The sequence below is a fragment of the Bradyrhizobium sp. Unk1 genome, assembly GCF_059512345.1.
The window spans coordinates 340031-396072 of the sequence record NZ_JCAMOP010000002.1; the positions used below are offsets into that span (position 1 = coordinate 340031).

At 65.2% G+C, this 56042-nt stretch carries 55 protein-coding genes, 1 tRNA gene and 1 pseudogene (2 of these 57 running past the window's edge); 28 read left to right on the plus strand and 29 right to left on the minus strand.

The features are described from left to right. From AC5ZFO_RS03610 to AC5ZFO_RS03620, 3 genes are all read right to left on the minus strand, one after another. Positions 1 to 85: the beginning of an electron transfer flavoprotein subunit beta/FixA family protein gene (locus tag AC5ZFO_RS03610; protein WP_282519855.1), read on the minus strand. It extends 665 nt beyond the left edge of the window; 85 of the gene's 750 nt are visible here — the first part of the coding sequence; it begins with the start codon at positions 83 to 85; its stop codon lies beyond the left edge, outside the window. Between the two features lie 139 nt (positions 86 to 224). Continuing rightward, complete coding sequence (locus AC5ZFO_RS03615) at positions 225 to 797, minus strand: cob(I)yrinic acid a,c-diamide adenosyltransferase (RefSeq protein WP_282519854.1); 573 nt, start codon at positions 795 to 797, stop codon at positions 225 to 227. Between the two features lie 2 nt (positions 798 to 799). After that, positions 800 to 994 carry a twin transmembrane helix small protein gene (locus tag AC5ZFO_RS03620; RefSeq protein WP_014491643.1) on the minus strand — a complete coding sequence of 65 codons (195 nt, stop codon included), beginning with the start codon at positions 992 to 994 and terminating at the stop codon, positions 800 to 802. Between the two features lie 162 nt (positions 995 to 1156). On the opposite strand from AC5ZFO_RS03620, the gene AC5ZFO_RS03625 reads away from it, so the two are divergent. Then, positions 1157 to 2050 (plus strand): YihY/virulence factor BrkB family protein, encoded by an 894-nt coding sequence (locus tag AC5ZFO_RS03625; RefSeq protein ID WP_028159235.1) that lies wholly within the window; start codon positions 1157 to 1159, stop codon positions 2048 to 2050. Here AC5ZFO_RS03625 and AC5ZFO_RS03630 read toward each other — a convergent pair. Further along, the gene (locus tag AC5ZFO_RS03630) at positions 1977 to 3251 is read right to left on the minus strand and encodes an ATP-binding protein (RefSeq protein ID WP_496121406.1); all 1275 of its coding nucleotides are present in this window, start codon (positions 3249 to 3251) and stop codon (positions 1977 to 1979) included. The genes AC5ZFO_RS03625 and AC5ZFO_RS03630 overlap by 74 nt on opposite strands. Before the next feature lie 103 nt (positions 3252 to 3354). After that, positions 3355 to 4224, minus strand: coding sequence for a tRNA glutamyl-Q(34) synthetase GluQRS (gene gluQRS, locus AC5ZFO_RS03635; protein WP_282519852.1), 870 nt, complete (start codon positions 4222 to 4224; stop codon positions 3355 to 3357). 182 nt (positions 4225 to 4406) lie between these two features. Here gluQRS and AC5ZFO_RS03640 point away from each other — a divergent pair, with 182 nt between their 5' ends. Further along, the gene (locus AC5ZFO_RS03640; protein WP_282519851.1) at positions 4407 to 5060 is read left to right on the plus strand and encodes a DNA-3-methyladenine glycosylase family protein; all 654 of its coding nucleotides are present in this window, start codon (positions 4407 to 4409) and stop codon (positions 5058 to 5060) included. 97 nt (positions 5061 to 5157) lie between these two features. Here AC5ZFO_RS03640 and AC5ZFO_RS03645 read toward each other — a convergent pair. Then, positions 5158 to 6045: pseudogene (locus AC5ZFO_RS03645) on the minus strand (LysR family transcriptional regulator). A gap of 181 nt (positions 6046 to 6226) precedes the next feature. Here AC5ZFO_RS03645 and AC5ZFO_RS03650 point away from each other — a divergent pair. The 9 genes from AC5ZFO_RS03650 (at position 6227) to AC5ZFO_RS03690 (ending at position 16207) form a co-directional block, all read left to right on the plus strand. Further along, positions 6227 to 7201 (plus strand): NAD(P)H-dependent flavin oxidoreductase, encoded by a 975-nt coding sequence (locus AC5ZFO_RS03650; RefSeq protein WP_282519849.1) that lies wholly within the window; start codon positions 6227 to 6229, stop codon positions 7199 to 7201. A gap of 50 nt (positions 7202 to 7251) precedes the next feature. Next, positions 7252 to 8427, plus strand: coding sequence for an ABC transporter substrate-binding protein (locus AC5ZFO_RS03655; RefSeq protein WP_282519848.1), 1176 nt, complete (start codon positions 7252 to 7254; stop codon positions 8425 to 8427). Between the two features lie 10 nt (positions 8428 to 8437). Next, positions 8438 to 9946: an acyl-CoA synthetase gene (locus AC5ZFO_RS03660; protein WP_282519847.1), complete on the plus strand. Its 1509-nt coding sequence runs from the start codon at positions 8438 to 8440 to the stop codon at positions 9944 to 9946. A gap of 276 nt (positions 9947 to 10222) precedes the next feature. After that, a complete protein-coding gene (locus AC5ZFO_RS03665; RefSeq protein ID WP_282519846.1) occupies positions 10223 to 10543 on the plus strand; it encodes a hypothetical protein in 321 nt (106 codons plus the stop codon). Positions 10544 to 10558: 15 nt separating this feature from the next. Further along, entirely contained in the window at positions 10559 to 11188 is a 630-nt protein-coding gene (locus AC5ZFO_RS03670) for a general stress protein (protein ID WP_282519845.1), read from the plus strand. 196 nt (positions 11189 to 11384) lie between these two features. After that, entirely contained in the window at positions 11385 to 12470 is a 1086-nt protein-coding gene (locus AC5ZFO_RS03675; protein ID WP_282519844.1) for a DUF2855 family protein, read from the plus strand. A gap of 77 nt (positions 12471 to 12547) precedes the next feature. After that, on the plus strand, positions 12548 to 14323 hold the full coding sequence (locus AC5ZFO_RS03680) for a flavin-containing monooxygenase (protein WP_496121408.1): 1776 nt from the start codon (positions 12548 to 12550) through the stop codon (positions 14321 to 14323). A 128-nt stretch (positions 14324 to 14451) separates the two neighbouring features. After that, positions 14452 to 15429: a peptidyl-alpha-hydroxyglycine alpha-amidating lyase family protein gene (locus AC5ZFO_RS03685; protein ID WP_282519842.1), complete on the plus strand. Its 978-nt coding sequence runs from the start codon at positions 14452 to 14454 to the stop codon at positions 15427 to 15429. A gap of 220 nt (positions 15430 to 15649) precedes the next feature. Further along, positions 15650 to 16207, plus strand: a complete 558-nt coding sequence (locus AC5ZFO_RS03690) for an HNH endonuclease (RefSeq protein ID WP_014491631.1) — start codon at positions 15650 to 15652, stop codon at positions 16205 to 16207. A 17-nt stretch (positions 16208 to 16224) separates the two neighbouring features. Here the strand turns inward: AC5ZFO_RS03690 and AC5ZFO_RS03695 are convergent, their stop codons facing one another. After that, positions 16225 to 17724 (minus strand): GH1 family beta-glucosidase, encoded by a 1500-nt coding sequence (locus AC5ZFO_RS03695; protein WP_282519841.1) that lies wholly within the window; start codon positions 17722 to 17724, stop codon positions 16225 to 16227. 2 nt (positions 17725 to 17726) lie between these two features. Continuing rightward, complete coding sequence (locus AC5ZFO_RS03700) at positions 17727 to 18728, minus strand: glycoside hydrolase family 16 protein (protein WP_282519840.1); 1002 nt, start codon at positions 18726 to 18728, stop codon at positions 17727 to 17729. A 359-nt stretch (positions 18729 to 19087) separates the two neighbouring features. On the opposite strand from AC5ZFO_RS03700, the gene AC5ZFO_RS03705 reads away from it, so the two are divergent. The 3 genes from AC5ZFO_RS03705 (at position 19088) to AC5ZFO_RS03715 (ending at position 22774) form a co-directional block, all read left to right on the plus strand. After that, complete coding sequence (locus AC5ZFO_RS03705) at positions 19088 to 20335, plus strand: glycosyltransferase family 87 protein (RefSeq protein WP_282519839.1); 1248 nt, start codon at positions 19088 to 19090, stop codon at positions 20333 to 20335. 132 nt (positions 20336 to 20467) lie between these two features. Continuing rightward, positions 20468 to 20689 (plus strand): dodecin, encoded by a 222-nt coding sequence (locus AC5ZFO_RS03710; RefSeq protein ID WP_063985811.1) that lies wholly within the window; start codon positions 20468 to 20470, stop codon positions 20687 to 20689. 180 nt (positions 20690 to 20869) lie between these two features. Next, positions 20870 to 22774: a sensor domain-containing diguanylate cyclase gene (locus AC5ZFO_RS03715; protein ID WP_282519838.1), complete on the plus strand. Its 1905-nt coding sequence runs from the start codon at positions 20870 to 20872 to the stop codon at positions 22772 to 22774. Between the two features lie 13 nt (positions 22775 to 22787). Here AC5ZFO_RS03715 and AC5ZFO_RS03720 read toward each other — a convergent pair whose 3' ends face one another. Next, entirely contained in the window at positions 22788 to 25967 is a 3180-nt protein-coding gene (locus tag AC5ZFO_RS03720) for an autotransporter domain-containing protein (RefSeq protein WP_496121412.1), read from the minus strand. A gap of 401 nt (positions 25968 to 26368) precedes the next feature. Between AC5ZFO_RS03720 and AC5ZFO_RS03725 the strand changes: the two genes are divergently transcribed. Then, positions 26369 to 27388 (plus strand): helix-turn-helix domain-containing protein, encoded by a 1020-nt coding sequence (locus AC5ZFO_RS03725; RefSeq protein WP_282519836.1) that lies wholly within the window; start codon positions 26369 to 26371, stop codon positions 27386 to 27388. Positions 27389 to 27394: 6 nt separating this feature from the next. Here AC5ZFO_RS03725 and AC5ZFO_RS03730 read toward each other — a convergent pair whose 3' ends face one another. The 6 genes from AC5ZFO_RS03730 to AC5ZFO_RS03755 form a co-directional block, all read right to left on the minus strand. Continuing rightward, positions 27395 to 28363 carry an ABC transporter ATP-binding protein gene (locus tag AC5ZFO_RS03730; protein ID WP_282519835.1) on the minus strand — a complete coding sequence of 323 codons (969 nt, stop codon included), beginning with the start codon at positions 28361 to 28363 and terminating at the stop codon, positions 27395 to 27397. Then, positions 28360 to 29355: an ABC transporter ATP-binding protein gene (locus AC5ZFO_RS03735; RefSeq protein ID WP_282519834.1), complete on the minus strand. Its 996-nt coding sequence runs from the start codon at positions 29353 to 29355 to the stop codon at positions 28360 to 28362. The genes AC5ZFO_RS03730 and AC5ZFO_RS03735 overlap by 4 nt, the downstream gene beginning before the upstream one ends. Further along, the gene (locus tag AC5ZFO_RS03740; protein ID WP_014491615.1) at positions 29355 to 30272 is read right to left on the minus strand and encodes an ABC transporter permease; all 918 of its coding nucleotides are present in this window, start codon (positions 30270 to 30272) and stop codon (positions 29355 to 29357) included. Before AC5ZFO_RS03740 ends, AC5ZFO_RS03735 begins: the two co-directional genes overlap by 1 nt. Further along, positions 30238 to 31197 carry an ABC transporter permease gene (locus AC5ZFO_RS03745; RefSeq protein ID WP_282519832.1) on the minus strand — a complete coding sequence of 320 codons (960 nt, stop codon included), beginning with the start codon at positions 31195 to 31197 and terminating at the stop codon, positions 30238 to 30240. Before AC5ZFO_RS03745 ends, AC5ZFO_RS03740 begins: the two co-directional genes overlap by 35 nt. A gap of 30 nt (positions 31198 to 31227) precedes the next feature. Further along, complete coding sequence (locus AC5ZFO_RS03750) at positions 31228 to 33018, minus strand: peptide ABC transporter substrate-binding protein (RefSeq protein WP_282519831.1); 1791 nt, start codon at positions 33016 to 33018, stop codon at positions 31228 to 31230. A gap of 260 nt (positions 33019 to 33278) precedes the next feature. Further along, positions 33279 to 34697 (minus strand): M20 family metallopeptidase, encoded by a 1419-nt coding sequence (locus tag AC5ZFO_RS03755; protein ID WP_282519830.1) that lies wholly within the window; start codon positions 34695 to 34697, stop codon positions 33279 to 33281. 285 nt (positions 34698 to 34982) lie between these two features. Here AC5ZFO_RS03755 and AC5ZFO_RS03760 point away from each other — a divergent pair, with 285 nt between their 5' ends. From AC5ZFO_RS03760 to AC5ZFO_RS03770, 3 genes are all read left to right on the plus strand, one after another. Next, positions 34983 to 35954, plus strand: a complete 972-nt coding sequence (locus tag AC5ZFO_RS03760; protein ID WP_282519829.1) for a S1C family serine protease — start codon at positions 34983 to 34985, stop codon at positions 35952 to 35954. A gap of 29 nt (positions 35955 to 35983) precedes the next feature. After that, positions 35984 to 37054 (plus strand): carboxylesterase family protein, encoded by a 1071-nt coding sequence (locus AC5ZFO_RS03765; protein WP_282519828.1) that lies wholly within the window; start codon positions 35984 to 35986, stop codon positions 37052 to 37054. A gap of 82 nt (positions 37055 to 37136) precedes the next feature. After that, positions 37137 to 37343 carry a hypothetical protein gene (locus AC5ZFO_RS03770; protein WP_282519827.1) on the plus strand — a complete coding sequence of 69 codons (207 nt, stop codon included), beginning with the start codon at positions 37137 to 37139 and terminating at the stop codon, positions 37341 to 37343. A 78-nt stretch (positions 37344 to 37421) separates the two neighbouring features. Here AC5ZFO_RS03770 and AC5ZFO_RS03775 read toward each other — a convergent pair whose 3' ends face one another. The 3 genes from AC5ZFO_RS03775 to AC5ZFO_RS03785 form a co-directional block, all read right to left on the minus strand. After that, positions 37422 to 38081, minus strand: coding sequence for a DsbA family protein (locus AC5ZFO_RS03775; RefSeq protein ID WP_028147336.1), 660 nt, complete (start codon positions 38079 to 38081; stop codon positions 37422 to 37424). 98 nt (positions 38082 to 38179) lie between these two features. Next, positions 38180 to 38656, minus strand: coding sequence for a PaaI family thioesterase (locus tag AC5ZFO_RS03780; RefSeq protein WP_282519826.1), 477 nt, complete (start codon positions 38654 to 38656; stop codon positions 38180 to 38182). A 3-nt stretch (positions 38657 to 38659) separates the two neighbouring features. Next, the gene (locus tag AC5ZFO_RS03785; RefSeq protein ID WP_282519825.1) at positions 38660 to 39091 is read right to left on the minus strand and encodes an acyl-CoA thioesterase; all 432 of its coding nucleotides are present in this window, start codon (positions 39089 to 39091) and stop codon (positions 38660 to 38662) included. A 105-nt stretch (positions 39092 to 39196) separates the two neighbouring features. Between AC5ZFO_RS03785 and AC5ZFO_RS03790 the strand changes: the two genes are divergently transcribed. Beyond that, positions 39197 to 39745, plus strand: coding sequence for a TetR/AcrR family transcriptional regulator (locus tag AC5ZFO_RS03790; protein WP_282519824.1), 549 nt, complete (start codon positions 39197 to 39199; stop codon positions 39743 to 39745). 40 nt (positions 39746 to 39785) lie between these two features. Here the strand turns inward: AC5ZFO_RS03790 and AC5ZFO_RS03795 are convergent, their stop codons facing one another. Beyond that, entirely contained in the window at positions 39786 to 40277 is a 492-nt protein-coding gene (locus tag AC5ZFO_RS03795) for a hypothetical protein (RefSeq protein WP_282519823.1), read from the minus strand. Positions 40278 to 40476: 199 nt separating this feature from the next. Here AC5ZFO_RS03795 and AC5ZFO_RS03800 point away from each other — a divergent pair, with 199 nt between their 5' ends. Beyond that, positions 40477 to 40767, plus strand: a complete 291-nt coding sequence (locus AC5ZFO_RS03800; RefSeq protein WP_028159200.1) for a PsiF family protein — start codon at positions 40477 to 40479, stop codon at positions 40765 to 40767. Between the two features lie 101 nt (positions 40768 to 40868). Next, positions 40869 to 41954: an AbrB family transcriptional regulator gene (locus AC5ZFO_RS03805; RefSeq protein WP_282519821.1), complete on the plus strand. Its 1086-nt coding sequence runs from the start codon at positions 40869 to 40871 to the stop codon at positions 41952 to 41954. A gap of 118 nt (positions 41955 to 42072) precedes the next feature. On the opposite strand, the gene AC5ZFO_RS03810 is transcribed toward AC5ZFO_RS03805, so the two are convergent. Beyond that, on the minus strand, positions 42073 to 42615 hold the full coding sequence (locus AC5ZFO_RS03810) for a disulfide bond formation protein B (RefSeq protein WP_282519820.1): 543 nt from the start codon (positions 42613 to 42615) through the stop codon (positions 42073 to 42075). Between the two features lie 158 nt (positions 42616 to 42773). On the opposite strand from AC5ZFO_RS03810, the gene AC5ZFO_RS03815 reads away from it, so the two are divergent. Both AC5ZFO_RS03815 and AC5ZFO_RS03820 read left to right on the plus strand, forming a co-directional pair. After that, a tRNA-Leu gene (locus AC5ZFO_RS03815) sits at positions 42774 to 42858 on the plus strand. A 173-nt stretch (positions 42859 to 43031) separates the two neighbouring features. Further along, the gene (locus tag AC5ZFO_RS03820) at positions 43032 to 43334 is read left to right on the plus strand and encodes a hypothetical protein (RefSeq protein WP_282519819.1); all 303 of its coding nucleotides are present in this window, start codon (positions 43032 to 43034) and stop codon (positions 43332 to 43334) included. 34 nt (positions 43335 to 43368) lie between these two features. On the opposite strand, the gene AC5ZFO_RS03825 is transcribed toward AC5ZFO_RS03820, so the two are convergent. Then, entirely contained in the window at positions 43369 to 43830 is a 462-nt protein-coding gene (locus AC5ZFO_RS03825; protein WP_282519818.1) for a DUF6314 family protein, read from the minus strand. Between the two features lie 125 nt (positions 43831 to 43955). Between AC5ZFO_RS03825 and AC5ZFO_RS03830 the strand changes: the two genes are divergently transcribed. The 4 genes from AC5ZFO_RS03830 (at position 43956) to AC5ZFO_RS03845 (ending at position 49900) form a co-directional block, all read left to right on the plus strand. After that, complete coding sequence (locus AC5ZFO_RS03830) at positions 43956 to 44189, plus strand: hypothetical protein (protein WP_028147346.1); 234 nt, start codon at positions 43956 to 43958, stop codon at positions 44187 to 44189. A 270-nt stretch (positions 44190 to 44459) separates the two neighbouring features. Continuing rightward, entirely contained in the window at positions 44460 to 47156 is a 2697-nt protein-coding gene (locus AC5ZFO_RS03835) for a T6SS phospholipase effector Tle1-like catalytic domain-containing protein (protein ID WP_496121418.1), read from the plus strand. A gap of 132 nt (positions 47157 to 47288) precedes the next feature. Then, positions 47289 to 47972 carry a response regulator transcription factor gene (locus tag AC5ZFO_RS03840; RefSeq protein ID WP_282519816.1) on the plus strand — a complete coding sequence of 228 codons (684 nt, stop codon included), beginning with the start codon at positions 47289 to 47291 and terminating at the stop codon, positions 47970 to 47972. Then, positions 47969 to 49900 (plus strand): sensor histidine kinase, encoded by a 1932-nt coding sequence (locus tag AC5ZFO_RS03845; protein WP_282519815.1) that lies wholly within the window; start codon positions 47969 to 47971, stop codon positions 49898 to 49900. Before AC5ZFO_RS03840 ends, AC5ZFO_RS03845 begins: the two co-directional genes overlap by 4 nt. Before the next feature lie 137 nt (positions 49901 to 50037). Here AC5ZFO_RS03845 and AC5ZFO_RS03850 read toward each other — a convergent pair whose 3' ends face one another. Continuing rightward, positions 50038 to 50319, minus strand: a complete 282-nt coding sequence (locus AC5ZFO_RS03850; RefSeq protein ID WP_282519814.1) for a hypothetical protein — start codon at positions 50317 to 50319, stop codon at positions 50038 to 50040. A gap of 226 nt (positions 50320 to 50545) precedes the next feature. Here AC5ZFO_RS03850 and AC5ZFO_RS03855 point away from each other — a divergent pair, with 226 nt between their 5' ends. Beyond that, a complete protein-coding gene (locus AC5ZFO_RS03855; protein ID WP_282519813.1) occupies positions 50546 to 50770 on the plus strand; it encodes a cysteine rich repeat-containing protein in 225 nt (74 codons plus the stop codon). 136 nt (positions 50771 to 50906) lie between these two features. On the opposite strand, the gene AC5ZFO_RS03860 is transcribed toward AC5ZFO_RS03855, so the two are convergent. The 7 genes from AC5ZFO_RS03860 to AC5ZFO_RS03890 form a co-directional block, all read right to left on the minus strand. Next, positions 50907 to 52796 carry a PQQ-binding-like beta-propeller repeat protein gene (locus AC5ZFO_RS03860; RefSeq protein ID WP_282519812.1) on the minus strand — a complete coding sequence of 630 codons (1890 nt, stop codon included), beginning with the start codon at positions 52794 to 52796 and terminating at the stop codon, positions 50907 to 50909. Positions 52797 to 52798: 2 nt separating this feature from the next. Beyond that, complete coding sequence (locus tag AC5ZFO_RS03865; protein ID WP_282519811.1) at positions 52799 to 53266, minus strand: hypothetical protein; 468 nt, start codon at positions 53264 to 53266, stop codon at positions 52799 to 52801. An 8-nt stretch (positions 53267 to 53274) separates the two neighbouring features. After that, positions 53275 to 53496 carry a hypothetical protein gene (locus AC5ZFO_RS03870; RefSeq protein WP_282519810.1) on the minus strand — a complete coding sequence of 74 codons (222 nt, stop codon included), beginning with the start codon at positions 53494 to 53496 and terminating at the stop codon, positions 53275 to 53277. Positions 53497 to 53626: 130 nt separating this feature from the next. Then, entirely contained in the window at positions 53627 to 54304 is a 678-nt protein-coding gene (locus AC5ZFO_RS03875) for a hypothetical protein (protein WP_282519809.1), read from the minus strand. An 87-nt stretch (positions 54305 to 54391) separates the two neighbouring features. Then, positions 54392 to 55099 (minus strand): hypothetical protein, encoded by a 708-nt coding sequence (locus AC5ZFO_RS03880; RefSeq protein ID WP_063986734.1) that lies wholly within the window; start codon positions 55097 to 55099, stop codon positions 54392 to 54394. Positions 55100 to 55230: 131 nt separating this feature from the next. Beyond that, entirely contained in the window at positions 55231 to 55479 is a 249-nt protein-coding gene (locus AC5ZFO_RS03885) for a hypothetical protein (protein ID WP_028147356.1), read from the minus strand. A gap of 168 nt (positions 55480 to 55647) precedes the next feature. After that, on the minus strand, positions 55648 to 56042 hold the 3' portion of the coding sequence (locus AC5ZFO_RS03890; protein WP_282519808.1) for an NAD(P)H-dependent flavin oxidoreductase. 571 nt of this gene lie beyond the right edge of the window; 395 of the gene's 966 nt are visible here — the last part of the coding sequence; its start codon lies beyond the right edge, outside the window; it ends in the stop codon at positions 55648 to 55650.

The window sequence follows — 56042 nt, forward strand, 5'->3', positions numbered from 1 at the left end:
CGAGTTCAACGCCCGATCCATCGCCCTTGACGCGGACCTTGACGTTGTAATCAACCACCCGCTTTACCGGCACCAAGACCTTCATCGATCCTCTTTCACTCAATTTGGGAAGGGGGTTATCAACTGGCGCGGAACCTAAAGGCCTGATCCAGCCCGGTCAACGCGCGACAGGGCCAAATTTTAGACCTTAGAAATATCGACCTCAATGGGCAGAATCTTGGGGGTCAGCGATTCTGGCCCGGAACCCAGAGCACGTCGCCGGCGCCGTTGCGGTTGGCGGCGCGGCTGGCGACAAACAGGAAGTCGGACAAGCGGTTCATATACTGGATGCCAGCAGCGCCCACGGGCTCGCCGGGCCGGGCCGCCAGTTCCACCATCACGCGTTCCGCCCTGCGGCAAATCGTACGGGCAACGTGGAGGTAGGCGGCGGCCGGCGTGCCCCCCGGCAGCACGAAGGAGGTGAGCGGCGCCAGTCTGTCGTTGAGCGCGTCGATGTCGCGCTCGAGCCGCTCGACCTGGCTTGCCACCACCCGCAGCCGCTCGGCCTTGCCTTCACGCTCGGGCACTGCGAGGTCCGCGCCGAGGTCGAACAGATCATTCTGGATGCGGCCCAGCATCGCGTCGAACTCGGGCATGTCATGGGTATGGAGCCTGACAACGCCGATCGCGGCATTGGTCTCGTCCACGGTGCCGTAGGCTTCGATGCGCAGATCGTATTTCGGACGGCGCTCGCCAGTTCCGAGCGCCGTCGTGCCGTCGTCACCGGTCTTCGTATAGATGCGATTCAGCGTCACCATTTTTAACGCCCCATTGCCCAGACTGCGAGCATGGCAATGACGATCGCCACGAACTGAAGCAGCACGCGCCAGCGCATCAACTTCTGCGAGGTGTTGGGCGAGCCGCCGCGCATCATGTTGACGAGACCGAGCAGCAGCACCAACGCCACGGCGCCAGCTGCCACCGGCAGGATGAAAGTACTCAGGAGAGATGCCATCAGCGGTAGATAACACCGTGTGCGCTGGTCCGCCATGGCGTTCCCGATCTGGCTTTTAAGCCAATAATATCAGAAGCTAGCTGGATGATTTCCGATTTGCGCTCGTCGCCTGTCTTCTTCGCCTCTCCCCGCATGCGGGGAAAGGCGAATCCGGAGTAAGCTGTGAAGGCCATCCGCTACATCTACGTCGTCGTGGAAGACGCCTTCTACACCTTCCTCGCCGACGACGGCTGGGCGATCGCGAGCCATATCGCGCTGTCGACCCTGATGGCGCTCTTCCCGTTCCTGATCGTGCTGACCTCGCTCGCCGGCTTCTTCGGCTCCAAGGAACTTGCCGATCAGGCCGCAAGCCTGATGCTTCAGGTCTGGCCCAAGCAGGTCGCCGATTCGATCTCGGGGGAAGTCCACGACGTTTTGACCACGACCCGCACCGGCGTGCTGACGATCGGTGCAGCACTGTCGGTGTACTTCGCCTCCAACGGCGTCGAGGCGCTCCGCGTCGCGCTGAACCGCGCCTATGCGGTGGTGGAGATGCGGCGCTGGTACTGGCTGCGCCTTGAATCGATCGGCTACACGCTGGTCGCGGCCTTCACCGCGCTCGCCATGGCGTTCCTGATCGTGCTCGGCCCGCTCTTCATCGAGGCGGCGCGGCGCCATATCCCGCTGTTCGTCGAGTCCAACGAGAGCATCCTCACCTGGCTGCGCTACGGCATCACCGTGGGTGCGCTGGTGGTGGCGCTGATCATCCTGCATGCCTGGCTGCCGGCGGGACGGCGCGCCTTCCTCCAGATCCTGCCCGGCATCGTCTTCACCATCGTGGCGTCGCTGATCTCGGGCATCGTGTTCGGCCAATATCTGGCGCGCTTCGCCAACAACTACGTGACGATGTATGCGGGACTCGCCTCGGTGATCATCGCGCTGGTGTTCCTGTATTTCATCGCCGCGATCTTCGTCTACGGCGGGGAGCTCAACGCCGCGATCATCAAGTCGCGGCTTCCTCACGGCGTTTCGCTTCAAGCAGCGCAGTCGCTAAAGCGCGCGGAGACACAGGCTTGACCAGGAAGGCGTCGGCGCCGGCCTCGCGCGAGGCCGCCTCGTCCTCGCCGCGGCCGGACACGCCGATGATGGGGATCTGAGCCAGCGGCGCCGGCATGGTCCGGATCCGCCTGATGGCCTCGACGCCGTCGATGCCAGGCAGCACCATGTCCATCAGCACCGCATCGAACGCGCCCTGCGCGAGCCGGTTCACCGCGTCCTCGCCGCGCCCGATGAACTCGGCTTGGTGGCCGAGCTCGGTCAGGATGGTGTTGAGGACGACGCGGCCGAACGGGTTGTCCTCGACGCTGAGCACGCGCAGCGCGGCCATCGCATCCGCCTCGGCTTCGCCCTTTGACTTGCGGGATTTGCGCGCTTCCGTCGCGTCGAGCGACATAGTCAGCGTGAAGGTGGCGCCGCCGCCGCGCCGCGGTGCGACCGTGATGTCGCCGCCCATCGCGCGCGCCAGTTGCTTGACCGAGGAAAGGCCCAAGCCGGCGCCGCCGAAACGCGAGGCGATGGTGACATTGGCCTGGGTGAAGGGGCGGAACAGCCGCTTGATCTCGGCCATGGTCAGGCCGATGCCGCTGTCGGACACCGCGAAGGCGACGCCGACCCTGCCCTTCGCCTTGTCTCTGGCCTTGCCCTTGGCGGGACGCCAAGGCGCGACCGCGAGCGCGACACCGCCCTGCTCGGTGAACTTGACCGCATTGTCGATCAGATTCTCGAGCGCGGCGCGCAGGCGGACGGGATCGCCGACCACCAGCCCCGGCAGCTTCTCGGAGATATCGACCTGGGCCTGGAGCCCCTTGGCCGCGGCGCGTCCGGCGAGCGAATCGCCGGCGCTGCGGGCGAGCGCGCGCAGATCGAACAAATCCTGCCGCAAGGCACTTCCACCCTTGCCCGCCCCCTTGCCGGTCCTAGCGGCATCGACGAACAGGGTGGCGAGGCTCGCCAGATGCTCGGCACCGGCCTTGATGGTGTCGGCCCAGCGCCGCTCCCGCTCGCCGAGATCGGAGGTGGCGAGCAGGTCGCTGATCGCGAGAATGCCGGTCAGCGGGGTACGGACCTCATGGGCGAAGGCGGCGAGCGCGGCCTGGACCACGTCCGGCGCCACGGCCTTGGCGCTGCGCTTGCGCAACCGGCCGGTCGCCCCGGACCGCTTCCGAGGCGGTCGCCTGGACGTTCGCGTAGTGCGCGCTGAGCGCGTTTTCGCCGCCATGAATCCCTTCGAAGGGTCCCCTTCGATCCCCAGGCTCTCAAGCAAGCATCGCACGGCGGAACCCCTGGAGTCACGGCGGCGTTTTGCTAACCCCCAGAGAAACTTAACCTAATCCCACCAACCGGCGGATGCCGGCGGGCGTAGCGCCGGCAGCGCGCAGCTCGCGCAGGCCGGTCGAGCGGTCCGATTTCGACAACTTCCGGCCCGCCTCGTCCAGAATCAGGGCGTGGTGGCGGTAGGCGGGTTCCGGCAGATCGAGCAGGACCTGGAGCAGGCGGTGAACCGAGGTGGCGTGAAACAGGTCCTGCCCCCGCACGACCTCGCTGATGCCCTGAAGCGCGTCGTCGACGACGACGGACAAATGGTAGCTGGTCGGCGTCTCCTTCCGGGCCAGGATGACGTCGCCCCAAGCCTCGGGCCGCGCGGGGACGGTACCATGCTCGCCGTCGGGGCCCACGCCCAGCTCCGTCCACCTCAGGCCGGCGGCGCGCCGGCAGGCGGCCGCCATGTCGAGCCGGAGCGCGTAAGGCACGCCAGATGCAATGAGCCGGTCGCGCTCGCCGGCCGACAGCGATCTGGCGTCACCCGGATAAAGCGGTGCGCCATCGGGATCGCGAGGCCATGGCCCAGCGGCCTCGCGCGCGGCCACGAGCTTGGCGATCTCCGCGCGGCTTTCGAACGCGGGATAGAGGAGACCAAGCGCAGCGAGCTTTTCGAACGCGGCGCGATAAACGGCGAGATGCTCCGACTGCCGCCGCACCGGCATCTCCCAGGCAATGCCGAGCCAGGCGAGGTCGTCGTAGATCGCCGTCTCATATTCCGGCCGGCAGCGCGTTGCGTCGATGTCCTCGATCCGCAGCAACAGCCGCCCGCCGGTCTCGCGCGCACGGTCGAAATTGAGCAGCGCCGAATAGGCGTGGCCGAGATGCACGAGGCCATTCGGGCTGGGGGCAAATCGGAAAACGGGTGGCATGAGTTCTCGGTGTATTCGTCATTGCCGGGCTTGACCCGGCAATCCATCTTCCGGGACTCTGTTACGATAGGAGATCAATGCGCGGGTCCCGCCTACGCCGAAGGCTTCGGCGGGCGTCTCGGTATTGGGCCAGCGTAGCCTTAGCAGAGACGGCAAGCCCGCGCATGACAAGTTGAGCCACCATGACCATCCACCTCGAAACCCAGTCCGACCTCGAAGACGCCGTCCACGCGCTGATCAAGCGCGACCCGCGCCTCAAGCCCGTACTCGAGATCGCCGGCATGCCGGCCCTGCGGCGCCGTGAGCCGGGTTTTACGGGGCTTGCCCACATCGTTTGCGGGCAGCAGCTCTCCACGGCGAGCGCCGCGGCGATCTGGGGGCGGCTGTCGGCCGCTTTCGATCCATTCGACCATGACGCGGTGCGCCGCGCCCGTACCGACCGGCTGGGACGGCTCGGCCTCTCCGCGGCCAAGATCAAGACGCTGAAACATCTCGCGCGCGAGATCACTGCGCAGCGCCTGAACCTCGACGTGCTCGCCGAAGAAGACGCCGAGGCCGCGCACCATACGTTGATCACGCTGCCCGGCATCGGTCCGTGGACGGCCGATGTCTATCTGCTGTTCTGCCTCGGGCACGGCGATGCCTGGCCGGCCGGCGACATCGCCGTGCAGGAGGGGATCAAAGTTGGCCTGGGGCTCAAGGCGCGGCCGACGGAAAAGCAGATGGCGCCGCTCGCCGAACCCTGGCGGCCGCTGCGCGGAGCAGCGGCGCATCTGTGGTGGAGCTATTATCGCGTGATCAAGAAGCGCGAAGGTGTCATCAGCAACCAGCCTTAAAGCGCGATGAGATTGGGACGAATCGTCATCGCGCTTTAGGTTGTTGTTTGCGCATGATCTGTTCGGAAAACCGCTGCGCACTTTTCCGGATCATGCTTTAGCCTCGCAGCCGCTCGCGATCGGCGCGGGCGCATTCGGCCACGAAGTCGATGACGGCCCGCACCGCGGACAACTCGACCAGATCGGGATGGGCGAGCAGCCAGAGATCGGCGACGCTGACGAGTTTCTGCGGCGCGACGCGCACGAGATCCGGATAGCTCTCCGCGACGAAGCAGGACAGCGCGGAGATTCCGATTCCGGCACGCACCGCCGCCAGCATGTCGCCCTGCGACGAGCAGCGCATCACCATGGTTCCCTGGCGCGTGATCGCGTCGCTCCAGCGCGCCAGCTGCGCGTTCGAATCCTAATCGGCGAAGCCGATGACGCTGTGCCCCTTCCACTCGCCGCTCCGCTCCGGCAAGGACCGGCCGGTGGCATAGTCGCGCGAGGCATAGAAGCCGGTGCCGAGGCGGCCAACCCTGCGACCGACCAGGTTTTCCTCGCCGCTATCGACCGGGCGCAGCACGACGTCGGCCTCCCGCCGCCGCACGCTGGCTGGAAACGGATGGGTGATGATCTCGAGCCGGATGTGGTCATGCGCGCCGAGAAACGATCGCAGCCGCGGCATCAGCCAGTGCGAGGCCAGCGTCGCGCCGATCGACAGCTTGACCGTGCCGCGCGCCTTGCGCCCGCCGGCGCCAACGGCGGCCTCGGCCCGGAGTGCGGCAACGGCCATCGCCTCCGCGTGCTCTCGCAGCGTACGTCCATCGGCGGTGAGCACGAATCCATCCGCGGCCCGCGCCAGCAGCTTGGTGCCAAGCTGCGCCTCCAGCGCCGCGATCTTGCGGCTGACGGTCGGATGACTGGCATGCAGACGTTTTGCCGCAGCGGTGAAGCTGCCGGTGTCGGCGACCGCGACGAAGGTCTTGCAGAGATCCCAATCCACCGCCGGCTCCGTACAAATCTGAATATCCGCTTGTTCAATATTGAACGATCCTCCGCCCGCCGTCCAACCCTATAGTGGGGACAAAGCGCTGGACGGCGGACACCCCGCCGACGCGACAATCGACATGGAAGCGCTCACCCCCGGCCGGCAGGCCGTTGACGCGCGTCGTCAGGAGGATCGGATGGCACTGCCCGCTCTGCTCAAGAACAATCTGGAGCTGCCCGTGGTCGGCTCGCCCCTTTTCATCGTCTCAGGGCCGGAGCTGGTGATCGCCCAATGCAAGGCCGGTGTCGTCGGCTCGTTTCCGGCGCTCAACGCCCGTCCGGTGGAAAAGCTCGACGAGTGGCTGAGCCGCATCGAAGACGAGCTCGGCGAATACAAATCGCGCAATCCCGGCAAGAAGGTTGCGCCCTATGCGGTCAACCAGATCTGCCACGCCTCCAACGACCGGCTGATGAAGGACATGGAAACCTGTGTGAAGCACAGGGCGCCCATCATCATCACCTCGCTGCGGCCGCCCGCCGAGATCGTCGAGGCCGCGCACTCCTATGGCGGGCTGGTGTTCCATGACGTCATCAACGTCAAGCATGCGCGCAAGGCCGCGGAGCAAGGCGTCGACGGACTGATCCTGGTGTGCGCCGGCGCCGGCGGCCATGCCGGCACGCTGTCGCCGTTCGCGCTGGTGCGCGAGGTCAAGCAATGGTTCGACGGCGCGATCCTGCTATCGGGCGCAATCAGCGACGGTTTTGGCATCGCCTCCGCGCTGACGCTGGGCGCCGACCTCGCTTATATGGGCACGCGCTTCATCGCGACGCAGGAAGCCAATGCCGACGAAGCCTACAAGTCCGCGCTGACGCAGCACGCCGCGCACGACATCGTCTACACCAACCTGTTCACCGGCGTGCACGGCAACTATCTGGGTCCCTCGATCGCCGCCGCGGGGCTCGATCCGGACAATCTCCCGCTCGCCGACAAGACGAAGATGAATTTCGGCTCCGGCGGCAACACGAAATCCAAGGCGTGGCGCGACATCTGGGGTTCGGGCCAGGGCATCGGCCAGATCCTGGATGCGCCTCCGGTCGCCGAGCTGGTCGACCGGATGAAGGGCGAATTCGATCAGGCGCGTCACGACTTTATGCTGCGCGCCAGCGCCTGACGCTTGGTCCGACAAGAAAATTGGACTGACAAGACAAACGGGAGGACACCATGAAGCTGGCAGCCGCACTGATCGGCCTATCGTCGCTGACGCTTGCCGCCGGCAGCGCCGGTGCGGACGAGATCCGGATCGGGCAGACCCTGCCCTATAGCGGTCCGGCATCCGGCTTCGGCGCGATCGGACGGACGCAGGAGGCGTTCTTCGAAAAGGTCAACGCGGAAGGCGGCGTCAACGGCCGCAAGGTCAAGTTCATCACGCTGGACGACGCCTACTCGCCGCCGAAGACGGTCGAGCAGACCCGCAAGCTGGTGGAGCAGGACGAGGTGCTGATGATGTTCGGCTCGCTCGGCACCGCCACCAACAGCGCCGTGCAGCGTTACCTCAACGCCAAGAAGGTGCCGCAGCTGTTCGTGCTCTCGGGTGCCACCAAATGGGCCGATCCGCAGAAGAATCCTTGGACGATGCCGGGCATGGCGGCCTACGAATCCGAGGGCGTCGTCTATGCCAAGTATGTCTTGCAGGCCAAGCCCGACGCGAAGATCGCGATCCTGGCCCAGAACGACGATTTCGGCCGCGACTATGTCGCGGGCTTCAAACGCGCGCTCGGGTCCAAGGCCGCCGGCATGATCATCGCGGAGGCGAGCTACGAGACCAGCGCGCCGACGATCAGCTCGCAGCTCTCGACGCTGAAGGCGTCAGGCGCCAACGTGCTGTTTGGCGTCGTGCTCGGCAAGTTCACCTCGCAGATGGTCAAGGGTGTAGCCGAGATCGGCTGGAAGCCGGAGCTGTCCTTCGTACCCACCTCGGCCTCCTCGATCTCGTTCCTGGAGCCGGCGGGACTGGACAATGCGGTCGGACTGATCTCGTCGAGCAACCAGAAGGACACGATGGACCCGCAATGGGCCGACGATCCCGGCGTGAAGTCATATTTCGCGTTCATGAAGCAATACATGCCGACAGCGGATCTCTCGAACTCCAACTATGCGGCGGGCTATCACTATGCCACGCTGCTGATGACGGTGCTGAGCGCCTGCAAGGACGATGTCAGCCGCGACAACATCTTGAAGCAGGCCGCGTCGCTGAAAGAGGTGAAGCTGCCGCTGCTGTTGCCCGGAATGAGCGTGTCGACCGGTCCGGACGACTATCTGCCGTTCCAGCAGCTTCAGCTCCGCCGCTTCAACGGCAAGAGCTGGGTGCCGTTCGGCGACATTCTCGATGACCGGTAGAGGACCTCCCATGATCATCAGCGGCGAGCGCCGGATCGACTATCCAGAACTCCATGCGCGGATCAGACGGGCCGCAGGCGGGATCAGCACGCTCGGCGGGCGCGAGGGCACGCCGGTCGCCATGATGCTGCGCAATGACTTCGCCCTGTTCGAGGTGGTCGCGGCTTCCGCCGCGCTCGGCCGACCGGTGGTGCCGATCAACTGGCACCTGAAGGCCGCCGAAGTCAGCTATATTCTGGCCGACAGCGGCGCCGACATCCTGATCTGCCATGCCGACCTGCTGCCGCAGATTCGCGACGGCCTGCCGGACGGCCTGGCGCTGATGATCGTGCCGACGCCGCCGGAGATCGCCGGCGCGTTCGACATCCCCGCCGCGCTCACAAAGGTGCCGGACGGATTGACCGATTGGGACAAATGGCGGGATAGGCAGCCGGAACTCGCGCAGCCGCCGCGCCGCGGCGCGCCGATGTTCTACACCTCTGGCACCACAGGCATGCCGAAGGGCGTGCGGCGCATGCCGATGCGGCCCGAGCAGGTCGCGGCCTCGGAGCGCGTCGGGGCGATCGCCTATGGCGTGAAGCCGAACGAGGATCAGGTCGTGCTGATGAACGGCCCGATGTACCATTCCGCCCCGCACTCCTACGGCATGCTGGCCTATCGCAGCGGCTGCACCATCGTGCTGGAGCCGCGCTTCGATCCCGAGGACCTGCTGCAACTGATCGAGCGCCATCGCGTCACGCACATGCATATGGTTCCGACGATGTTCGTGCGCCTGCTGCGGCTGCCCGACGACGTGAAGCGGCGTTACGACTTGTCCTCGCTGCGCTTTGTCGTTCATGGCGCGGCGCCCTGCCCGCCCGACGTGAAGAAGGCGATGATCGATTGGTGGGGAGGCGTCATCAACGAATATTTCGGCTCGACCGAGACCGGGATTCCGGTGTGGCATTCCGCCGAAGAGGCGCTGAAGAAGCCCGGCACCGTTGGCCGCGCCATCGAGGGCGGTGTGGTCAGGATCTTCCGCCCCGACGGCAGCCCGTGCGACGCCAACGAACCCGGTGAAATCTACATGCGGCAGGCCTCGGTGCCGGATTTCGACTATCACGGCAAGGCCGAAGCGCGCGCAGAAGCCGGCCGCGACGGGCTCGTCAGCGTCGGCGACGTCGGCTATCTCGACGAGGACGGCTATCTGTTCCTGTGCGACCGCAAGCGCGACATGGTGATCTCGGGCGGGGTCAACATCTATCCCGCCGAGATCGAGAACGCGCTGATCGGAATGCCCGGCGTGCGCGACTGCGCCGTGTTCGGCATTCCCGACGCCGAATTTGGCGAGCGGCTCTGCGCCTATGTCGAGCCGGAGCCGGGCGCGGCGCTCTCGTCGGCCGCGGTCCAGTCGTTCCTGCGCGAGCGGCTTGCCAATTTCAAGGTGCCGAAGGACGTCGAATTCCGCGACGCGCTGCCGCGCGAGGCAACGGGAAAGATCTTCAAGCGCAAGCTGCGGGAGCCATATTGGGTGGCGTGAGCTGGAGCCCACCTTCGGCCCGTGAACGATACCGTCTGAGATTCCGCTCAGCCATGCGGAACGCGTCCAGAGCGCGAAGATGCCTCAACGGGAAATACTGGCAATTGTTCCTACGCGACCTGATGCCGCTGACGTTAGTGCAGCAAGCTCATACAGAGCGCACCTCGTAGTGCTCGCAGCACATCATTCACGCGCGCTTTCGATCGCAGAAGCAAAGCAACCAATCTGAATCTCGTCTGTTGTCGACCGGCACAATCAACTGTCGGAGGACAAACGATGTCACGTCTATTTTCGCTCGCTGCAGCTCTCTTGCTGCTCGGATCAGTGCCTGTAAGCGCGCAGTCGCAGCCGGCGCAGAGCGGGCCGGGCAACAACGCGGTCAACAGCTCCGATCGCAACAACTCGAACGCACCTGTCGCAGGCCGCAACAGCTTCACCGAGGGCCAGGCGAAGTCGAAAATCGAGGCGGCGGGCTATTCCAATGTTTCCGGCCTGCAAAAGGACGACAACGGCGTCTGGCGCGGCAAGGCGGACAAGGCCGGGACCAAGGCCAACGTGAGCGTGGACTTCCAGGGCAACGTGAACCCCGTCAAGTAAGCAGGAGGATGAAACATGACGACCACCATTTCTCGACTCTATGACAACTATTCGGATGCGGAACGTGCGGTCCGACGCCTCGAGGCCGCAGGCGTGCCGCACTCGGACATCAGCATCGTCGCGAACAATTCCGACAACTGGTACGGCTCATCCACCGGCAAGGTTGACCGCGACCGTGACGGCGTCGACGACCGCGCCGAAGGTGCGGGCACAGGCGCCGGCATCGGCGCGGGGCTCGGAAGCGCAGCCGGACTGCTCGCGGGACTTGGATTGCTGGCGATTCCGGGACTGGGGCCGGTCGTCGCTGCGGGTTGGCTGGCTTCGACGGCGGTTGGGGCCGCGGCGGGCGCCGCAACCGGCGGCATCGTCGGAGCATTGACCCAAGCCGGCGTTTCCAAGGAAGACGCGTCGCGCTACGCCGAGGGCGTTCGACGTGGCGGAACACTGGTATCGGCGAGGATATCCGAGCCAGACCGCTCGCGTCTTGACGCCCTTCTTCATGAGAAGTCCGTGAACCTGCAGGATCGGAGCACTGCCTGGCAAAAGTCCGGCTGGAACGGCTTCGACGCCGCCAGCCCGCCGCTATCCCCTGAGGACGTCGGTCGTGAGCGCGAGTTGTACGGCGCCGGCATGCGGGGAAGGTAAGGGGGATACCTCCTGACTGTTAGCCAGTCGCTATGCGGACGGAGCAACCGGGAGAGGCCCAGTAGATATGGGCCTCTCCTCGCGCCGTCTGGATTCATCGGCAGCAGCGAACGGCGTTTTAAACTATGTTGCTGTTGCAAAAGGATCATGGGTGAACGAATGAAATGCCGGCACGGACAAAGCCGGGATCAAAGCCATGACATCGATCGACTTCGTCGTTGCGAAGAATGACCTCGACCAGTGCAAGGTGGTCACGACCGAGCTTCCCGGCGCGGATGCGCTGCCGCCTGACGCCCTGCTCGTGAAGGTCGACCGCTTCGCCTTCACCGCCAACAACATCACCTATGCGGTGATGGGCGACGAGTTGAAATACTGGCAGCTCTTTCCCGCGCCGAACGGTTTTGGCAACATTCCGGTATGGGGCTTTGGCGAGGTGATCGCCTCCAGGCATCCGAACGTCGCCGTGGGCGAGCGCCTGTTCGGCTATTTCCCGATGGCGACGCATCTCGTCATCGAGGCGACCGACGTGAGCAAGCGCGGCCTTCGCGACGGTGCCGCACACCGGCAGGACGTGGCGCCGGTCTACAATGCCTATGCACGGGTCAGCGGCGATCCCGCTTACGCCGGCCGGAAGGGCGATTACCAGGCGCTGCTGCGGCCGCTGTTCATGCTGTCGTTCCTGGTCGACGACTTTCTGGCCGAGAATGACGACTTCGGCGCACGCACCGTGCTGCTCTCGAGCGCCTCGAGCAAGACCGCGTTCGGCCTCGCCCACCTGCTGCACACCCGCGGCCGCAAGGTGATCGGGCTGACGTCCGCCGGCAACAGCGGCTTTGTCTCGTCGCTCGGTTGCTATGACGAGGTCGTCACCTATGACCGCATTGCGTCGTTGCCATCGGATGCGCCGGTCGCCTTCGTTGACATGGCAGGCAACACCGCGCTGCGCGCCGGATTGCATCGGCACTTCGGCGACCGGATGAAATGCTCCGTACGCGTCGGATTGACGCATCGCGCCACCGAGCCCGACGAAGGCGAGCTGCCCGGTGCAAAGCCGCGCTGGTTCTTCGCGCCCGACCAGATCCGCAAGCGCGCCAAGGAATGGGGCCCGGGCGGTATCGAGCAGCGCTTTAGCGCGGCATGGTCCGGTTTTGCGCCGCTGCTGGAGAGATGCTTAACCGTCGTCGAGGGCCGCGGCCCCGACGCGGTGCGGCGGGTGTTTCTCGACACGCTGAAAGGGCGTATTCCGCCGGAGCAGGGCCACATGCTCTCGCTGCTCGGGTAAACCGCTTTCGAGGGCCATCGAACCGGTATAGCGTCAACCTCAGAGGAAACGCCGCGAAGACGGCCACGAGGTCGCGCATGCTGGGCAAGACGAAGGATATTTCCGTCTCGGCGCAAGCCTGGCTTGACGAGTTCGAGCGCTCGCTCGGCAAGCCTGATCCGGCCGCACTCGACCATCTCTTCCTCGCCGACAGTTTCTGGCGCGATGTGCTGGCGCTGAGCTGGAACCTGCAAACGATCGCTGGCCACGCCCGGATTGCCCAAGCGCTGAAGGCGCTCGCGCCACCGGCGGCGCCGACCAGCTTCACGATCGCGCCGAACCGCGCGGCGCCGCGCTGGGTCACGCGCGCCGGCACCAGCAATATCGAGATCATCTTCAATTTCGAGACCGTGATCGGTCGCGGGAGCGGTATCGTCCGGCTCGTGCCCGATACCGCCGATGGCGACCGGCTGAAGGCGTGGACGCTGCTCACCGCGCTCGATGAGCTCAAAGGCTTCGAGGAGCAGCTCGGCACGTCGCGGCCGCGGGGACAGGCCTATTCACGCGATTTCCGCGGGCCGAACTGGCTCGATTTGCGCAACGCGGCGCGCGACTACGCCGATCGCGATCCTGCCGTGCTGGTGGTCGGCGGCGGCCAGGCCGGCCTTGCGATTGCAGCACGATTGAAGCAATTGAAGATCGACACATTGATCGTCGATCGCGAGACGCGGATCGGCGACAATTGGCGCAAGCGCTATCACGCGCTGACCCTGCATAACCAGGTGCAGGTCAATCATCTGCCCTACATGCCATTCCCGCCGAACTGGCCGACCTATATCCCGAAGGACAAGCTCGCCAACTGGTTCGAAGCCTATGTCGACGCGATGGAGCTGGATTTCTGGACCGGCACCGAGTTCGAGGGCGCCACCTACGACGACGCGAAGGGCTGCTGGACCGTCACGCTGCGGGGCGCCGACGGCAGCAACCGCACCATGTGCCCGCGCCATGTCGTGATGGCGACCGGCGTCAGCGGCATCGCCAACGTGCCTGATATTCCGACGCTGAACAATTTCAAAGGCACGCTGCTGCATTCCAGCCGTTACGAGGACGGCGAGAACTGGACCGGCAAGCGCGCCATCGTGATCGGAACCGGCAACAGCGGCCACGACATCGCGCAGGATCTCTGCTCGAGCGGCGCCGAGGTGATGCTGGTGCAGCGGTCGCCGACGCTGGTCACCAATATCGAGCCGTCGGCCCAGCTCGCCTATGCGACGTACAACGAAGGCACCCTCGAGGACAACGATTTGATCGCGACCTCGATGCCGACGCCGCTCGCGAAGAAAACCCATGTGATGCTGACCGAGCAGTCGAAGGCGCTCGACAAGGAGCTGCTCGACGGCCTGCGCAACGTCGGATTCAAGCTCGACTTCGGCGAGGCCGGCACCGGCTGGCAGTTCAAATACCTCACCCGCGGCGGTGGCTATTATTTCAACGTCGGTTGCTCCAACCTGATCGTCGAGGGAGCGATCGGGCTCAGGCAGTTCGCAGACATCGAGAGCTTCACGGCCGAAGGCGCTCGGATGAAGGACGGCGCGATGATCGCGGCCGATCTCATCGTGCTGTCCACGGGCTACAAGCCCCAGGAATATCTGGTGCGAAAGCTGTTCGGCGACGGCGTCGCCGACCGCGTCGGCCCGGTCTGGGGCTTTGGCGACGGCCTCGAACTGCGCAACATGTATGCCCGCACCAGGCAGCCCGGCCTCTGGTTCATCGCCGGCAGCCTCGCGCAGTGCCGGATCAACTCGAAATATCTCGCGCTCCAGATCAAGGCGATCGAGGAAGGGATTTTGGGGCGTGAGGCGGATACGGCTTGAGCCCCTCGTCATTGCGAGCGCAGCGAAGCAATCCAGACTGTCTCCGCGGAAAGATTCTGGATTGCTTCGCTGCGCTCGCAATGACGATGCGGATGCAGACCAGACACAGCTAAAGGAAGGAAAAATCAATGCCTGCCATTCTCGGCACCGGCGAGCACCGCTATCGCGTCGTCGAAAATTTCGCAAAGCTGCCCGACGGCTGGACGCTGACCGACGTCGCCTCGGTCGCCGTCGACAGCAAGGACCGCGTCTACGTCTTCAACCGCGGGGCCCATCCGATGGTGGTGCTGGATCGCGAGGGCAATTTCCTCCGGAGCTGGGGTGAAGGGTTGTTCTCGCGCGCGCACGGCCTACACATCGATGCCGACGACAATCTCTACTGCACCGATGACGGCGACCACACCGTTCGCAAATGCACTACCGACGGCAAGGTGCTGCTGACGATCGGCATCCCCGAGAAGCCGTCGCCGTTCATGAGCGGCGAGCCCTTCCATCGCTGCACCCACACCGCGCTGTCGCCGAAGGGCGATATCTACGTCTCCGACGGCTATGGCAACGCGCGCGTGCACAAGTTCACGCCGGACGGCAAGCTGCTCAAGAGCTGGGGCGAGCCCGGTACCGATCCCGGCCAGTTCAACATCGTGCACAACATCGCCACCGATGCAGACGGCTGGGTCTATGTCGCCGACCGCGAGAACCATCGCGTGCAGGTCTTCAATGGCGAGGGAAAGTACGAGACGCAGTGGAACAATCTGCATCGGCCCTGCGCGCTATGCTGCTGCGGTGGTGCCAAGAGCCCGACCTTCGTGATCGGCGAGCTCGGACCCGGCCTCGACATCAACCGCAACGTGCCCAATCTCGGCCCGCGGCTGTCGATCGTGGACGCCAAGGGCAACCGCATCGCGCGGCTCGGCGGCGAGAACGGGCCAGGCGTTGCCAGCGGGAAGTTTTTGGCGCCGCACGGCCTCGCGCTGGACTCCAGGGGCGACATCTATGTCGGCGAAGTCGGCGTCACCAACTGGAAGGCCAGCTTCGGAGACCAGGAAATGCCGGCCGTGGTGCGCGCGACGCGGTGTTTGCAGAAGCTGGAGCGGGTGCGGGAATAGTTGGGCGGGCGAGGCCGCGATGCGCCGTCTGGTCGACCCTGCCTCGCCCGGCGTCGTCCTCGCCCCCCAAATCACGGCGGTTTTGAGCGCTTTGCCACCCCGCCGCCGCATTGCTTGCACCTGAATAAGTCGCTCAACGGGCTTCACAATCCCGTCACGCTGCATGTAGTATGTCAGTACATGCTGCTTCGCAGCGTACATTGGAGGCCGGGAGCGTTACTTGAACGCACATGTCTCGCAAGGCAGTTGGCCGGTGTTGGTGCTGAATGCGGACTTCCGGCCGCTGAGTTACTACCCGCTGTCTCTCTGGTCGTGGCAGGACGCGATCAAGGCGGTGTTCCTCGACCGCGTCAACATCGTCGCGCATTACGATCAGGCGGTTCACAGTCCCACGCTGCAAATGCAGCTGCCGAGCGTCGTTTCGCTCAAGTCCTTCGTCAAGCCGACCACGCATCCCGCGTTCACCCGGTTCAACGTCTTCCTGCGCGATCGTTTCAATTGCCAGTATTGCGGCTCGCCCGAAGACCTCACCTTCGATCACATCATTCCGCGCAGCAAGGGCGGCCAGACCACCTGGGAGAACGTGGTCGCGGCATGCTCGCCCTGTAATCTGCGCAAGGGCAATCTGACGCCGGCGCAGGCAAAGATGTTTCCGCGCCAGAGCGCGTTCGCGCCGACCGTGCACCAGCTCCACCGCAACGGCCGCCTGTTCCCGCCGAACTATCTGCACGATAGCTGGCTGGACTATCTCTACTGGGATACGGAGCTGGATCCGTAGGATTCGGAGACAGCGCCTTACATCCCGATCGCGTTCCTTGCCACCACATCCCGATAGAACGCCGCGCTCAGCTTCGGCAGCCTCGCCTGGGTCTCGAAGTCGACCCGGTAGAGGCCGAACCGCTTGCCGTAGCCAAAAATCCACTCGAAATTGTCCATCAGGCTCCACAGGAAATAGCCGCGAATCGGCACGCCCTCGGCGATCGCGCGCTGCATCTGGGTCAGGTAATTGCGCAGGAACATGATGCGGTCGAGATCGTAGACCTGGCCGTCGGCGGAAATCTTGTCCTCGGACGAGGTGCCGTTCTCGCTGATGTAGATGGTCTCGATGTTCCAGATTTTTGCGGCCAGACGCGGGGCCCAGTAGATCACCTCAGGGCCGACCCGCAGCCATTCCGAGTTCATGTGCGGGAACGAGGTCGGGAACGGCAGCACGCGGAAGCCCGGCGCACGATCGGATGCCGTGACGTAGTATTGCGGCGCGTAGATGTTGAGCCCGACGAAATCGTTCGGCGTGCCGATGATCTTCAATTCCTCAGGGGTGAATTTCGGCGCATCCGCCCCGGCATAGGCGAGGAAGTGGTCGGTGTACTTGCCCTCCAGCACCACACCAAGAAAGCCGGCGTTGAGCTCGCGCGTCGCGATCTCCGCAGCGCGGATATTTTCCGGCGTTGCGATCGCGGGCACGCAGGCCGCGATATTCTCGGCCGCGCCGACACGGGTGCCGGCCCGCGCGGAGGAGCGGATCGCCTGCACAGCAAGCCCATGCGCCAGCGCGACGTGATGGCGCGCCTGGTTGAGCTGCGCGGTCGGCAGCTTGAGGCCGGGCGCGTCGATGCCCCAGCCATAGCCAAAATTCACGAAGCGCCCGACCTCGTTCACGGTGAAGATGGTTTTGACGCGATCGGTCAGGCGCGGGGCGACGTAGGCGGCGTAATCTGCAAAAGCCTTCGACGTGTCGCTCGACTGCCAGCCGCCGACGCGATCCTGGAGCGCCTGCGGCAGGTCCCAGTGATAGAGCGTCGCATAGGGCTCGATGCCGTTCGCGAGCAGTTCGTCGACGAGCCGGTCGTAGAAATCGAGCCCCTTCGGATTGGGCTGGCCCGATCCATCCGGAAACACCCGCGGCCACGCGATCGAGAAGCGGTAGGCCTTGACGCCGAGCGCCTTAATCAACGCGACGTCGTCCTTGTAGCGGTGATAGTGCTCATTGGCGCGGTCGCCGGTCGAGCCGTCCTCGATCTTGCCTGGCGTGTGGCTGAAAATGTCCCAAATCGATTTGCCGCGGCCGTCCTCGTGGACAAAGCCCTCGATCTGGTAGGACGAGGTCGCCGTGCCCCACAAAAAGTCCTTGGGAAAGGACGCGGGCGCGTGGCGGTCGGCCGATGCGGGCGTCTCATTATCTGCAGCCTTGTTATCTGCAGCCTTGTTATCCCCAGCCTTGGCACCCGCCGCAGCGCCAAGCGCGGCGAGCCCCGCGAGCTTCGCAAGATCGCGCCGCGAGACATCAGCTGACATCGCTATCTCCGAGCTTGCTCCATGTCGATCTGATAGACGGAGATCCGGTCGATCTCGAATGCGACGGTGGGCGGCGATTCCGCATCGACCGGACCGACGCCGAGAAAGAATTTCGATCCGATCGCGAGATTGACGATCATGTACATGGGATCGTCGAAGCCGATCGGCACCTTGATGTCGGAGACCGGCTTGCGGTCGATGAAATAGACCAGGCGATCCTCCTCCCACAGCACACCATAATTGTGGAACACGCTGGAAGCGTCGCCGACCGCATAGTCGAAGCCGCAGGACTGGATCTTCTGGGTCGACGGAATCCGCCAATGCGTCGTCATCACGAGATCGCCCGGCCGCTCGCCGCGGCCTTCCAGCACGTCGACCTCGGGCGGCCAGCCGCCGTCGTCCGCCAGCATCCAGAACGCCGGCCAGACCGCATGGCCAACCGGCACCTTGGCGCGAATTTCGAAATAGCCGTGCTTCTGCGCGAACGTGCCCTGCGTGGTCAGGATCCCCGAGATGTACTCGTTGTTGAACAGAACGGACTTCAGTTCCGGCGGCGTGCGGCTGGCGACGATCGAGAGCACGCCGTCCTTCACCTTGAACGGATCTAGCCCAAGCGGCGTCCCCGCACGCCCCGAATAGCGCGGGTCGACATAGATCTGCTGCTCGCCATTGGCGCTGGTCTTGCGCTTGAAGTCGGAGCCGTCACCACCCCAATAGCGCGCTTCCGGCCACGCCGCACCGCCGGCGTAATGCGGCACCCAGCGACCTGTCGCAAGCGGATGCTCGTCAAAGTCATCGTTGAAAGTCCGGCGCAGCGGCAGGAACGCGAGCAAGGCGGGATTGACCGTCTCAAGCTTGCGGCACTCGATCATGGAGGGATCGGTGCTCACTTGCAGCGTCATCGTGCCGGGCGCAGCATCGAGATCGTCCTGCGCGACGCCCGGCGCGGGCACGGCAGACAGGCCGATCGCAACCAGAGCGCCCTTCGTCCAACTGTCGATCATCACCGCACATCGAACTTGGCAGAAAACTTGGCAGAAAACTTGGCAGAAAACTTGGCAGGATATGCGCAGGTTAGCTCGCCTGTCTTCGAGCGGGCAAGCACGGCCGTCTGTGCGGGCGGGCGATTTCGAAAAGGTCATCTCGACATCGCATCCAGGTTCGCCCGGAAATCGTGTCATCCCGGGCGCAGGATCGGCGGTTAACCGGGCCCAGTTCCGCGCGCCCCAGCTCCGCCAGAGAAGCGCCGGCGCCAAATCCTTCCGCATTCGTTACCGTCCCTTAAGCCTCCGATGGCAGTTTGGCCGGGATCCGCGGCCCTGCCCGTCCAACCGCCGATCCATCAGGTCCAAGGTCGCCGCTCATGTTTGCCGAGACGCTGGAAGCGGTTCAGTCCTCGCCGTCGAAGCGGACTGCCTATGTCCGCTTCGTGCTGGCGGCGCTGGCGTCGATCGCCGTCTTCAAGGCCTTCTGGTTCGCACGCTTCGGCGGCTGGACGGATCGCGAGCTCGCCGATTTCGATGCCTTCCACATCGTCGCGCAGCACGTCTGGCGCGGCGATCTCGACCAGGTCTATCATTTCGATGCCCTGCTGAAGATGCAGATGGAGGCCGCCGGCGGCGCCACCGGCTTCATGCCCTGGACCTATCCGCCGCAATACGACCTCCTGGTCGCGCCGTTCGCATTCCTGCCGGTCGGCGTCGGCTATCTCCTGTTCACCGCCGCAACACTTGCGCTCTATCTCGTGACGCTCCGGGCGATCGCCGGCCGGAATTTCGCGCAGGTGCTGGTGATCCTGTTTCCGGCGATGGCGATCACCATCGGCTGCGGGCAGAACGGCTTTCTGACGGGCGCGCTGATCGGGCTGGTCTGTCTCAACGTGGAGCGGCGGCAGCTGTTGGCCGGCCTCGCGCTCGGCGCCATGGTGATCAAGCCGCACCTTGCGATTGCCGCCGGCGTCTATCTGCTGGTGACGCGGCGCTGGATTGCGCTCGGAACGGCCGCGGCCGTCGTATTGGCGAGCTCACTGCTCTGCACGCTCCTCTTCGGGTGGCAGATCTGGTTCGCGTGGCTCGGGGCGATCAGGGAGTCGGCGGGGTATCTCGAGCAGGGCTTCTACCCGCTCTTCCGCATGATCTCGACCTATGCAGCGCTGTACAAAGCCGGCCTTCCCGCAGGCGCCGCCTTCTGGGGACAGACGGCCGTTGCCGGGCTGGCCTTGTTCGCCGTCCTTCTCGGTGCAGCGCGGGGCGCTTCACCGGCCTTCACGCTCGGTGCCGCCGTGATGGTATCCGTGATGATCAGCCCTTATGCGTATGATTACGATCTGCCGATGGTCGGGATCGGTCTGGCCCTGATGCTGCCCGATCTCGCCAGGATGGCGAGCCCGCGCGAGCGGAGCGTCATATACGGGCTGATCCTGTTCGCCGGAGCCTATGGGCTGTTGCAGTCGGGGCGGCTCGCGGTGCAATTCGGGCAGAAGGCCGATCCCGACCAACATTTCGCGCCCGCCCTGGGCGGCTTCGCCCTGATGGCGCTCCTGGTCCTGCTGCTGCGGCTGCTGTGGCGCGGGACGCAGCCGGCGCCCATCCTGTCGCAGCCCGCGGAATAACGCCTCTCAGCCCGCTGCAACGCCAGCGTCACGCCGCCGAGCGTCGGACGGTGGAACCCGGAACGCCAGTACCCCGTTCAGATGGGAGCGCGGGTGGCGGTGGTGCCGCAACGCAAACGAGGGAGACGTACAATGCCCACAGCCGAGACGGATCACGTCTACAAGATCCTGGAGCTGGTCGGATCATCCGAGACCTCCATCGAGGATGCGATCAAGAACGCGATCAGCCGCGCCGCCAAGACCGTGCGCGAAATGAAATGGTTCGAGGTGGTGCAGACGCGCGGTCACATCGAGAATGGCGCTGTCCGCCACTACCAGGTGACGCTGCGCGTCGGCTTCACGCTGATGGACTGACGCGGCGGACGCCGCGCGAAACATCATGCCGCGGCGGCGTGGTTAACATCCGACGATGAGAGTCGATCAAAATATCGACGACCTCGTCCGGCGGACTGCCGACGCGCAAAATCATCGCGGAAGTTGCAACAGGCCGTTAAGACCAAAGTGAGAGGTTTGCGCCGGTTTGGAGCAAGCCCGATGGTCACGAACCGCGAACTCGGCAAGACGCGCCTTCCGCTCTGGGCGGCGGGATTCGTCTTGCTGATCTGCGTGGCGATCCTCGGCTTGAGCGTCTGGCGCGAATGGGAAACGCACAACGCCGATCTCAGGAACGCCGAGATCGACGTCGCCAATCTCGCGCATTCGCTGATCCAGCACGCCGACGACACGTTCGAGCTCGCCGATACGATCCTGGTCGGACTGGTCCATCGGCTCGAACTCGACGGAACCGGCCCGGACACGATCGCGAAGCTCCAGACTTACCTGCCGACCCGCAAATCATCGGACCGCATCCGCGGCATCTTCGTCTATGACGAAGCCGGCCGATGGCTTGCCACGACCGAGCATGTCGACTTCTCCAAGCTCAACAACAGCGATCGCGAATATTTCCGGCAGCACCGTGATTCCCCGGCGAAGGACACGCTGATCGGGCGGCCCATCAAGAGCCGCGCCGGCGGCCAGTGGATCATCACCGCGTCACGCCGGATCAACCACCCCGACGGCAGCTTTGCCGGCGTCGCGCTGCTCACGATCGACGTCGCCTATTTCGCGAAATTCTACGAGCGCTTCGACGTCGGCCCGAACGGCTCGGCATCGCTGCTCAACGACGCCGGTATCATGCTGGCGCGCAGCCACGACGAGAGCGGCGCCTTCATCGGGCGCGACCTCTCCAATGCGCCGCTGTTCAGGGAATGGAAAAGCCGTCCGGCGGCCGCAGTCTACTATTTCAAGTCGCCGCTCGATGGCGTGCACCGGCTGAGCTACTACCAGCGCAGCAGCCGCTATCCGCTGATGGTGCTGGCGAGCAAGTCGCAGGACGACGTGCTGGCACCCTGGCGACGCGTGGCAGCCGTACGCACGGCCTTCGTGCTCGGCCTCGTCGTGCTGATTGCGGTGATCGGCTTCTACCTGGTCCGCCAGCTCTGGCAGCGGCAGCGAATGGCGCAGGCCCTGGTCGCGAAGGAAGCCCATTTCCGCCTGCTCGCCGAGCAATCCAGCGATATGGTATCCCGGATCGGGCTGGATAACCGGCTGCTCTACGCCTCTCCCTCGTGCGTGCGTATCATCGGCTGGTCTCCCGAGGAACTGCTCGGCACGTCGGCGGTGGCCGGCATCCACGCGGACGACATCGAGCGGGTCGAGCAGGCCATCACCGCGCTGAAGAACGGCGAGGCCGAGGAAGCGCGGTTCGTCTATCGCCAGCGCCATCGCGACAAGGGCGATATCTGGGCCGAGGCGGCCTTGCACGTGACCCGAGCCCCCGACAGCGGCGAGGTCGACGGTGTCGTCGCGGTCGTGCGCGACATGACAGAGCAGAAGGACTTGCAGGACAAACTCGCATCGCTCGCGACCACCGATGGCCTGACCGGCCTTGCCAACCGCCGCGCGTTCGACGAACGCCTCGCTGAGGAATGGGCGCGCGCCCGGCGCGACGGCACGGAGATCTCGCTCCTGTTGATCGACGTCGATCACTTCAAGAAATTCAACGATCATTACGGACACCAGGCGGGCGACGGATGCCTGCGCGCGCTCGGCCGGATCCTGTCCGCTCAGGTCAGGCGCCCGGCCGACCTCGCGGCGCGTTACGGCGGCGAGGAGTTCGCCGTACTGTTGCCGAACACCGGCCCGGATGGTTGCACCGAAGTCGGCGAAGGGATTCGCCAGGCACTGCACGAGCTCGCGATGCTGCATGCGCAAAATCCGCCCTCCCGGCTGGTGACGGCAAGCATCGGCGCTGCGACGAGCCTTCCATCCCAAACCGCGATGGACTGCAACACGCTGGTCGCTGGCGCCGACCGCGCGCTCTACGCCGCCAAGGACAGCGGCCGTGACCGCATGGTGATGTCGGGACAGGTCGTACCCTGGCCCGCGAAGAGCGCGTGACGGGATCGACCGCTCACCAGGCGTAGCGAACGCTACCCTTGCCGGCATAGCTGCGGGTAACGTTGGAGAACTCGCCTTCGAAACTCGCCGCCGTCGACCAGCCGTTCGGCCAGCTCATCGCCACCGAGGCCGTAGTGAGCGCGGAGTCGCGGGCCTGTGCGGCGCCGTTGACGACGAAGCTCGCGCCCGGCAGCGCCTGGAAGGTGGCGGCGATCGAGCGATCGGGATTGAAATCATGTGCCCAGGCAAGGCGGCCGCGCAGGCTCAGCACGCCGTCTCGCATGGCGAAGGATTTGTCGGTTCGCAGGCCGAGCTCGCTGCGCGTATCCGTGACACTCTTTGCGGCATAGCTCAAGGCGAACGCGGCCGAGCCCGAGACGGCCTGCTCGGCATAGGCCGGCAGATCGAGCGTCGTGAACTGCGCCGCGCCATAGGGCGTGATGCCGATCCCGCCGATCCACGGCGCGACAAAACGGTAGCCGCCTTCGATGCGGCCGGAATACGCGTTCGCGTCGAACTCGGCACGCAAACGATCGGTGCCGGCGATGGTCACGGTGCGATCTGTCGTGATGTCCTGCCAGCCATAGGCCAGCGCGGCGGAGATATACGCCGGACCATTCGTGTGGCGCAGATAGGCGCCGGCCTGGAACAGGTCGGAGCGGCCGGAGCCGAGACCGTTGACATTGAAGCTGGTGCCGCCGCCGGCGAGCGCGAAGCCGAGCAACGTATTCGGCGAGAGCAGATAGTCGGCACCAACGGCCGTGCCGGCGATGCGGCTCGTCGTGTCGTTCGAGCCGGCCGCCGCATTGCCGTCGGTCGATTGCGAACCACCAAAGCCCGCGGCCCACACGCTCCAGCGCTGCGCGAAGCTCTGCGGCGGCGCCTTGCTGACCATGGCAAATGCATCGGTGCGCTTGCGTGCGGCGTAGGCGCTTGAACTGTCCTCTTCCGCAAAGCCGAACGTGCCTCCGGCCGGGTCCGCCCCACCGTTTCGCTGCGCCAGGGGATCGGTGAGCAGGCCCATGAACTGGCCCATGGCAGCAAACGTGGTCTGCTGCGAGCCCGTTCCGGATTCGCCGGAAGCCTGGGTCAGGCCTGGTGCCGTCATGCCGCCATAGACCAGCGGGATGCCGCCATTGACGTTGAAGGAATTGACCAGCGTGTTCGCCACCGCCTGCTGATTGCCGTTCAGCCCGGAATTCGACGGCGGGACGAAGGCCAGGGACAGATTCAGATAGACCTTGTTTCCGTTTGCGTCGTAGCCGAGATCGGTCTTGAAGTTCGCCGGCAGATTGCTGTTCGCGACCGCCGAAGCAAAGCTGCCGGAGATGCCGCCGCTCGCGCTGAGGATCGTGTACCTTTTCTCGATGTAACTGCCGGCCGCGAACACCGCGTTGACGGTGGCACCGCCGAGCGTCGCGCTTCCGGTGACGTTCGCATAGGACGCCGTCGACGGATTGACCTGGACCTGATAAATGGCGCCCGATTGCAAGACGAGATTGCCGATGATGCTTGTCGAGCTGCCCGGCGTGCCGTTGCCCGGCGCGAATGTGCCACCGCTGGCAATCGCCACCGTCAGCGGATCGATGGTGCCGGCCCCCATCAGCACACCGCCGGAATTCACCGTCACCGCCGAAGTGCCGGTGATTGTTCCCTCGACGTCAAGCACGCCGCCGTTCACGGTGGTCGCACCGGTATAGCCGTTGATGCCGAGCAGCATCGTCAGGCCCGCGGTCGTCGTCAGGCTCGCGGAGCCGCCGATGCCATTGAGGATGCCGCCAGTGGACGTGATGGGCGCGTTCAGACTGCCGTTGCGGATCATACCGCCATTGAGGCCAACTGCGCTCTGGGTTTGCGTCGTGCCACCGAGGTCGAGCGTGGCACCGCTGTTGACCGTCGTCAATCCGCCGACGTCGCCCAGCGTACCGGCGCCGCTCAGGGCGAGCGTGCCGCCATTGATGAAGGTGCCGCCGGCATAGGTGTTGGCGCCCGTCAGCGTCAGCGTGCCCAGCCCGGTCTTTGTCAACGATCCCGTATTGATGATCTGGCCCGACAACGTCGCGTTGAAGCCGTTGGCGTCGATCGTGCCGCCGCCGGCCAGCAGCGAGATCGTCCGCGCGCTGTTGAAAGCACCGGTGAATTGCAGCGTGCCGCCATTGAAATTGATGTATTGCCCGAAGCCCAGCGCGGTGAGGGCCGCATCGCTGGCGACCGAAAGCGCCCCACCCGCCGCGACGATGACGTTCGGGCCGATAAACGCGGTACCGACATTGCCGCTGCCCGCGATAGGAATGGATACCGAGGTTACGATCGTGTTGGTCGCGGTATCCAGCACATAGGATCCAAGCCCGGTCGTGATATAGGCGCGGCTCCCGTCGGGCGTTACAGTCACCCCGAGGCCGGAGCCTGGCAAAGCCAGAGTTGCGATTACGGTGTTCGTCGCCGCATTGATGACCGCGAGTTGATTGGACTGGGTGGTGGTCACATAGATCCGTGAACCATCGGGACTGACCGCAACACTCAAGGGGAATCCGGTGACCGGAACGGTCGCGACGACCGATTGCGATGCCGCATTGATCACCGAGACGGAGCTGCTGGTTTGATTGGCCACATAAATCTTGCTGCCGTCAGGCGACAGGGTGACGCCGGAAGGCGCGTTTCCGACCGCGATCGTGCCTATCACGGCTTTCGACGTGGCATCGATGATCGAGACGCTGTCGGAGGCTGCATTGGAGACATAGATTCGAGTCGCGTCCGGCGAGACCGCAATCCCGAGGGGATGCGAACCTACCGCAATGGGTGAGCCAACCACGTGATTGGTCGCGGTCGAGACGACGGTGACCGAATTGCTTAGGTTGGACGCCACGTAGAGGCTCGTGCCATCCGCACTGAGAGCCAACGCAGCGAGCGATCCAGCGACGATGGGAATGGTCGCGACAACATTCCGGCTGACGACGTCGATGACATCGACTTCGCCGCTTGCATATGCGGCAACGTAGGTGAAACGGCCATCGGGCGAGAACACCGCGTTCGTGGGATATGCGCCCGTCGCGATGGCCGCCCCGATCGGAGCATTGGTCAGCGTATCGAATTCAAGCACCTGCCCGGGCGTGCTGCTGCTTCCAGTCCAGATCCCGTAATTGTCGATTTGCGCCCGGCTGGCAGAGGTCGCGCCGAGGTACGACAGGACCATGACCGCAAATGTCCGCCAGGCTCGCGCTTTCCCGGTGCGCCTGCGCCAGCGCGATTTCGAACCACTCGCGCCCGTCATTCCCACTTCCAATCGCACGCGGCACCCCATTCCGAACGGCGCAGCCCCCCGCGTGGCGGCACCGGCACTCAATTGGCGAACGGACCTCTAGCAGGCCGACTCGTCGCATGATGTGCCCAACGTCTCAGGGCGATAAAATCGGTGCGGATTCCGGACGACCTGTGCCAAATCCGTCGCGGCCTCGCCCAACGTTGCTTGCACACTGATTTCCGAATAGCTACATGCCGAAATGATGTTGGTGTGCCGCCGGTCTTCGAATATCGAGTCCATGCGGTCCTGCCTCGTCGTGGGGTGATGCAGGCGGGACGGCCGTGAACGAGAATATGCTGGCGGACATCCCAGGGCGCGGGGTGCACGCGCTAAGGCAGTTGCGCGCCATGACGGCCGACATCTGCGACGTCGTTCCGCTCACCGCGGAAGACGATTTCCATGTCACCACCCTGACGACGATGACCCGCAATGCGTTGCTGGTCGATACGCGCGCGACCGACCAGGAATACGACCGGACGCCGGCACACGTCGCCCGCGGCGCGATGGATCACTTTCAGATCACCCTGTGTGTCGAAGGCGAGATGCAGTTCAGCTCCGGCCGCCGCGAGGTGACGCTGGGGCCCGGTGACATCGTTCTCATCGACATGGCGCAGCCGAACCGGACGGTGTTGCGCGCGTCTGGTAGCCGCACCCGCCTGACGGCGATCATCCTGCAACGCGCCATGCTCGCACCGCGGCTCGCGCATCCGGATTCGGCCACGGCGACCCTGCTGCCGTCAAACCATCCACACGCGCGGCTGCTCTCCAACCATTACGCCGCGCTTGCGCTGCCGCCCGAACCCGAGGCCGGCAGCCCCGAGGCCACAATCGAAGCCATCGCCGATATCGTCGCCGCAGCCGCGGGCGGGACGGCCGACATTGCCGCAGGGGTCGAACGCGCCGAGCGGCATCTTTATCTCGCACTGATCAAGCGCCACATCGCCGATAATCTCGAGACCGACGCGCTCACCGTGGCAGCGATCTGCCACCACTTCCAGATCTCGCGCGCCACCCTCTATCGGCTGTTCGAGGCGGACGGCGGGCTGGCGCACTACGTGAGGGAGCAGCGGCTCAATCTCGCTTTCCGCCAGCTGATATCGCCGTCCGCGGAGGACACGCGGCTGATCGACCTTGCCGTCGGCATGCGCTTCAGCAGCGATTCCACCTTCATTCGCGCATTCCGCCGCAAGTTCGGCTTGACGCCGGGCGAACTGAGGGAGCTGGCCGACAATTGGCTCCGCGAGACCGGTGCGGTCCCGAGCATCGACACGGTGCTGCATCAACTGGCCCGACGCACGTCACAAAACGGGTGACGGCCTTCAGGCGAGGTGGCACGCCACGAAGTGCCCGCCCGCCCCTTCCCTCAGCTCGGGTGCGCTTTCCGCGCAGCGCGGCTGGGCGATCGGGCAGCGGGTGTGGAAGTGGCAGCCGGATGGCGGCTTCATCGGGCTCGGCACGTCGCCCTTGAGGCGAATGCGTTCACGCTTGAGCTTGGGATCGGGCACCGGCACCGCCGACAACAGCGCTCTGGTGTAGGGATGCTGCGGATTGCGGTAGAGATCGCTCGCTTTCGCCAGCTCGACGATCCGGCCGAGATACATCACGGCGACGCGGTCGGAGATGTGCTCGACCACCGACAGGTCGTGCGCGACGAACAGATAGGTGAGGTTCAGCTCGGCCTGGAGATCCTCCAGCAGATTGATCACCTGCGCCTGGATCGACACGTCGAGCGCGGATACCGGCTCGTCGCAGACGATCAGCTTCGGCTCGACCGCGAGCGCCCGCGCGATCACGATGCGCTGGCGCTGGCCGCCCGAGAATTCGTGCGGGTAGCGGCGCATGTGCTCCGCCTTGAGACCGACCTTCACGAGCAGGCTGGCGACGCGCTCCTCGCGCTCCTTGGCCGAGGACCCGAGCTTATGGATAATCAGGGCCTCACCGAGGATGGCGCCGACCGTCATGCGCGGATTGAGCGAGGCGAACGGATCCTGGAACACCAGCTGCATGTTCCGCCGCATCGCGCGCAAATCATTGCCGCCGAGCTTACGCACGTCCTGGCCGTCGAACACGACCTCGCCGTCGGTCGGCTCGATCAGCCGCAGCACGCAGCGGCCGGTGGTGGATTTGCCGCAGCCGGATTCGCCGACGAGACCGAGCGTCTCGCCGCGATTGACGGAGAACGAGACCCCGTCGACCGCATAGACGCTGCCGACCTGGCGCGACAACAGGCCGCCGAGCACGGGGAAATATTTCTTCAGGCCGCTGACGCGGAGCAAGGGCTCGGTCATGCCGTGCCTCCCAACTGCGTATCTCCCAAATGACAGGCCATGCGGTGGCCGGGCGCGATCTCGCGCAGCAGCGGCTCCTTCTCGGTGCAAACGCTCATGGCGTGGCGGCAGCGCGGAGCAAAGCGGCAGCCGACCGGCGGATTGATCAGGATCGGCACCGAGCCGCCGATCGCTTCGAGCCTTGTCTTGTGCTCGCTGTCGAGATCGATGCGCGGGATCGAGCGGATCAGGCCCTGTGTATACGGATGACCGGGATTGCCGAAGAGGTCGTCGACGAGCGCTTCCTCCACCACCTTGCCGGCATACATCACGACGACGCGCTGCGCGGTCTCGGCGACGACGCCCATGGCGTGGGTGATCAGCATCACCGCCATGCCGAAGCGCTCCTTCATGTCCTGCAAGAGGTCGAGGATCTGCGCCTGGATGGTGACGTCGAGCGCGGTGGTGGGCTCGTCGGCGATGATCAGCTTCGGCCTGCAGGCGAGCGCCATCGCGATCATCACGCGCTGGCGCATGCCGCCCGAGAACTGGTGCGGATAATTGTGCACGCGGCCTTCAGCGTTGGGGATCTGCACCAGCTTCAGCATCTCGATGGTGCGCTCGAGCGCCTGCTTCTTCGTCACCGCTTCATGGCGGCGCAGGCTCTCGGCGATCTGCTCGCCGATGGTGAGCACCGGATTGAGCGAGGTCATCGGCTCCTGGAAGATGAAGCCGATCTCCTTGGCCCTGATCTCGTCGAGCTGACGGCTCGTCAGCGGCACGAGATCGCGGCCCTCGAAGATGATCTGGCCCGCCGCGATACGGCCGGGCGGCATGGCGATCAGCTTCAGGATCGACATCGCGGTCACGGTCTTGCCGCAGCCGGATTCGCCGACGACACAGAGCGTCTCGCCCTTGTTGATGGAGATGTCGACACCGTCGACGGCCTGCAGGATGCCGTCGTCGGTCGAGAAGTGGGTTTTCAGCCCTTTGATTTCCAGCAGCGGCGCCATCAGATCACCCGTCGCGCATCGAGCGCGTCACGCAGGCCGTCGCCGATGAAGTTGATGGCGACCACCGCGATGAAGATCGCGCCGCCCGGAAACAGCGCCCAATGCGGGCCGATGTCGAGGAAATCCTTGGCGTCGTACAACAGCCGGCCCCAGGTCGGCGTATCCGGCGGAAAGCCGAGGCCGAGGAAGGACAGCGTCGATTCCGCGATGATGGCGGCAGCGACGTCGATGGTGCCGGCGATGATCACCGGACCGAGCGCATTGGGCAGGATGTGCCGGACCACCTGGCGCACCGGACTTGCGCCGAGCGCACGGGCCGCCTCGACGAACTCCTTCTCGCGGATCGACAGGAACTGCGCACGCACGAGGCGTGCCACCGGCATCCAGCGCAAGCCGCCGATCACGAGCACGATCAGGATGAAGATGCCGCCCTCGGGACCGAACATCTGCTTCAGCCCGTCGCGGAAGAGATAGATCAACAGCAGCAGCAGCGGCAGCTGCGGCAGGGACAGGAAGAGGTCGGTGAGCCACATCAGGCCGTGGCCGAGCGCGCCGCGCGACATGCCGGCGAGCGCGCCGATCAGGACACCGATAAAGACCGAGACCAGCATCGCAGCAAGGCCGACTGCAAGCGAGATGCGCCCGCCATAGATCATGCGGGCCAGGATGTCCTGCCCGAGATCGTCCGTGCCGAACGGATGGGCAAGCGACGGCCCCTGCATGCCCGCAACGATATCGATGTCGTCGATCTTGACCCGCCAGACGAAGGGGCCGGCCACCACCGCGAGGATCAGAATGAGGAGCAGAAACGCACTGACCACGGCGAGCTTGTGGCGGCTGTAGCGCCGCCACATCTCGCGCCAGGGCGAGTAGACGCGCCGCTCAGCGGAGGGAGATGCGAGGGTCAAGCCAGCCATAAAGGACGTCCGCGATGAGATTGAACAGCACGACGAGGCACGCGAAGACGAAGGTGACGGCCATCACCACCGGCGTGTCGTTGGAGAGGATGGAGGAGATCAGCAGCGAGCCGATGCCGGGGATGCGGAAGATCTGCTCGGTGACGATTGCGCCGCCGAACACGGCCGGCATCTGCAACGCAATCAGGGTGACGACCGGGATCATGGCGTTGCGCATCACGTGCTTGACGATGACCTTGGCCTGCCCGAGTCCCTTGGCGCGGGCGGTGGTGACGTAGTCGAGCCGGATCACGTCGAGCATCGCCGAGCGAACGAAACGCGTCATCGACGCCGCCTGGAACAGACCGAGCACCGCCACCGGCATGATTGCCTGCCGGATCATCTCCAGCACCCAACGGATGCCGGTGCCCTTGATGTCGGTCGTATAGACGAAAGGCAGCCAGTCCAGCGTGACCGAGAAGATCAGGATGAACAGGATGCCGGTGAAGAAGGTCGGCAGCGAGAAGCCGACGAAGGCGAGCGTGTTGGCGATCTGGTCGAACAGCGAATAGGGCTTTGTCGCCGCATAGACCCCGACCGGGATCGCAATCAGGAGCGCCAGGATCTGCGCCGAACCGATCACGTAGAGTGTTGCCGGCAGACGCTGGAGGATCAGCGTGTCGACGTTCATCCGGCTGACGAAGGAGAAACCCCAGTCACCGTGCAGCATGGCGTTGAGCCAGTGCAGGTAACGAAGGTAGATCGGATCGTCGAGGCCGAACTTCGCCCGAAGCGCGAGAGCGACTTCGGGCGGCACGTTCGGATTGGTCGCCAGTTCCGAGAAGGGATCGCCGGGTGCCAGGGCAAGCACGACGAACAGCACCAGGGAGATGCCAAGCAGACTCGGAACGGCGATCAGCAGACGACGCAGGACATACTGACTCATAAAGGACGATCCCGGTTTAGGCCTGCGTGATCATTCCTCCCGGTACCAGTCGAACAGATTGTCGGTCTCGTTGGCCCAGCCGGAAACGACGGGCCGCAGATTGTTGGCGGCCGCCTCGACCTTCAGGCGGTGCTGCACCGGAATGAACACGGTGTCCTGGTACATGAGGTCATTGGCCTTGATGTAGAGCGCCGCGCGCTTGACCGGATCCATCTCGCCGTCCGCGGCCTGGATGGTCTCGTCGTACTCCTTGTTGACCCAGCGCGGGAAGTTGGTGCCCTGCCACTTGTTCTCCTTGGTGGCGACGAGGTTCGAAAGGTAGCGACGCATGTGCTGCGACGGATCGGGCTGGCTCAGCGGGATCTGGAACATCTCCATGTCGGCGTAGAACTTGGAATAGGTGTCGGGATTGCCGACGTCGGAGGAAAAGAACACGGAGGCGACGACCGATTTCAGCTCGACGTCGATCCCCGCCTTCTGGCAGGCCTGCTTGACGATCGCCTGTGTCTTCTGGCGCGGGCCGTTGATCGAGGTCTGGTAGACGAGCTTCAGCTTCTTCCCGTCCTTCTCGCGGATGCCGTCGGTGCCCGGCTTCCAGCCGGCCTCGTCGAGGACCTTCGAGGCCTTCTCCACGCTGAACTCCCACGAGGTGTTCTTGGATACGAATTTTTCCGGCCCGTTGAGGAAGTTGGCGGTGGTGCGGCCGGCGCGGCCGTAGATCGCCTTCTTGACCGATTCGCGATCGATCAACAGCGAGAGCGCCTTGCGCACCGCCGGATCTGAAAACAGCGGATGCTTGGTCTTCATCGACGAGCGTTCGCCATCGACCTCGGTGTTGGGATCAGTGAAGTTCAGTGCGATGAACTCGGTGTCTCCGCCGACCGCGTAGACGGTCTTTCCCTTGCCGCCCTTCTCCAGGCGCAGCAGCACGTCGTCCTCGACCTGGATGTTCCATCCGAAATCATATTCGCCGGTCTGGATCACCGCGCGCGCCGCCGAGACGGCATCGCCACCACCCTTCATCTCGATCGTATCGAAATAGGGACGGTTCGCCATGTGATAGTCGGGATTGATCACGCCGCGGACGAGATCGCCCGGCTTGAACTCGACGAATTTGTAGGGGCCGGTGCCGACCGGCGAGAGGTTGGTCGGAGCCTCCCGCGATTTGGACCCCATATAGTCCTTGAACAGATGTTTCGGGATGATGGTGTTGGGAGCCCCGACGAAGGCGTCGGCCCAGAACGGCGTCGGCTTGTTGAAAAGGATGCGAACCGTGAGTTCGTCCACCTTTTCGACCGTGATATCGCGGAGCGTCGCGATCGTCAGAGCCGAGGTCGCCGGATCCTTGGCATATTCCCAGTTGAACACGACGTCGTCGGCCGTGAACGGCGTGCCGTCATGCCATTTGACGCCGGGTTTGAGCTTCCAGGTCACCGACTTGCCGTCGGCTGCGAGGCCGCCGTTCTGGATCGAGGGAATTTCGGCGGCCAGAACCAGCTTCATGTTGCCGTCGGGATCCCAACAGGCGAGCGGCTCGTAGAACAGGCGCGCGCCGTCCTGGTCCTTGGTGCCGGTGGCGAAATGCGGATTGAGCAGGGTCGGACCCTGCCACCACAGCAGCTTCAATGCACCGCCGCCGCCGCGCTTGGTCGGCTTGTAGGTCGAGGCACCTTCCGCCATGGCGACGCCGCCGAGCGCGAGAATCTGGTTGGCGAGGGGTGCGGTGAGGCCGACCGCGGCCATACGCTTGATGAAGGCACGGCGATCCATCCGCCCGTCCTTCACGTCACCGATCATCGAACGCAGTTCTTTATCCAGCATGGTTGTCCCCCGTCTGGTTCCCGTATGGATGCAGGCAGCCGCACCGCGGCCGCCGGGTTTTGCTGGCGGTAGATGGCACACCGAATAGGCCGCGCGTCAACTGCGACCGTGTGTATGCAAACGGTGTTTTGGCTGCCCGTTGGGCAAAACCGCGTTCCGCAGCCCAAGCGTTCGGCAATCCGGCGTCAAAACGCGCCGAAATCCACGTTGCACTGCGAAAAATTTGTTCGCCGGATCAGACGAAGTATCGAGACGAAATTCTACGCCACGGACATGGTCAGCGGCGGCGCGACGTGGTCCGGCAGCGGACAGACATAAGGTGTCTTGGCGGTCCGCTTCTGCAAATCCGCTTTCGCGGCCTTGATCAGCTCCGGATCCGTCAACGCCTTGATGCCGATCCCGGCCATCGCCTTGGCCGCCTGCACCATGGCCTTATGAGCGTGTCCGCTCTTGCCCTGCGCCACCACCTGCCAGGTGTGGAACGGCGTGCCGATTGCAACCGTGGGTGCGTGAACCTGCACGGTCGGCACCACCCAGCTCACGTCGCCGACGTCGGTCGAGCCGACCAGCGGGTTGCGCTTGGCATCGAGCGGCACCAGGAAGTCGGCCAGCGGCCGGTCGGTCGGCTCCATACCGATCGCATAATAGACCGACGCGATGTCCTTGTCGGTCAGCGTCGCGCGGATCTGGCTGGCAAAGCCCTTGTCGGCGTCGTCGAAATGCGGCGGTCCGAGATCTTCCATCACCCGATGCAGCGCCTGCTCCAGCGGCGTGTTCGGCAGGATGTTGGAGACGGCAGAGATGATCTTCATCTCGACCTTGGTCTCGGTCATCAAGGCCGCGCCTTCTGCGATCTTGCTGACGCGTCCGACCAGCTCGTTCATGCCGGGCAGATCGCGGGCGCGGATCGAATAGCGTACGCGCGCATGCGCCTGCACCACGTTGGGGGCGATGCCGCCGGTGTCGAGCAGGGCGTAATGCACGCGCGCGTCGCTCGGCATGTGCTCGCGCATGTAGTTCACGCCGACATTCATCAGCTCCACCGCGTCGAGCGCGGAGCGGCCGAGATGCGGCGAGGCCGCCGCATGCGAGGTGCGACCGGTGAAGATGAAATCCGCGCGGGTGTTGGCGAGCGACGGCGTCACGGCGACTTCCCAGAAGCTGTGCGGATGCCAGGTGATGGCGATGTCGGCGTCTTCAAACGCGCCCGAGCGCACCATGAAGGCCTTGGCTGCGCCGCCCTCTTCCGCCGGACAACCGTAATAGCGCACGCGGCCGGGCACCTTGTTCTCGGCGAGCCAGTCCTTCATCGCGGTCGCGGCGAGCAGCGCCGCGGAACCAAGCAGATTGTGGCCGCAACCATGGCCGTGGCCGCCGGTCTCGACCGGACGGTGCTCGGCGACGCCGGCCTCCTGGCTGAGGCCCGGCAGCGCGTCATATTCACCCATGAAGGCGATGACCGGACCGCCCTCACCCCACTCGCCCATCACCGCAGTGGGGATGCCCGCGACCTTCTCGGTGATACGGAAACCCTGGTGGCGCAGCTCGGCGAGATGCTCGGCGGCGGACCGCGCCTCGGTGTAGCACACCTCGGGCATGCCCCAGACCCTGTCGCTGAGGTCGATGAAACGCGCCTTGATCGTGTCGACGCCACGCCAGATGTCGCTGCGGTTATCCATGCTTCGGTCCGTGATCTCTTGGTCAAACGAAGCGGCAATGGTTAGCAGCTTCATTGCACCCCGCCTAGCACGTCGCGGGACAGCAGCCATGCGGCCGGTGCCGGATCGCGCGGGCGCTTGCCACCTATGCGGGCGTTCCTGTGCCTGTCGAAGATTTCACGCGGCGATCTCCGGAATAGTTGGGAACGAGGCTTTCAAGACGGCCTCCTCCAGCCTAAATTATGAGTGCTTCGCGCGTCGTTCCGCCAGCCACGGCGGAGCAATGCTCTCAGCCAGGAGAACTCCATGCCCGCCCTGACCGAATGGAGAGTGCCGCCGGCCAATCAGCCGCGCGCGAGCGATTACGGTTTCGATCTCGACCGCTCGCTCGGGTCCGTCGTCGGCCTGCACGCCATCATCCCGCCCGATGCCTTCAGTGCCGAAACGCTGGGCACCGAACGCGCCGGCAACGGCGTCGTGATCGACAACGGGCTGGTGCTCACCATCGGCTACCTCATTACCGAGGCGGAATCGGTGTGGCTGCATCTCGCCGACGGGCGCGTCGTCGAGGGGCATGCGCTCGGTTTCGATTCCGTCTCCGGCTTCGGCCTCGTGCAGGCGCTCGGTCACCTCGACGTCGAACCCTTGCCGCTCGGCAACTCGGCGAAAACAAGGGTCGGCGACCGCGTCGTAGTCGGCGGCGCCGGCGGCCGCACCCGATCGGTCGCGAGCCAGATCGTAGCCAAGCAGGAATTCGCCGGCTATTGGGAATATCTGCTGGACGAAGCGGTATTCACCTATCCCGCGCATCCGAACTGGGGCGGCACAGCGCTGCTCAATGAGCGCGGGGAGCTGATCGGTATCGGCTCGCTCCAGCTGGAGCGCGAACGCGACGGCAAGGCCGAGCACGTCAACATGATTGTGCCGATCGACCTGTTGAAGCCGGTGCTCGACGATCTGCGCAAATTCGGTCGCGTCAATAAGCCGTCGCGCCCCTGGCTCGGGCTCTATTCGACCGAGATCGACAACCGCCTGGTGGTGATCGGGATCTCCGCCAACGGCCCGGCCGCACGCGCCGAGCTGAAGACCGGCGATGTCATCCTTGCGGTGGACGGCGAGGAGGTGACGAGCCAGACCGCCTTCTACAAGAAGATGTGGGCGCTGGGCGCTGCCGGCGTCGACGTGCCGCTGACCGTGCATCATGAAGGCGTCACCTTCGACGTCACGGTGACCTCAACCGATCGCTTCAAGCTGCTCAAGGCGCCGAAGCTGCACTGACACCACCGAACCGACGCAAGGAAGCGGCGATGACCGAGGCCGTCGTTGACGACATCGTGACCGTGCTGCCGCCGCTGCTCAACGCGCTGGAAGCACTCGGCTTCTTCCAGCGAAACCTGCATCCGCCGGCCTTTGCCTCGGTGATGAATGCGATCGGCACGCCCGACGAGGCGCTGCAAGCGGCATACGCTGCGATCGGCGCCTGGCCCGAGCCGTTCACCGGGCTGCGCGAGCGGCTCGACCGCGCCTGCAACGAGACGCTCGCCGCCTTTGCCGGCATACGCGAGGTCGAGCGTGGCAATGGCGATCTCGTCGCAGTCTTCCGCGCGCTGCGCCATCTGCCTCGTGCGCAGGAAGCGCTGTATCCGCTGTCGACCCAGTTTCCGCCGGTGAGCAGCTTCTTCCTCAACGCTGCCAATCGCGAGAATGACGACCTGCTGGTGCGGCTGGAAGCCGGCGCGGGCGAACACACCGGCATCTTCCACGACCACAACGAGCCCGGCAGCCGCGGCGGCTTCTCGGTCTATGTGCCAGAATATTATTCGCCGGAGCGCGCCATGCCGCTGGTGATGGCGCTGCATGGCGGCAGCGGCAACGGCCGCGGTTTTCTCTGGAGTTGGCTCCGCGACGCCCGCAGCGTTGGCGCGATCCTGGTGGCGCCGACCGCGACCGGCCCGACATGGGCGCTGATGGGCGACGATAGCGACACGCCGAACCTCATGCGCATTCTCGACACGGTGCGCAGCCGCTGGGCGATCGACGCCTCGCGCCTGCTGCTGACCGGCATGAGTGACGGCGGCACCTTCTGCTACGTCACCGGGCTCGACGGCGCCTCGCCCTTCACGCATCTCGCGCCGGTGTCGGCGACCTTCCATCCGCTGATGGCGGAGATGGCGGACGCCGCGCGCCTGCAGGGACTGCCGATCTTCATCACCCACGGCAAGCTCGACTGGATGTTTCCGGTACAGACCGCGCGTCAGACGCAGGCAGCCCTCTCCGCCGCCGGCGCCGACGTCACCTATCGCGAGATCGACGATCTCAGCCACACCTATCCGCGCGAGATCAACGCGGAGCTGCTGGAGTGGCTGAACGGCGGATGAACGAGTCGTCCTTACCTGCGCCGTACTGCCGCGGAACCATCACTCCGGGCCGACGTTATCGCCCGTCACCGGAGGTTCGCAGATGCAGACGTTTTTCGGAATGATTTTGGGCGCGCTGCTGCTCGGTTGCGGCGTGTACGTCTATGATTCCATGCAGACGTCGTCGGTCGCCAATGGCGAGGTCGCGACGACCAACCGCACCATCGTGAACTGGGACGTCGCCAAGGCCGATTGGGATGCGCTACGCGATCGCACGCACAAGGACTGGGTCCGCATCTCGTCGAAATAACGACGCCGTATCACGAACAAGGCGCCGTCGCGGGTCCGCGGCGGCGCCTTTGCGTTGACGGCGATCGATCCGGTCGCGTCAGTTCATCTTGGCCTTGCGGGCATCGGCGATGACCTGCTCGAACTCGGTCATGCTGAGCACGCCCGGTACGCGGTACTTGCCAACGATGAAGGAGGGGGTACCGCTGAAGCCGAAGGCTTCGGCCTGCTCGTTGTTGCGCTTGAGGACGGCGTCGATGTCCTTGGCGCGGTCGGTGAGATCGCGCTTCAAGCGGTCCATGTCGACGCCGGCGGCCGCGAGTAGCTCGTTGATGCGCGGCTCCGTCAGGCGCGAGCTGACACCCATCATGGCGTCATGCGCCTGATGGTATTTGTCCTGGAATTTCGCCGCGAGCGCGATCCGCGCCGCGGTGACCGAGACCGGCCCGAGGATCGGCCAATCCTTCATCACCAGCCTCACCTTGCCGTCGTCCTGGACGACCTGGCGCAGCTCCGGCTCCAGCTTGCGGCAATAGGGACAATTGTAGTCGGACCATTCGATAATGCTGATGTTGCCGTCGGGATTACCGGCAACGGGAACATCGGGGTCGCGCAGCACCTTGGCTTCGGTCAGCACCTCGTCATCGGCGGCGGCCGCGCGCGCAGAGGTGATCCGACCTGCCGCAAGGGCACCCGCCCCGATCAGCGTCAGCGCCGCACGCCGCGTCGCCACGAGGCCCTTGTTCCTGAATCCAGCCATATCTCGTCCCGTTTCGGTCCCATCGCTGCAAATACGGTTCGCGACCGGGACCTGTTACGCGTCATATAGAGCGTTGCGGGCGCGATGTCATCGCCGTGCTATGCGCGGATCGCCGCCGGCGCCGGCGAAGCCGCCGCGCGGGGCAGCATCGCCATCAGAGACCCGGTCATGGTGGCGATCAGCGTGGTGTTGCCCTCATGCTCGGCAAAGGCCCTCGCCTCGCAGAAGGTCAACGTGCGACCGGGCTTGACCACCTCGGCCTTGAAGACGAAGCGGGCGCCGCGAGCGGGTGCCAGCAGCGTGGTCTTGAACTCGACGGTCAGGATGTCGGCCTCGCGCGGCATCAGGGTGAAGGCGGCGACGCCGCAGGCATTGTCGAGGCCTGCCGTGATGATGCCGGCATGGACAAATCCGTTCTGCTGCGTGAAGGCCGCCGAATGCAGCATGGCCAATTCGACCTCGCCGGGCGCGAGGCGGACGATCACGATGCCGAGCGTGCGCATCGCCGGCTGGCCGTCGAACATGGCAATGGCGGCAGCGCGATAGCCCGGATTTTTCGGCTCGAACGTGGCCATGGCTCAGGCCCCGGCCGGCTCGGCAAGATGCTGCAGAGCGACCGCGCGGATTGCATCCGTGAACGGCGCCGACTTCCGCTGGCTGCGGTCCATGTGCACGCCGGTGATGTCGCAGAACGCGGCGATCTCGCCGGTCTCGGCATTGGTCATGTCATGCCGGAAACGGATCGACCTGTCGCGGACCTCCAGCAAATGGCTGCGGATCTCGACGATGTCGCCGGCAAGCAGCTCCCGCCTGTAGGTGATGTTCTGCTGCACGGCGGCCATGCCGCGGCCGGAAGAGCGCAGATAGCTCGGCGTCAGCCCGAGGCGGGCGAACAGATTCCAGTTTGCCTCGTCGAATTTGCCGACATACCACATGATGTTCATGTGGCCGACATGATCGCACTGCCACGGATAGACCGTGCCGCGATAGGTCGCCTCCTGCATCGCCATTCCTCCTGCCGTTTTTCCACCCTCTGATCATTGATACGGTAGCGTATCAGCGCCTCCGCGCGTTAGCAATACGGTACCGTATCAAGAACCGGTGAGGCTTTCTTCATGAGCGACGGCAAGGGCGATGTCTGGGTCGAGGCCGGGTTTACCGAGCTCGCCCGCTCGGGGGTCGAGGGTGTCAGGGTCGAGGTGCTCGCCAAGAATCTCGGCGTCACCAAGGGCGGCTTCTACCGCCGCTTCGCCGACCGTGCCGCGCTGCTCGATGCCATGCTGGAACGCTGGCGCGAGGGACGTGCGGCGTCAATCGCGCAGCAGACAAGCCTCGATGGGCAAGAGCCCCGCGAGCGGCTGAAGGCGGTGATCCAGCTCTATTCCGAGCGGCTTAATCCGGAGGGCATGGCGATCGAGCTCGCGATCCGGCAATGGGCCCGCTCGGACGAAAACGCCGCCGCGGCGGTCGCGAGCGTGGACGCGGCGCGGCTCAAGCACGTCGCCGAGCTCTATCGCGCGACCGGCCTCGAGGCCGAGGCGGCCGAGGCGCAGGCCTTCCTGTTCTATTGCTTCATCTTCGGCCAGAGTTTGCTGTTCGTCGAGCGCGGTCCGCGCAAGCGCTCGCAGCTGGTGGCGAAGTCGGCCGAGAAGCTGTTGGGCTAATGGCCGGAGCTTTGCTCCGGCCATCGCATCATGTCGAAGCTCAGGCGGCGCCCTTCAGCTTCTTGTTGCACTCGCTGTAATAGCCGCCGCCCTTCTCGATCCACTTCATGCCGCCATTGCCGTTGGTGGTCTTGTTGGCGTTGTACTGGTCGACGCAGGTGTGGAGGCGGGCCTTGCCGGCGGTCTCCTTGGCGTATTTCGGGTCGACCGCATTCGGATAGATCGCGGGTCCGGCCGGCAGGGTTGGCGCGGCAGCGGGGGCCGCCTCCTTCTTCGCCTGCTTCGGCTCGGCGGGAGCGGCGGGCGCAGCCGGAGCAGCGGCGGTCGGCGCAGCGGCAGGCGTCGCATCCGCACCGCACTGGGCCTTGCGGAAGTCATTCCACTTCGTGGCGCCAAGCGAGCCGTCCTTCTTGGCGGCCTGGTATTTCGCGCTGCACTCCTGCGAGGTCAGCGCCTGCGCCGGCGCGCTCGCGATCAGCGCCGCAAAGCCCGTCAACGCCACTGCACACAGCAATTTCGATTGAATGGTCATCCTTGGTCCTCCTCCTTGGTCTTCCCCGACGGAAGCGAAACGAGGATTGCTATCCTAGCGTGCCGCTCAGCCGCGACAAGGAAGCGATGGCTCCTGCCGCCAAAATATAGTGATCCCCCCGGCTCGGATTATTCATGTCGCGTTCAGCAAGGCGAGCCGACGTTCCCAACCCTCCGCAATCTCGCAAGAGTGCACCACCATGACCTTCACGTCTCGCCTCGCCATCGTCGCCCTGACCTCCCTGCTCGCCACCGGCACCGCCTTCGCGCAGACCGCCGCGCCGGCTGCCAAGACCGACGCCAAGACCACAACTGCCGCCGCCCCCGCCGACAAGAAGGCGTCGAAGGAGCGCTCGGCGGAGTCGCTCGAATGCTCCAAGCAAGCGGACGCCAAGGCGCTGAAGGGCAAGGAGCGCAAAAAATTTCGCCGTGAGTGCATGAAGGAAGCGAAGGCCGGCACCGCCGCCCCCGCCGCCGCCGACAAGAAGTAAATCCGTCACACTACGGTTCGCGAGCGTCCGTGAGAGGCGCGCGCATTGCGGCATGACGAGGCTGCAATTGTGTGCCTCTCGCTGATTTGCGATAAGGTGGTGTGAAGCAAATCACCGCCTCCCTGCCGTTCGAATGGCCAAGCCGTGCCAAGATCTTGAGCACGGTGGAGACGCTCGTCATCGGCACCGCCGGCGGCCTCGTGTTTCTGGTCGCCGGACTTCCCGGGGGACTGATCTCGGGCTCGATGATCGCGGTCGGGATCGCCGCGATCGCCGGCCGCCAGCTGGCACTGCCGCCGATCCTGACCCAGACCGTGCTGGTGCTGCTCGGCATTTCACTGGGCTCGGTCGTCTCGCGCCATCTGCTGCAACAGGTCAGCGCCTATCCCCTCACCATCGGGCTGCTTGCGCTCGCCACCTTCTGCTCGACCTTCGGCTCGAGCTATTACCTCCAGCGCATCCATGGCTGGGACCGCACCTCGGCCTTTCTCGCCGGCAGCCCAGGGGCGCTGTCGCAGATCACGATCCTGGCGGTCGAGCGCGGCGCCGACCTGCCCGGCATCGCGGTGGTGCAGACCATGCGCGTCATCATCCTCACCGCGGCGCTGCCGATGGTGCTCGCGTTCGCGGGCGTGGCACCCTCCGTCGCGCCGTCGCTGACGACGACGATCGCCTCGCCGCTCGAGCTCGTGGAGCTGGTCGCGGCCTCGCTGGCCGCGGCGCTGCTGCTGCGGCTGATCAAGTTTCCGGCGAGCTGGATGTTCGGCGCGATGATCGCCTCCAGCGTGCTGCATGGCGCAGGCTGGGTCGAGGGCGGCCTGCCGAACTGGGTGCGCGGCGTGGCGCTGATCGGCATCGGCGCGCTGATCGGCAGCCGTTTCGCGCGGATGCGGATCAAGACACTCGCCGGCCACATCCATGCGGCGCTGGGCTCGTTTGCCGTGGCTATCGCCGTCTCCGCCATCTTCGTCGGCGTCGTCGCGCTCACCACGCAGGTGAAATTATCGGATGTCGTCGTCGCCTTCGCGCCGGGCGCGATGGACGCGATGCTGGCGCTCGCGCTCACCCTGCACATCGACCCGATCTTCGTCGGCGCCCATCATTTGTCGCGCTTCGTCTTCGTGACGATCGCGACCCCGGGCATCGTGCACCTGTTCGGCCGCACGCAGGACGATGTGGATGATTGAGCGGACACGGCTCCCGTAGGGTGGGCAAAGCGCAGCGTGCCCACCAACAACTGGCGTGAATGTTGATGAATGGTGGGCACGGCGCGCAAAGAGCGCGCCTTTGCCCACCCTACGGCAGCTACGCGCGCTTCGTCGTCTTCGCAAATCCCCACGCCGCGATCGCGGCCATCAGCAGCGAGATCAGCACGTTGTAGCCGGCGAGCGAGAGGCCGAGGAAGCGCCACTGCACCTCGTCGCAGCGCACCACCTTCACGGTATCGAGCTTGGACAGCAGATCGGCGGCATTGCCGAGATTGATGACGGGACCAGAGCAATCGGTCGGGCCCTTCCAGAAACCCCATTCGACGCCGGAGTGGTAGGTGCCGAGGCCGGCATTGGCGAGTGTCGCCAGCGCGAGGATCGCAAGGCCCGCGAGCAGCAGCGGGCGCGGCGCCCCGCTCCGCGCCGCAAGCGCCGTGAGCACACCGACCGGGATCGCGAGATAATAGGCGTAGCGCTGCTCCAGGCACAGCGGACAGGGCAGGATCTCCAGCACGAGCTGGAAGAACCAGGCGCCGGCGATGGTCGCGGCGGCAATCAGCGTGACGAGCACCGAGGCGGTCAGCGCGGGACCGGTCGCAGCCGGCCTGAATGCAGGTATTGCGGCACTCTGGGTCGTCACGGCAGCCTCTCTCGGATGGGTCGCTTTCTTAAGCCTCTAACCCCGGCCCAGGCGGCTGTCGAGAACGGCCGGGATCACTTTGGCGCGGGTTGACCCTGCCCAGTCCATGGCTATAGTCCGCCCGCTTTGCGAGGCCCTTTTCCAGGGGCCGACCGGGAGCCCCTGTGGCGGAATTGGTAGACGCGCTCGACTCAAAATCGAGTTCCGCAAGGAGTGCTGGTTCGATTCCGGCCAGGGGCACCACGCTTCGCCCTTTCGGGCTTCGCGTGGCGCAGCCACGCCGAACCGAAAGGGCGAAGCGTGTCCGGCGAAGCCTCTTGGCGAAGACGGACTGCCTGAATCTTCCCCTCCCCTTCCAATCGTCACATCCCACCTGTATAAACCGGTAGCTTCTTCTGTAACTCGAAGGAGCTCACATGAACGACCTGCATACGTGGCTTTCGCAACAGCACCACGGCCTGCGCACCTTCCGGACATTTCAGCAAAAGCTCGAGACGCTCGGCCGGGACGATCCCGCCCAGCGCGGTCTTTGCCGCCTGTTGAGCGGCCTCGTCGGCAGCTATGTCGAGGCCTTTGACGAGGCCCCGCTGCCGGTCGAAATCGCCGACGGCGCCTATCACCGCCTGCTGACGCTGGTGGCCAGCATCGACCTGAACGCCGACGCCGACCGCCGGCTCGCCGACATCAACCGCGTGGCGGAGAGTGAGCTCTGGCGGTGAGAGGCGGCACGCCGTCGCCATCGCGCCGGCGTGATCACGGGAGACGCGTGTAGGTCGTGTTCATCGTGTAGTCCTTGCTCGGACCCGATACGACATGACGGACGACGAACGTTCCATCCGGCCGAAACTTGTAGGCCGACTGATAGTCGTCGTGCTTGCAAAGATGGCGCGCACGTCCGCTCAGCTCTCCTCCGGAAGATGCGGACAGTGAAATCTCGTGAAACAGCCGCGGCTGATCCTCCTTGAAGAAGACCTTGAATCCTCCGTCGCTGTTGCTGAAGACGTATTCGCGTTCGGCTTCCACCGTGGTGCCGTTAGCGAGCTTCAGATATCCCTGCTCGCGATAAGCCAGCCGCCCCCCGTCCAGGGGCGTGAAGGTCGCGATACCCTGCATCGTAGCCTGGCCTTCGATGACACGGTTGAAGGACCACGAGCCGATCAGGCTTCTCGTGACGTCCGAGGCGCCACCCCAGCCGTCGATCATCGCTTCATTCATATCTTCCGACCTGCGCAATTAACCAGCCGGTCCAGCCTCACGGGACCCGCAGCCGGGAGTTCGACTTCGGCGAGCCGATATCTATATCCTATCGCAGCGAAATGGTGATGCAGTGAGCAGCTTCGATGGCCAGGAGACGCACGACGGAAGCGGACGCCGACGACCTCCCCCGCTATTTCGTCTGGGTCCGGGGCCTCGAAGGCCCCGAGCCGCAGAAATGGACGGCGATGGATTTCGGCATCGGCGACTGGAAGCGGCCGCAGGTGCTGGCCTTTCTGGAGCTGCCGGAAGGCGAACGGCACCTGCCGCTGTCGGCGCTGGCGCGGCGCTATCCGCCGCCGCGGGTTGAAATCCCGTAGCCTCGCGGTTGCGCGAATCCCGCTGGCGCGCGCCGTGGCAATGGCAAGTAGAGACTGAAACACCGGCCTCTCCCCGCTCGCCGGGTTATCCGCGACCATTATCCCGCGGCGCTTCACTGCCGCGTGGCGACGCGATCTCGCTTGCTACCTCAACGGGATTATGCACAGAATGCACCTGTTTTTCATAACGCAACCATTGATTGAAATCGTGGAGTGCTGAACGGCGCCGGCCTGAAGTGCTTCACCGTCGATTGCCAGAGGGGCGGCCCCATGACCCACCATGAAGGCGCGCAGAACAGCGATTCTGCCAGATCCAAGCACACCCATGACGATGCTAGCGCGGGCGGGAGGACTGCCGCCACCCTGTCGAAGCGCAAGCTCGTGCTGTTCGCCGACGGCACGGGTAACGCGTTCACCGCCCAGGAATCCAGCGTCTGGCGTCTCTATGAAGCGCTCGACCACACCCAGCCCGACCAGATCGCGCATTACATCAAGGGCGTCGGCACCGCCGGCTGGGCGCCGCTCGCGGCCATCGACGGCGCCACCGGCATCGGCGTTCCCTCCAATGTCCGCAAGCTCTACCGCTTCCTGTGCTGGAACTGGCGCGAGGGCGACGAGATCTACATCTTCGGCTTCAGCCGCGGCGCCTTCACCGCGCGCACACTGGCGGCGCTGATCGCGAGCCAGGGGTTGGTGCCGGCGGAGATCGACAAGGTTGCGGTGTCGCATGCGGAAATGCAGCGCAACACGATGGCTGCCTGGCGCGAGTATCGCAAGAAGTCGGTGGGCTATTGCAGCCTGCCGACAATCTGGATCGTCCGCTGGATCCGCGACATCCTGATCTATCTCTATCACCTCGTCCTTGGCCATCGCTCCTATGCCAAGGTCCGCGAAGCGATGGACGGCCGCAAGCACGTCGAGATCGAATTCCTCGGACTGTTCGACACAGTCGAGGCGTTCGGCGTCCCGGTCGAGGAGCTCCGCCTCGCGATCGACTGGGCAATCTGGCCGATCTCCTTCCGTAACCACCGCCTATCGAAGACGGCCAAGCACGCCTGTCATGCACTGGCGCTAGACGACGAACGCACCACTTTTCACCCGCTGCGGATCGACCAAAGCGATCTTCCCGCGGGTCAAGTCGTCAAGGAGGTATGGTTCGCGGGCGTTCATTCCGACATCGGGGGCGGCTATCCAGAATCCACCCTGTCCTTCGTGCCGCTGGTTTGGATGGTCGAGCAACTCGGCAACCAGCTCCGCTTCCAAGATGGGACGATCGATCGCTTCCGCGAATACCAGTCGGCAATCGGCCCGATGCACGACTCACGCGGCGGCGCCGCGGTGCTGTACCGCTACGGCCCGCGACCGATTGGAGACCGGATCGAAGATGGCGGATCGCCGGTGGTGCACTTCGCCGTCGTCGAACGCATGCTGCACGGATGTGACAATTACGCGCCGCTGATGCTTCCGGCGAATGCCAGGGTCCTGCTGCCGACCGGGGAGGTACTGCCGCTCACCAAGGACGAGACACGCAAGGCCATGAGATCCGCCTACGCGGAAAGGACCGGCGATCCGCAAAAGGCGGCCGAGGCCGACGCATTCACGGAGATGAGTCCGCCCGATGCCGAGATGGCCAGGCAGGTGCTCGACACCGTATGGTGGCGCCGCGTGGCCTATTTCTCACTGGTCATCGCGCTTGGCATATTGGTGTCATGGCCCTGGATCGCGCGCACGGTGGTGGGGTCGTCCAAGGAGCACGGCCTCGAAGATACCACGCTGCTCAAATGGATCACGGCGTTCGACAACGGCACGGGCACGGTCGTCAAGCCGCTCGCCGACCTGCTCGGGAGCGTCCTGCCGTCCTATGCGGCGCCATGGGTTGCCATCGCTCTCTATTATCCCTTCCTCACCACGGTTCTTGTCGTTGTCATCCTCATCGCCTGGAACAGGAACGCGGCCCTGCGCGACAGCATTCAGGAGCGCGCGCGGCTAGCTTGGTACCGGCCCGACCGGAAGGCCTCCAGACGCCGGGTGAGCAAGTCAGGCTGGCTACTCGCAATTGGACGCTGGATGCGACTGCACGCGTGGCCGGTGCGCATGGCATTCACCAACGTCCTGCTGCCGGGCATTTTCCTCGTCGCCATTTTTGGTTCCGCGCTGCTGCTGGTGTCCCGCAGCTATCTCGACTGGAGCGAAGGCACCGGCGACATTTGCGTCAGCAGCAAATCTGCACGCGCGGTCGGTGACGTGTCGGTGACGGCCCGCGACGGCGAGTTGTTCGACGTCAGCGATTTTTGCTGGGCGAGCAGGCTCGCGGTCGAGAAGGGGCGCAAATATCGCGTCTGGATTCAAATGGCCGATCCCTGGTTCGACCGCACCATCATGACCGGCCTGAACGGCTTCAAGACCCCGCCGGATCTGACCCATCGCTCGGCGGTGCCGATCCTGCGGCTCTACGGCGCAGACTGGTTCCAGCCGATCGTGCGGGTCGGCGCCAAGGGATCGAACAATCTGCCGCTGCTTGCCGTCAACACTATCCCGGCCGACGAGTTGCCGCGTCGGGTCAACGCGACCGTGCCGGCGTATGAGGACAACTCCAAGGACAATTACCCCATCCATGTCGAGGACTCCGCGGAGTTCAGGAAACCGGACAGCGAGTTGAGGCGAGTCTGGCGTCCATTCGGAGATTTCGAGCCGATCCCCCCTGAAGCGCTGCCCGCAGCACGTGCCCTATGGCGCAGTCAGGGATTGTCCGATCTGCTCGTTGCCGAGTTCGTGGCGCCCGAGGCGGGCGAGCTGTTCTTCTACGTCAACGACGCCGTCCAGCTCTTCCCGCAAGTCGTACCGTTGCGGTATACGCCGCGGTGGCTCGTTCCCCTGCAGGGGCCACGCGTCCAGTTCTACAACAACAACAGCGGTACGGCGACGATCCGGGTCCAGCGCCTGCCAGCCCCGCCACCGACGAACTAGCCGCGACCGTCGTCGCAGCCAGTCGCGTCGAACACCGCCTTGCCGCCCCCATGATTATGGGTGTCGCGGCGTCCGCGCCGCGGCTAAACTTGGCCTCGCGCCGCGGGGGACACGCGGTGCGGGACGACGAACATGAGCGAACAGGGCGAGACGGGTGAGGCCATCACCATCCTCCTCGTCGAGGACGACGCGCCGACCTGCTGGCGGCTCCAGGATGCGCCGGTCAAGGCCGGCTACAAGGTGCGCAGCGCAGCCACGCTCGGCGAGGCGCGCCAGACCCTGAACGGCGGCGCGCCGCGCGTGCTGCTGACCGATCTGCGGCTGCCCGACGGCCATGGCATCGAGCTGATCCGCGAGACCCGGCAGCGCTTTCCCGACACCGAGATCATGGTGATCTCGGCGCTCGGCGACGAGGAGAGCGTGATCTCGGCGATCGCCGTCGGCGCCACCGGCTATCTCCTGAAGGACGCCTTCCCGACCGACATCGCCACCACCGTGCGCGATCTGGTCGCCGGCCATTCGCCGATCTCGGCCTCGATCGCCCGTTTCATCGTACGCAGAACGCAAGGCGCCGCGCCGAGTTCGGCCGAGCCGCCGCGGGGGCCCGTGCTCAACACCGCGCGACTCACGCCGCGCGAGATCGATATCCTCTGGGGCATCGCAAAGGGTTTCAGCTACGCCGAGATCGCGAGCCATCTCGGCCTGTCCAGACAGACCGTGCCCGGCCACATCAAGAACATCTATCGCAAGCTCGAAGTGCACACGCGCAGTGAAGCGGTGTTCGAGGCGGTGCAGCAGGGCCTGATCAAGCTGTGAGCGAGATTGCGGCGAGGGCCCCCGCGCGACCGCGGCGCCGGCTGATCGCGGCGCGCCTGGTGCCTTATCTGCTGCTCCAGGTCTTGATCGTGATCGTCACCATCCTGGGGCTGCGGCTGCTCCAGCCCAGCGACCCCGACGATTTCGCAGTGAGCGGATTTTCGCTGCGGGAGGACGGCGCGAGCCGTCCCGTGGCGCTGCCCCATTTCACGTCGTCGCGCTATTCGCTGTCGGATCCTCCGCTCTACACCGGCACCTTCACTTTCAGAAACGGCGATGCCGGATGGTCCGTATTCCTGCCGCGCTTCAGCAACGCGGTGGAGGTCGCCGTCAACGGCGTCGTCGTGCTCGACTCCCGCCGCGATGCCAACGCCAACCGGCCAGACCGCAACACGCCGCAGATCGCGCTCATCCCCGCCTCGCTGCTGCATGACGGCGACAACGAGATCGCGCTGCGGCTGTTCGTCTGGGGACCGCTGAAGGGCTTTCTCGATACCGTCTATGTCGGGCCGGATGCTGCCCTGCGTCCGTCCTACGAGACTCGCACATTGCTGTTCGTCACGCTGCCCGTGGTGTTCTCCGCCTGGCAATCGATCCTCGCCGTCATCCTCGCTATCATGTGGCTGATGCGGCGCCGCGAGCCGGTCTATGGCGTGCTGGCGGTGGCGATGGTGCTCGGCGTGGTGCAGGCGTTCGTGCCGCCGCCGGTGCCGCCGGCCACGACATCGCGGCTGGCCGCCGTGCTGCTGGCGTCGGCGCCGACGGAAAGCGCGCTGATCGTCGTCTTCGCCCTGCTGTTCTTTGGTTGGCACTGGCCGCGCTATGGCGCGCTGCTGTTCGTGCCGGGCATCGTGGTGTTCGCGGTCGGACTGGTGGGCGGCCCGCCGCTGCCGCGCATTCTCTTCCTGGTCCTTGGCATTCCCATGGTCGGCGTCTGTCTGTTGCTGATGGCCAGCATCACGGCGACACAAGTGGTGCGGAGGCAGGACGCCGCAAGCTTCACGCTTGGCTGCGCAGTGACCATCGTGCTGACCTGCTGGGTCCACGACATGCTGTCGGTGTTCGAGATCATGACCAACGAGCGCATCTTTGTCTCGCGCCTGTCCTATTCGGCGATGCTGGTCGCGATCGGCGCCGGGCTGACCTGGCGCTTCGCCCGCGCCCTGAACCAGGTCGACAGTTTTGCCAGCCAGCTCGTGACGCGCGTGCGCGAGGCGGAGGAGCGGCTGAAGGCGAGCTTTGCGCGCGAGGAGGAGCGCGCGCGGGCCGCCGCACTCGCCAACGAGCGCACGCGGCTGATGCGCGACCTGCATGACGGCCTCGGCGGCCAGCTCGTCAGCATCGTCGCGCTTTCCGAGCGTGGACACGAGAGCTCAGGCATCACGGACGCTGCGCGCGCCGCGTTGAAGGATCTGCGCCTCGTCATCGATTCCATGGACGACATCGGCGGCGACCTGATGCTAGCGCTCGGCTCCTGGCGCGAGCGCGCGACGGCACAATTGCGGCCGCACGACGTCGCCCTCGGATGGCACGTGGCGACGCCACAGGGCCTGCCGCTGCATCCTGAACTGCGGCCATGGCACGTCATCCAGATCGTGCGCATCCTCGACGAGGCCGTGACCAACGCGGTCAAGCATGCGCAGGCGCGCCATATCGTTGTGACCATCGAGACGCTCGACGATGGCCAAGAGAGCGGCCAAGGATCGCGTGGCATGATCAGCGTCGCCGACGACGGCAAGGGCTTTGCCCTGTCCGGCAACGGCGAAGCCGGCAATGCGGGCCAGACCGCGCGGGGTCTGCGCAACATGCGAAGCCGCGCCGCGCGCTGCGGCGCGTTGCTGGATCTGGCCTCGGATGCCTCGGGCACGCGCGTACGGCTGCAACTGCCGAAAACCTTTCCCGATAGCGACGCCGCCGCCACGGGCTGAAAAGCCCCCTCCCCGAGCGTGTGGGACGCACGGAGAGAGGGAACGGGCCGGATGATCGTCATGCGGAGGACGGGGGGTTCGTCCGCAAGCCATCCTTTCGCCCGAAGCGATGCAATCAACTCAATCAAACGAGATCGTCAGCGCACGCCGACGCGATTGACCGGGCCGCCGCGATTCATCGGCGTTCCCGCACGAACGCCGACGCCGGGCGCGCCGACTCCGGGCGTCGCCACCGCGACCGCGGCGGCCGGCGCGACCACCACCGCCCCGGTCGGCCGCACCACGCAGCCCTTCGGCACGCCGACCGTCTTGCAATAGACCAGCGCCTGCGCCGGGCTCGTGCCCAGCGACACCATCGCCGCGCCCGCGAGCATCATGACCGTCAGCCCGGCGCTCAGCGCTCCCACTTTTTTCGACATCTTGCTCTCCTGCTTCCCGTTCGGCGCCCCGATGCAATCACCGGGTTTCGCAGCCGACGTGCAGCCTGAATGGCAAAAGACGGCGCGCGGATACATGCCATGAAGATGGGGGTGCGCCGAGCGAGCCGATGCCATGAACATGGCATGGACCGGCAACGGGCCTTCGCGAGATGGTCCGGCTCACCCGATCCCAGCGGGACCCGTCACAATCCCAAAGAGGTGCTTCATGAAGACTTCAGTTCTTGCCGCGCTGCTGCTCGCTGCCGCCATCCTGCCCGCCGCTGCGCAATCCGGTCCGACGCCGCAGGAGCAGATGGCCTGCCGCAGCGACGCCGGCAAATACTGCGCCGAACATATCGGCAAGCCGCCGCAGATGAATGCCTGCCTGCGCGAGAACAAGACAAAGCTCTCGGATGCTTGCCGCAAGGTGGTGGAGTCGCACGGCAGGTGATCTTCTTCCCCCCCTGTCCTGTGGGAGAAGGTGCCTTGCCAATGGCAAGGCGGATGAGAGTTGCTTCGACGCACCAAGAGCAGAGACGCTCTGCCGCGAGCCACCCTCTCCCGCGAAGAAGGGAGAGGGACAGCAGCTAGTTCGTCAGGCCATAGACATCGATGCGGCCGTCATAAGTCGGGCGATAGATGCGGCCTTTCCAGACGATCGGACGGTTGAACTTGGGATGCATGAAGGCGTGCTCCGGCCCCCAGTCCTCGCTGTCCCAGATCACCTGGAGCCGCTTGGAGCCATCCGGATTGGTGGCGAAATTCTGCGCGTCATAGACCAGGAAGCGGCCCGGACTGAGAATCATGTTGCTGTCCTGATAGGGCACCATCGCCACGATGATGCCATCGGTGCCGTTGTTGGCGGCAAGCGTGATGCCCCAGCCGGGCATGCCGCCCGGCGGACGCGGCGATTGCGGCGAAGCGATCTCGTTGCCCCCGGCGAGATAGGTCGTTCTCCCGTCGGCCGCAATCGACCAGGCCCGCAAGGCGCTGTTCTCGCCGCCGACGAAATGCATGGTGCCGTGGGTGGCGGACTGGAACAGCAGCGGCGTGCCATGCAGATGCCGCGTCGCGCCGCCGGGAAACAGGTTCAGCTCCGTCGGTGACGCCGGCGCCGGCGGCACGGCGGGATCGAAATATGTGTACAGGATCGGCGGCATGAGAAGCCTATTGTAATTCGCCGCGAAATGGCCGGCCGCAAGTTCGCCCGGCTGGGTCTTGCCGAGCGCATTGGCATTGCCGGTGTAGAGGATGCCGTCCTTGCCCGCGGCCAGAATGGCATGGGCGGAGGCGACATAGACCGGACCGCCGGAGCCGAAATCCTGGTCGCCCCACATCGACTCGTTCATCGCCTCCATGTGATGCGCCACGACCGGCGCGATCTGCGCATCGGTTGCACTGCGACCCGAGGTGACCGCGACATGCGGCATCTCGCGCGCATACCGCGGCTTCAGTGGCATTCCCATGCGCCTTGCATGCGCGATCACGGAGGGCAGGTAAACGTTCGACGGCAACGCCGGTTCGTCATTGTCGTCATCGTCGGCTGCTGCGTCCGCGGCCGCGCCGACCCGGTTGGCGTCGGTCCATGGCGCCCACCACGACATGACCTCGAAATGCGCATTGTTTCCTGTGTGCAAGGCGAGCCGCACGATGCTCTCGCCGAAGTCGCCATGCTGCGGCGAGAACGCTCCATTGCCGGTGATGACGTAGATTGAACCGTCAGGAGCGAGGGCCGGGCCGGCCCCGCTCTGCCACAGCCCGCCGCCGGAGCCGGTGACGGTGGAGCACCACGACGCTGCGAGCCGCCAGGCATGGACGTCGACCGCGAGCAGCCAGCCGCGCGCCGTCTTCGACGTCTCGGCGATCGTGCCGAAGGGAATCAGCACGTGGTTCCGCGTCAGCGTCAGGGCGCTGCGCTGCTTGCGTTGGGCCGAGACGAATTTCTGCACCGGCAGGCCGTTCGGCGGCGTGTAGACCGCGCCCTCCAGGTTCAGCAGCCCGTGAACCTTCGAGCCGTCGCGGATCCGCAGCGCCGCGAGGAAATGCTGCCCCTTGGCCACGCTGCCGTCGTCGCTGATCCAGGCGCAGGCATACAGAATGCCCGCCCCCTCGTCGATCACCGGGGTCGAGAGAATGCCCCAATGGACGTTGGTCATGTGGCCGTCGATGGCCCTCGTTCCGACGATGGGACGTCCGAGGTTGGTCGCCCAGATCTTCTCGCCGGTCACAGCGTCGAATGCATAGACCCAATTGCCCATGCTGGCCTGGAAGATCAGGTCGCGGGTCTTGCCGTCGGCTGTGTGCACGCCGCCGACCGCCAGCGGCTGCGCCTCGAGCCTGGGATCGTCGGGGATCGGAAGGCTGAAGAGTTTGACGATGCCCCTGGTGCGGACGGCGGTCGCCGTCAGCACCGTCTCGGAATTGTTCGTACCGGTACGGGCACGGTCGTAGCTGCGGGTCGTGACGGAGGCCACCATGGTCAGGCTCTGTAGGCGAGGAGGCTTCCGGCCGCAATCAGGCAAGCCGCTGCAAGCGGTCGTACGTCGCGCGAGCCTGCGCGCCAACCGCTCGACACGACGGCTCCGCAGACAAAGCCGAGCCCGGCCATGATCGCGCTCGACAGTGCGGCAACGGCCGGCGCATCAGGCGTGCGCGACACGAGATTGTCGATCGCCAGCAGCGGTGGCAGCACATAGAACCAGCCCGGCGCATTCAAGAGACGTTGCGCGATGGGGTGGCGCACCACCAGCGATGCGCCGCAAGCGATCAACAGGATCGCTGCGAGCCCGCCCGCGATCGGCATCGTGACGCCGAGCGCGGAACCCAGCGCATCGCAAGCGCCGAACATCAGAATGAGCGGCAGCACATGCCGTTGCGGAACGATGAATGCGAGTGCAAAGGCAACGATGAGACTGTCCGCGGACGTCCACAACAGATGTATCGACATGGAAACCTCTAAAAGGTTTGCAATGCGAGATGAGTGAGGTCAGTCGAGAAGGCCGCCCCGCCGTCCGCCTTCGAGGACAATTGCAGCGCGGTGAAGCCGCGATTCCGCGCATGTCGCGCGAGAAAGTGGAGCAGCCAGGCAATGCCGGCTCTATCAACCGGCGCCGGCACGGTGACGCCTTCGCGGTACGGCGCGAAGAAGCGATCCCAAGCTGACAGCGCTACGCCCATGACGCGGCCTTTGGCTAGCCACGCCAATCATGCATTGAACGGAGATCGTCTGGAAGTTGAAATTCGAGGCAAGCGCGTCCGCAGAACGAACCGTCGCTCACGATCGCGTGCGCGACGGCGAGGATGGGCGCTAATCGTCGTCAGGCCCGAACAGCCTGATCTGCGGCACGCCGCTACGCGGCCGGCTCGTGACATCACGCGCATCGGAATCTTCGCGGATGTTGCGCGCGACGTCATCCCAATCGGTGCGGTCGCGCATGCCGCGCGGCTCGCGGGGGTCGTAGTGCCGGCGCTCGGCCCAGCGCTCGCGGCGCTCCATGCGGCGCCGTTCGGACGCGGCGCGCTTCACGTCGGAATCCCTGGCCTTGGCATAGGCATTGTCGGGTGAGGATGGCGGCTCTGTCGATGCCTGCCGCTCGGCAGGCTTTGCGACTTGCGGAGGCGATGCCGGTGCCGGCTTGGGCGGCTCGGCCGCGGCCGCCTGGGAAGGCTGTGGCGCTGGCGGCTCGGTGTTCGCTTGACTTGCCTGCGTGTCGGGCTTTGCGGATTTGGCTTCAGCCTGTGCCGGCGCGGCGACCATGGCGCCGAAGGCTTGCGAGCCGGTGAGGTATTGCAAGCGCTCGGAAGGCGCGTCCGTCGTCGCGGGTTTGACCGCTTCAGCGCGCTGCGCCATCTTGCTCGTGTCCGGCCCCTGCTTGGTCGCGACCGGATTCATGATATTGCCGGCGACGATGCCGCCACCGAGACCAATGGCGATGGCGGCAACGATCGTTCCGGCACCGACGAAATAAGCTGTCGAGGCGCGCATTGATCCACTCCCTCTTTGGAGCGGGCAACGTTTGTCGATTGCCGGATGTTCCCGATGGGGGGCGCAGTTCCCGGAGGAACTTGCGCGTCAAATCTGCTGCGCGACTTTTTCAAGCCCGATGATGCGGGCGAGCTTGCGCACTTCTTCCTTCTGATCCTCGCGCAGCTGGAACAGCAGCGGCATTGCGGCCGACTTCAACTGCTGGACCTCGTCGCAGTTCGGATCGATCGGCACACCCGGCGCGTTCGGATTGGAGAGCTTGTTCGCGGAGATCTTGCGGACGACATTGCGCAGCGCGGTCTCGACCGAGGGCCAGTAATATTCCTGCGACGACGACAGTTTCAGGCGATCCCTGATGCCCGCGATCTGCACGTCGGACAGCAGCGAATAGCTTTTCTGCGGCTGCGGCTTGGCGGCGACCTTGGGCTTGGCCGGAGCTTCGACGGGAGCCTCTGCGGCGGCAGGTGCTTCATGCACGCTCGCCTTGGGCATCGGGAAATCGGCGGGCGTCGCGGCGGCAAAAGCCTGGCGCAGCGGCTCGGTCAGCACCGGCGCCTGCGAAAGCTTGTCGGCCGGGACCTGGACCGGATCGATCGCGGCCGAGGCCAGTGCCAGAGTCGGGACCAGACGGTCGGCCTTGGCGGCGCGATTTGTCGAAAGCTGCTTGGGCGGCGGGGCCTGCGTGATCATCTCCGCGCTGACGCTGGGCACGCTGTCACGGCCGAGGATGGCGGTGGTGGCGGCGCCCAGGACGAGGAAACAGGTCAGCACAACGATGGTGATGGCTTTGGACAAACGTCTCTCCAGGCCCAGCTTCAAGTCCACGTGAGCAGTGCCCGGAAACTGGGCGGTAAATAAGGCCGAACGGTGCCATCGTAACGGCAATCGCGCGGACTACAGCGACATGCCCTGAAATTTCAAGGAAATCAGGCAGCTAGCGCGAGGTCGTAGGCATCCTGGATGTCGGCGACGATCTCCGAGGCCTCCCAGACCGCGCGCGGCTCGACCGATTGCAGCGTCACCGTCCAATTGCCGCCCCGGCGGGTGCGCGGGACGCTGAGGATGTCGAAGCGCACGTTGCGGCACAGCGGATGACGGGCCAGAGCATGGGCCACGCGGACCCGGATTTCGTCCAGCGTCGCGGCTGTCTTGCTATTGAGAAAATCGAAGTCCATCGCCTGTCCCTCTCGGTCCTGATTGGCGGCCGTGAGGGGATTCTTGGCGGGCGTTGGTTAATCTGCCGTTAAGTACGGGGCTGCGGAGGAGCGCTCGATTAACTGTGATCGGGAGCGACGGCGCCGCCCCTCCCTCCTCCGCAAGCGGGGCGAGGGGAAGGACGCCGGCTACCGCCCGCCCGCATCGCGATATTCGGCGAGGGTCCGCGCCACGAGATCGTCGACCGCCATCACATCGGTCACACCCGATGTCGCGTGTCCCCCGCTCCAGATATCGCGCCAGCGTTTCGGGCGGTTTTCGCGCGCGTCGACGTCAATGTCCTTTCCGATGTCGATCGCGCCACGTGCCGGCAGATCGTCGGGATCGAGGCCCGCAGCCACGATCGACGGCTTCAGCATGCTGGTCTGCAACCCCGTGAACGCGGTGGTGAGCAGGATGTCGTCGGCGCTGCTGTCGACCAGCATGTCCTTGTGGCGCTCGTCCGCCATGCTCTCGCGCGTCGCGATGAACTTCGTGCCCATGTAGCCGAGATCGCAGCCTAGCACTTCGGCCGCGTGCAGCG

Coding starts and splice junctions, on each gene's coding strand:
- AC5ZFO_RS03830 (WP_028147346.1), top strand. CDS start 43,956: ATGGCCAGGAGACGCACGACGGAAGCGGACGCCGACGACCTCCCCCGC.
- AC5ZFO_RS03765 (WP_282519828.1), top strand. CDS start 35,984: ATGACCGAGGCCGTCGTTGACGACATCGTGACCGTGCTGCCGCCGCTG.
- AC5ZFO_RS03885 (WP_028147356.1), bottom strand. CDS start 55,479: ATGGACTTCGATTTTCTCAATAGCAAGACAGCCGCGACGCTGGACGAA.
- AC5ZFO_RS03705 (WP_282519839.1), top strand. CDS start 19,088: ATGTTTGCCGAGACGCTGGAAGCGGTTCAGTCCTCGCCGTCGAAGCGG.
- AC5ZFO_RS03725 (WP_282519836.1), top strand. CDS start 26,369: ATGCTGGCGGACATCCCAGGGCGCGGGGTGCACGCGCTAAGGCAGTTG.
- AC5ZFO_RS03825 (WP_282519818.1), bottom strand. CDS start 43,830: ATGAATGAAGCGATGATCGACGGCTGGGGTGGCGCCTCGGACGTCACG.
- AC5ZFO_RS03620 (WP_014491643.1), bottom strand. CDS start 994: ATGGCATCTCTCCTGAGTACTTTCATCCTGCCGGTGGCAGCTGGCGCC.
- AC5ZFO_RS03835 (WP_496121418.1), top strand. CDS start 44,460: ATGACCCACCATGAAGGCGCGCAGAACAGCGATTCTGCCAGATCCAAG.
- AC5ZFO_RS03755 (WP_282519830.1), bottom strand. CDS start 34,697: ATGGATAACCGCAGCGACATCTGGCGTGGCGTCGACACGATCAAGGCG.
- AC5ZFO_RS03660 (WP_282519847.1), top strand. CDS start 8,438: ATGATCATCAGCGGCGAGCGCCGGATCGACTATCCAGAACTCCATGCG.
- AC5ZFO_RS03640 (WP_282519851.1), top strand. CDS start 4,407: ATGACCATCCACCTCGAAACCCAGTCCGACCTCGAAGACGCCGTCCAC.
- AC5ZFO_RS03750 (WP_282519831.1), bottom strand. CDS start 33,018: ATGCTGGATAAAGAACTGCGTTCGATGATCGGTGACGTGAAGGACGGG.
- AC5ZFO_RS03695 (WP_282519841.1), bottom strand. CDS start 17,724: ATGTCAGCTGATGTCTCGCGGCGCGATCTTGCGAAGCTCGCGGGGCTC.
- AC5ZFO_RS03715 (WP_282519838.1), top strand. CDS start 20,870: ATGGTCACGAACCGCGAACTCGGCAAGACGCGCCTTCCGCTCTGGGCG.
- AC5ZFO_RS03730 (WP_282519835.1), bottom strand. CDS start 28,363: ATGACCGAGCCCTTGCTCCGCGTCAGCGGCCTGAAGAAATATTTCCCC.
- AC5ZFO_RS03855 (WP_282519813.1), top strand. CDS start 50,546: ATGAAGACTTCAGTTCTTGCCGCGCTGCTGCTCGCTGCCGCCATCCTG.
- AC5ZFO_RS03820 (WP_282519819.1), top strand. CDS start 43,032: ATGAACGACCTGCATACGTGGCTTTCGCAACAGCACCACGGCCTGCGC.
- AC5ZFO_RS03875 (WP_282519809.1), bottom strand. CDS start 54,304: ATGCGCGCCTCGACAGCTTATTTCGTCGGTGCCGGAACGATCGTTGCC.
- AC5ZFO_RS03655 (WP_282519848.1), top strand. CDS start 7,252: ATGAAGCTGGCAGCCGCACTGATCGGCCTATCGTCGCTGACGCTTGCC.
- AC5ZFO_RS03775 (WP_028147336.1), bottom strand. CDS start 38,081: ATGGCTGGATTCAGGAACAAGGGCCTCGTGGCGACGCGGCGTGCGGCG.
- AC5ZFO_RS03800 (WP_028159200.1), top strand. CDS start 40,477: ATGACCTTCACGTCTCGCCTCGCCATCGTCGCCCTGACCTCCCTGCTC.
- AC5ZFO_RS03680 (WP_496121408.1), top strand. CDS start 12,548: ATGCTGGGCAAGACGAAGGATATTTCCGTCTCGGCGCAAGCCTGGCTT.
- AC5ZFO_RS03840 (WP_282519816.1), top strand. CDS start 47,289: ATGAGCGAACAGGGCGAGACGGGTGAGGCCATCACCATCCTCCTCGTC.
- AC5ZFO_RS03685 (WP_282519842.1), top strand. CDS start 14,452: ATGCCTGCCATTCTCGGCACCGGCGAGCACCGCTATCGCGTCGTCGAA.
- AC5ZFO_RS03780 (WP_282519826.1), bottom strand. CDS start 38,656: ATGGCCACGTTCGAGCCGAAAAATCCGGGCTATCGCGCTGCCGCCATT.
- AC5ZFO_RS03795 (WP_282519823.1), bottom strand. CDS start 40,277: ATGACCATTCAATCGAAATTGCTGTGTGCAGTGGCGTTGACGGGCTTT.
- AC5ZFO_RS03785 (WP_282519825.1), bottom strand. CDS start 39,091: ATGGCGATGCAGGAGGCGACCTATCGCGGCACGGTCTATCCGTGGCAG.
- AC5ZFO_RS03650 (WP_282519849.1), top strand. CDS start 6,227: ATGGCACTGCCCGCTCTGCTCAAGAACAATCTGGAGCTGCCCGTGGTC.
- AC5ZFO_RS03865 (WP_282519811.1), bottom strand. CDS start 53,266: ATGTCGATACATCTGTTGTGGACGTCCGCGGACAGTCTCATCGTTGCC.
- AC5ZFO_RS03790 (WP_282519824.1), top strand. CDS start 39,197: ATGAGCGACGGCAAGGGCGATGTCTGGGTCGAGGCCGGGTTTACCGAG.
- AC5ZFO_RS03720 (WP_496121412.1), bottom strand. CDS start 25,967: ATGGTCCTGTCGTACCTCGGCGCGACCTCTGCCAGCCGGGCGCAAATC.
- AC5ZFO_RS03740 (WP_014491615.1), bottom strand. CDS start 30,272: ATGGCTGGCTTGACCCTCGCATCTCCCTCCGCTGAGCGGCGCGTCTAC.
- AC5ZFO_RS03710 (WP_063985811.1), top strand. CDS start 20,468: ATGCCCACAGCCGAGACGGATCACGTCTACAAGATCCTGGAGCTGGTC.
- AC5ZFO_RS03870 (WP_282519810.1), bottom strand. CDS start 53,496: ATGGGCGTAGCGCTGTCAGCTTGGGATCGCTTCTTCGCGCCGTACCGC.
- AC5ZFO_RS03615 (WP_282519854.1), bottom strand. CDS start 797: ATGGTGACGCTGAATCGCATCTATACGAAGACCGGTGACGACGGCACG.
- AC5ZFO_RS03760 (WP_282519829.1), top strand. CDS start 34,983: ATGCCCGCCCTGACCGAATGGAGAGTGCCGCCGGCCAATCAGCCGCGC.
- AC5ZFO_RS03630 (WP_496121406.1), bottom strand. CDS start 3,251: ATGGCGGCGAAAACGCGCTCAGCGCGCACTACGCGAACGTCCAGGCGA.
- AC5ZFO_RS03860 (WP_282519812.1), bottom strand. CDS start 52,796: ATGGTGGCCTCCGTCACGACCCGCAGCTACGACCGTGCCCGTACCGGT.
- AC5ZFO_RS03850 (WP_282519814.1), bottom strand. CDS start 50,319: ATGTCGAAAAAAGTGGGAGCGCTGAGCGCCGGGCTGACGGTCATGATG.
- AC5ZFO_RS03770 (WP_282519827.1), top strand. CDS start 37,137: ATGCAGACGTTTTTCGGAATGATTTTGGGCGCGCTGCTGCTCGGTTGC.
- AC5ZFO_RS03745 (WP_282519832.1), bottom strand. CDS start 31,197: ATGAGTCAGTATGTCCTGCGTCGTCTGCTGATCGCCGTTCCGAGTCTG.
- AC5ZFO_RS03670 (WP_282519845.1), top strand. CDS start 10,559: ATGACGACCACCATTTCTCGACTCTATGACAACTATTCGGATGCGGAA.
- gluQRS (WP_282519852.1), bottom strand. CDS start 4,224: ATGCCACCCGTTTTCCGATTTGCCCCCAGCCCGAATGGCCTCGTGCAT.
- AC5ZFO_RS03675 (WP_282519844.1), top strand. CDS start 11,385: ATGACATCGATCGACTTCGTCGTTGCGAAGAATGACCTCGACCAGTGC.
- AC5ZFO_RS03735 (WP_282519834.1), bottom strand. CDS start 29,355: ATGGCGCCGCTGCTGGAAATCAAAGGGCTGAAAACCCACTTCTCGACC.
- AC5ZFO_RS03665 (WP_282519846.1), top strand. CDS start 10,223: ATGTCACGTCTATTTTCGCTCGCTGCAGCTCTCTTGCTGCTCGGATCA.
- AC5ZFO_RS03700 (WP_282519840.1), bottom strand. CDS start 18,728: ATGATCGACAGTTGGACGAAGGGCGCTCTGGTTGCGATCGGCCTGTCT.